The 57671-nt window shown below is 35.9% G+C and carries 47 protein-coding genes (1 of these 47 running past the window's edge); 39 read left to right on the top strand and 8 right to left on the bottom strand.

The annotated features are described in order from the left end of the window. The 11 genes from mobT to LQU94_RS07025 form a co-directional block, all read left to right on the top strand. Positions 1-60: the end of a MobT family relaxase gene (mobT, locus tag LQU94_RS07075; RefSeq protein WP_000398284.1), read on the top strand. Its footprint begins 1146 nt before the window's first position; 60 of the gene's 1206 nt are visible here — the last part of the coding sequence; its start codon lies beyond the left edge, outside the window; its stop codon occupies positions 58-60. A 42-nt stretch (positions 61-102) separates the two neighbouring features. Beyond that, on the top strand, positions 103-324 hold the full coding sequence (locus LQU94_RS07070; RefSeq protein ID WP_001009056.1) for a hypothetical protein: 222 nt from the start codon (positions 103-105) through the stop codon (positions 322-324). Positions 325-440: 116 nt separating this feature from the next. Further along, entirely contained in the window at positions 441-938 is a 498-nt protein-coding gene (locus LQU94_RS07065; RefSeq protein ID WP_000342539.1) for an antirestriction protein ArdA, read from the top strand. A gap of 88 nt (positions 939-1026) precedes the next feature. Next, positions 1027-1419: a conjugal transfer protein gene (locus tag LQU94_RS07060; protein WP_000723888.1), complete on the top strand. Its 393-nt coding sequence runs from the start codon at positions 1027-1029 to the stop codon at positions 1417-1419. Further along, complete coding sequence (locus LQU94_RS07055) at positions 1403-3850, top strand: ATP-binding protein (protein ID WP_000331160.1); 2448 nt, start codon at positions 1403-1405, stop codon at positions 3848-3850. Before LQU94_RS07060 ends, LQU94_RS07055 begins: the two co-directional genes overlap by 17 nt. Before the next feature lie 2 nt (positions 3851-3852). Further along, positions 3853-6030 (top strand): CD3337/EF1877 family mobilome membrane protein, encoded by a 2178-nt coding sequence (locus tag LQU94_RS07050; protein ID WP_000804748.1) that lies wholly within the window; start codon positions 3853-3855, stop codon positions 6028-6030. Beyond that, the gene (locus LQU94_RS07045) at positions 6027-7028 is read left to right on the top strand and encodes a lysozyme family protein (RefSeq protein ID WP_000769868.1); all 1002 of its coding nucleotides are present in this window, start codon (positions 6027-6029) and stop codon (positions 7026-7028) included. Before LQU94_RS07050 ends, LQU94_RS07045 begins: the two co-directional genes overlap by 4 nt. After that, positions 7025-7957: a conjugal transfer protein gene (locus LQU94_RS07040; RefSeq protein ID WP_001224319.1), complete on the top strand. Its 933-nt coding sequence runs from the start codon at positions 7025-7027 to the stop codon at positions 7955-7957. Before LQU94_RS07045 ends, LQU94_RS07040 begins: the two co-directional genes overlap by 4 nt. 244 nt (positions 7958-8201) lie before the next feature. After that, positions 8202-8318 (top strand): tetracycline resistance determinant leader peptide, encoded by a 117-nt coding sequence (locus LQU94_RS07035; protein ID WP_001791010.1) that lies wholly within the window; start codon positions 8202-8204, stop codon positions 8316-8318. Between the two features lie 15 nt (positions 8319-8333). Beyond that, positions 8334-10253: a tetracycline resistance ribosomal protection protein Tet(M) gene (gene tet(M), locus LQU94_RS07030; protein ID WP_000691727.1), complete on the top strand. Its 1920-nt coding sequence runs from the start codon at positions 8334-8336 to the stop codon at positions 10251-10253. A gap of 118 nt (positions 10254-10371) precedes the next feature. Next, a complete protein-coding gene (locus LQU94_RS07025) occupies positions 10372-10539 on the top strand; it encodes a cysteine-rich KTR domain-containing protein (RefSeq protein WP_000336323.1) in 168 nt (55 codons plus the stop codon). Positions 10540-10598: 59 nt separating this feature from the next. Here the strand turns inward: LQU94_RS07025 and LQU94_RS07020 are convergent, their stop codons facing one another. Next, on the bottom strand, positions 10599-10952 hold the full coding sequence (locus LQU94_RS07020; RefSeq protein WP_001227347.1) for a helix-turn-helix transcriptional regulator: 354 nt from the start codon (positions 10950-10952) through the stop codon (positions 10599-10601). A gap of 504 nt (positions 10953-11456) precedes the next feature. Here LQU94_RS07020 and LQU94_RS07015 point away from each other — a divergent pair. Beyond that, on the top strand, positions 11457-11879 hold the full coding sequence (locus LQU94_RS07015) for a sigma-70 family RNA polymerase sigma factor (RefSeq protein ID WP_000804885.1): 423 nt from the start codon (positions 11457-11459) through the stop codon (positions 11877-11879). Beyond that, on the top strand, positions 11876-12106 hold the full coding sequence (locus LQU94_RS07010) for a helix-turn-helix domain-containing protein (protein WP_000857133.1): 231 nt from the start codon (positions 11876-11878) through the stop codon (positions 12104-12106). Before LQU94_RS07015 ends, LQU94_RS07010 begins: the two co-directional genes overlap by 4 nt. 225 nt (positions 12107-12331) lie before the next feature. On the opposite strand, the gene LQU94_RS07005 is transcribed toward LQU94_RS07010, so the two are convergent. After that, positions 12332-12583: a hypothetical protein gene (locus tag LQU94_RS07005; protein ID WP_001845478.1), complete on the bottom strand. Its 252-nt coding sequence runs from the start codon at positions 12581-12583 to the stop codon at positions 12332-12334. Between LQU94_RS07005 and LQU94_RS07000 the strand changes: the two genes are divergently transcribed. Together LQU94_RS07000 and LQU94_RS06995 are read left to right on the top strand one after the other, a co-directional pair. Beyond that, entirely contained in the window at positions 12567-12770 is a 204-nt protein-coding gene (locus LQU94_RS07000) for an excisionase (protein ID WP_000814511.1), read from the top strand. The genes LQU94_RS07005 and LQU94_RS07000 overlap by 17 nt on opposite strands. An 81-nt stretch (positions 12771-12851) precedes the next feature. Then, positions 12852-14069 carry a tyrosine-type recombinase/integrase gene (locus LQU94_RS06995; RefSeq protein WP_001291561.1) on the top strand — a complete coding sequence of 406 codons (1218 nt, stop codon included), beginning with the start codon at positions 12852-12854 and terminating at the stop codon, positions 14067-14069. A 366-nt stretch (positions 14070-14435) separates the two neighbouring features. Here the strand turns inward: LQU94_RS06995 and LQU94_RS08130 are convergent, their stop codons facing one another. Both LQU94_RS08130 and mgtE read right to left on the bottom strand, forming a co-directional pair. Beyond that, complete coding sequence (locus LQU94_RS08130) at positions 14436-14513, bottom strand: hypothetical protein (RefSeq protein ID WP_370631509.1); 78 nt, start codon at positions 14511-14513, stop codon at positions 14436-14438. 252 nt (positions 14514-14765) lie between these two features. Beyond that, a complete protein-coding gene (mgtE, locus tag LQU94_RS06990; protein WP_255702426.1) occupies positions 14766-16121 on the bottom strand; it encodes a magnesium transporter in 1356 nt (451 codons plus the stop codon). A 420-nt stretch (positions 16122-16541) separates the two neighbouring features. Between mgtE and LQU94_RS06985 the strand changes: the two genes are divergently transcribed. From LQU94_RS06985 to LQU94_RS06975, 3 genes are all read left to right on the top strand, one after another. After that, positions 16542-17243, top strand: a complete 702-nt coding sequence (locus LQU94_RS06985; protein ID WP_230696986.1) for an ABC transporter ATP-binding protein — start codon at positions 16542-16544, stop codon at positions 17241-17243. A gap of 9 nt (positions 17244-17252) precedes the next feature. After that, positions 17253-21188: an FtsX-like permease family protein gene (locus LQU94_RS06980; protein WP_230696985.1), complete on the top strand. Its 3936-nt coding sequence runs from the start codon at positions 17253-17255 to the stop codon at positions 21186-21188. Between the two features lie 92 nt (positions 21189-21280). After that, positions 21281-22657 carry an MATE family efflux transporter gene (locus LQU94_RS06975; RefSeq protein WP_230696984.1) on the top strand — a complete coding sequence of 459 codons (1377 nt, stop codon included), beginning with the start codon at positions 21281-21283 and terminating at the stop codon, positions 22655-22657. Positions 22658-22723: 66 nt separating this feature from the next. Here LQU94_RS06975 and LQU94_RS06970 read toward each other — a convergent pair whose 3' ends face one another. Further along, entirely contained in the window at positions 22724-23320 is a 597-nt protein-coding gene (locus LQU94_RS06970; protein WP_230696983.1) for a DUF937 domain-containing protein, read from the bottom strand. 255 nt (positions 23321-23575) lie between these two features. Here LQU94_RS06970 and LQU94_RS06965 point away from each other — a divergent pair, with 255 nt between their 5' ends. The 3 genes from LQU94_RS06965 to LQU94_RS06955 are packed head-to-tail and all read left to right on the top strand — an operon-like array spanning position 23576 to position 27756. Next, on the top strand, positions 23576-25654 hold the full coding sequence (locus LQU94_RS06965; RefSeq protein WP_230696982.1) for a glutamine synthetase III: 2079 nt from the start codon (positions 23576-23578) through the stop codon (positions 25652-25654). 9 nt (positions 25655-25663) lie between these two features. Continuing rightward, entirely contained in the window at positions 25664-27262 is a 1599-nt protein-coding gene (locus LQU94_RS06960) for a CTP synthase (RefSeq protein WP_230696981.1), read from the top strand. Then, positions 27262-27756 (top strand): NUDIX domain-containing protein, encoded by a 495-nt coding sequence (locus LQU94_RS06955; RefSeq protein ID WP_230696980.1) that lies wholly within the window; start codon positions 27262-27264, stop codon positions 27754-27756. Before LQU94_RS06960 ends, LQU94_RS06955 begins: the two co-directional genes overlap by 1 nt. A 51-nt stretch (positions 27757-27807) precedes the next feature. Here the strand turns inward: LQU94_RS06955 and LQU94_RS06950 are convergent, their stop codons facing one another. Beyond that, a complete protein-coding gene (locus LQU94_RS06950; RefSeq protein WP_230696979.1) occupies positions 27808-28365 on the bottom strand; it encodes a cupin domain-containing protein in 558 nt (185 codons plus the stop codon). A gap of 166 nt (positions 28366-28531) precedes the next feature. Between LQU94_RS06950 and guaA the strand changes: the two genes are divergently transcribed. After that, positions 28532-30064 carry a glutamine-hydrolyzing GMP synthase gene (gene guaA, locus LQU94_RS06945; protein WP_230696978.1) on the top strand — a complete coding sequence of 511 codons (1533 nt, stop codon included), beginning with the start codon at positions 28532-28534 and terminating at the stop codon, positions 30062-30064. 190 nt (positions 30065-30254) lie between these two features. Here guaA and LQU94_RS06940 read toward each other — a convergent pair whose 3' ends face one another. Then, on the bottom strand, positions 30255-31199 hold the full coding sequence (locus tag LQU94_RS06940; RefSeq protein WP_230696977.1) for a hypothetical protein: 945 nt from the start codon (positions 31197-31199) through the stop codon (positions 30255-30257). After that, positions 31199-31633, bottom strand: coding sequence for a helix-turn-helix domain-containing protein (locus LQU94_RS06935; RefSeq protein ID WP_230696976.1), 435 nt, complete (start codon positions 31631-31633; stop codon positions 31199-31201). Before LQU94_RS06935 ends, LQU94_RS06940 begins: the two co-directional genes overlap by 1 nt. A 273-nt stretch (positions 31634-31906) precedes the next feature. Here LQU94_RS06935 and LQU94_RS06930 point away from each other — a divergent pair, with 273 nt between their 5' ends. The 17 genes from LQU94_RS06930 to LQU94_RS06855 form a co-directional block, all read left to right on the top strand. Further along, a complete protein-coding gene (locus LQU94_RS06930) occupies positions 31907-32101 on the top strand; it encodes a DNA-binding protein (protein ID WP_230696975.1) in 195 nt (64 codons plus the stop codon). Continuing rightward, on the top strand, positions 32073-33233 hold the full coding sequence (locus tag LQU94_RS06925) for a site-specific integrase (RefSeq protein WP_255702425.1): 1161 nt from the start codon (positions 32073-32075) through the stop codon (positions 33231-33233). Before LQU94_RS06930 ends, LQU94_RS06925 begins: the two co-directional genes overlap by 29 nt. After that, complete coding sequence (locus LQU94_RS06920; RefSeq protein ID WP_230696973.1) at positions 33217-33579, top strand: hypothetical protein; 363 nt, start codon at positions 33217-33219, stop codon at positions 33577-33579. Before LQU94_RS06925 ends, LQU94_RS06920 begins: the two co-directional genes overlap by 17 nt. Positions 33580-33677: 98 nt before the next feature. Further along, a complete protein-coding gene (locus tag LQU94_RS06915; RefSeq protein WP_230696972.1) occupies positions 33678-34622 on the top strand; it encodes a hypothetical protein in 945 nt (314 codons plus the stop codon). Then, a complete protein-coding gene (locus LQU94_RS06910) occupies positions 34609-36051 on the top strand; it encodes a virulence-associated E family protein (protein ID WP_230696971.1) in 1443 nt (480 codons plus the stop codon). Before LQU94_RS06915 ends, LQU94_RS06910 begins: the two co-directional genes overlap by 14 nt. A 364-nt stretch (positions 36052-36415) precedes the next feature. After that, positions 36416-36751, top strand: a complete 336-nt coding sequence (locus LQU94_RS06905) for a plasmid mobilization relaxosome protein MobC (protein ID WP_230696970.1) — start codon at positions 36416-36418, stop codon at positions 36749-36751. A 34-nt stretch (positions 36752-36785) separates the two neighbouring features. Further along, entirely contained in the window at positions 36786-36911 is a 126-nt protein-coding gene (locus tag LQU94_RS08075; protein WP_255702424.1) for a hypothetical protein, read from the top strand. Between the two features lie 644 nt (positions 36912-37555). Then, positions 37556-37786: a helix-turn-helix transcriptional regulator gene (locus LQU94_RS06900; RefSeq protein WP_230696969.1), complete on the top strand. Its 231-nt coding sequence runs from the start codon at positions 37556-37558 to the stop codon at positions 37784-37786. Then, positions 37776-39764, top strand: a complete 1989-nt coding sequence (locus tag LQU94_RS06895; protein ID WP_230696968.1) for a class I SAM-dependent DNA methyltransferase — start codon at positions 37776-37778, stop codon at positions 39762-39764. The genes LQU94_RS06900 and LQU94_RS06895 overlap by 11 nt, the downstream gene beginning before the upstream one ends. Then, positions 39754-40818, top strand: a complete 1065-nt coding sequence (locus tag LQU94_RS06890; protein WP_230696967.1) for a restriction endonuclease subunit S — start codon at positions 39754-39756, stop codon at positions 40816-40818. Before LQU94_RS06895 ends, LQU94_RS06890 begins: the two co-directional genes overlap by 11 nt. A gap of 25 nt (positions 40819-40843) precedes the next feature. Next, on the top strand, positions 40844-41359 hold the full coding sequence (locus tag LQU94_RS06885) for a restriction endonuclease subunit S (protein ID WP_304622583.1): 516 nt from the start codon (positions 40844-40846) through the stop codon (positions 41357-41359). An 11-nt stretch (positions 41360-41370) separates the two neighbouring features. Continuing rightward, positions 41371-42303 (top strand): DUF4268 domain-containing protein, encoded by a 933-nt coding sequence (locus LQU94_RS06880; RefSeq protein ID WP_230696966.1) that lies wholly within the window; start codon positions 41371-41373, stop codon positions 42301-42303. Between the two features lie 27 nt (positions 42304-42330). Beyond that, positions 42331-45207 (top strand): DEAD/DEAH box helicase family protein, encoded by a 2877-nt coding sequence (locus LQU94_RS06875; protein WP_230696965.1) that lies wholly within the window; start codon positions 42331-42333, stop codon positions 45205-45207. 282 nt (positions 45208-45489) lie between these two features. Then, complete coding sequence (locus LQU94_RS06870) at positions 45490-47163, top strand: N-6 DNA methylase (protein ID WP_370631508.1); 1674 nt, start codon at positions 45490-45492, stop codon at positions 47161-47163. A 38-nt stretch (positions 47164-47201) separates the two neighbouring features. Beyond that, a complete protein-coding gene (locus LQU94_RS06865) occupies positions 47202-48977 on the top strand; it encodes a sigma-70 family RNA polymerase sigma factor (RefSeq protein WP_230696964.1) in 1776 nt (591 codons plus the stop codon). Between the two features lie 2 nt (positions 48978-48979). Continuing rightward, positions 48980-52312: a helicase-related protein gene (locus tag LQU94_RS06860; RefSeq protein WP_230696963.1), complete on the top strand. Its 3333-nt coding sequence runs from the start codon at positions 48980-48982 to the stop codon at positions 52310-52312. A gap of 2020 nt (positions 52313-54332) precedes the next feature. Then, positions 54333-57671 (top strand): InlB B-repeat-containing protein (locus LQU94_RS06855; RefSeq protein ID WP_230696962.1); only part of this gene is annotated, 3339 nt, incomplete at its 3' end.

The raw sequence follows: 57671 nt of genomic DNA, 5'->3' as shown, positions 1-57671 counted from the left end.
AAGCAGATTTTGAAGCAACAGTCAGTAAAAGAACAGGACGTGATAACAACAAAAAAATAACTCAAATACAAATTCATTGAATATAGAGAGGAGAACATTTTTATGAATTTTGGACAAAACCTTTATAACTGGTTTCTATCAAACGCTCAATCACTGGTGCTTTTAGCAATCGTTGTGATTGGCTTGTATCTTGGCTTCAAGCGTGAGTTTAGCAAACTGATTGGCTTTTTAATTATTGCGATTATTGCGGTTGGCTTAGTCTTCAACGCTGCTGGAGTAAAAGACATTTTACTAGAGCTATTCAATCGCATTATTGGTGCTTAAATAAAACCGTTCTTTTGTGGAATATAAGTGGTTTTCTTATGTTCCGCAAAGGAATGGTACACCAAACGAAGTGCGGTAGGGATTTTTGAATCTCTACAAAGAAAGGACGTGAATATATGGACGATATGCAAGTCTATATTGCGAATTTAGGCAAATACAATGAGGGCGAATTGGTCGGTGCGTGGTTTACCTTTCCCATTGACTTTGAGGAAGTCAAAGAGAAAATCGGCTTGAATGATGAATATGAGGAATACGCCATTCATGACTACGAGTTACCCTTTACGGTTGACGAATACACTTCCATTGGCGAACTCAATCGACTATGGGAAATGGTATCGGAATTACCCGAAGAATTACAATCGGAGCTATCTGCTCTGCTCACTCATTTTTCAAGCATTGAAGAACTAAGCGAACATCAAGAGGATATTATCATTCATTCCGATTGTGATGATATGTATGACGTGGCACGCTACTACATTGAAGAAACGGGTGCTTTAGGCGAAGTACCAGCTAGTCTTCAAAACTATATTGATTATCAAGCCTATGGTCGGGATTTAGACCTTTCAGGAACGTTTATCTCAACCAATCATGGGATTTTTGAAATCGTCTATTAAATCTGTCGGTACATTACTACTGGCAGATTTTCTATTTTACGGGGTGGCTCAATCAGCTACCCCTATTTTTTATGAAAGGATTGATTACATGAAGAAAATACGAAGCTATACCAGTATCTGGTCTGTGGAAAAGGTACTGTATTCTATCAATGATTTTAGACTTCCGTTTCCCATAACCTTTACGCAAATGACATGGTTTGTCGTGTCACTCTTTGCAGTGATGATACTTGGCAACTTGCCCCCTCTTTCCATGATAGAGGGAGCATTTCTCAAATACTTTGGGATTCCTGTGGCTTTCACATGGTTTATGTCTACAAAAACTTTTGATGGTAAAAAGCCTTATGGATTTTTGAAGTCTGTCATTGCTTATGCACTGCGACCAAAGCTGACCTATGCAGGAAAAAAAGTAACGCTTGGCAGAAACCAGCCACAAGAAGCCATTACAGCAGTTAGGAGTGAATTTTATGGCATATCCAATTAAATACATTGAAAACAATCTCGTCTGGAATAAAGACGGGGAATGTTATGCTTACTATGAGCTTGTTCCTTACAATTACTCATTTCTAAGTCCAGAACAGAAAATACAAGTGCATGATTCTTTCAGACAGCTTATCGCACAAAATCGTGATGGCAAAATTCATGCTTTACAAATCAGTACAGAATCCAGCATACGTTCTGCACAAGAGCGTTCCAAAAATGAAGTCACTGGCAAGCTCAAAGCGGTTGCCTATGACAAAATCGACCAACAGACAGACGCTTTAATATCCATGATTGGCGAAAATCAAGTGAACTACCGTTTCTTTATCGGCTTTAAGTTGCTTCTCAACGATCAGGAGTTTTCTATGAAAAGTCTTACCGTTGAAGCAAAAAATGCTTTGTCTGATTTTGTCTATGATGTGAACCATAAGCTGATGGGCGATTTTGTTAGTATGAGTAATGATGAAATCCTGCGTTTTCAGAAGATGGAAAAGCTCTTAGAAAATAAAATCTCTCGTCGTTTCAAAATCCGCAGGTTAGATAAGGACGACTTCGGCTATCTGATTGAACACCTTTACGGACAGACAGGCACTGCCTATGAAGAGTATGAGTACCATCTATCAAAGAAAAAGCTGGATAATGAAACGCTGATTAAATACTATGACTTGATTAAGCCTACTCGCTGTTTGGTGGAAGAAAAACAGCGATATTTGAAAATCCAGCAGGAAGATGAAACCGTCTATGTAGCTTACTTTACCATTAACAGCATTGTCGGAGAACTGGACTTCCCGTCCTCTGAAATCTTCTACTACCAGCAACAGCAATTTACATTCCCGATTGATACGTCAATGAATGTGGAAATTGTAGCGAATCGTAAAGCCCTATCTACTGTCCGCAATAAAAAGAAAGAACTGAAAGACTTGGATAACCACGCTTGGCAAAGTGATAATGAAACCAGCTCCAATGTGGCGGAAGCTCTGGAAAGTGTGAATGAGCTGGAAACCAATTTAGACCAAAGCAAGGAATCTATGTACAAGCTGTCTTATGTGGTAAGGGTATCAGCAAATGATCTTGACGAACTCAAACGTCGTTGTAATGAAGTGAAAGATTTTTATGACGATTTAAGCGTAAAACTGGTACGACCATTTGGGGATATGCTCGGCTTACATGAAGAATTTTTACCTGCCAGCAAGCGTTATATGAATGATTATATTCAATACGTGACCTCTGATTTCCTCGCTGGTTTAGGTTTTGGTGCTACTCAAATGCTGGGGGAAAATGAGGGGATTTATGTTGGCTACAGCTTAGATACTGGACGCAATGTCTATCTGAAACCTGCTCTTGCCAGTCAAGGGGTTAAGGGTTCAGTAACCAATGCGTTAGCGTCGGCTTTTGTTGGTTCGCTGGGTGGTGGTAAATCCTTTGCGAATAACCTTATCGTCTATTATGCGGTGCTTTATGGGGCACAAGCAGTGATTGTAGACCCAAAAGCAGAACGTGGCAGATGGAAAGAAACCTTGCCAGAGATTTCCCATGAAATCAATATCGTCACTCTGACTTCTGATGAGAAAAACAAAGGCTTACTTGACCCTTATGTGATTATGAAAAATCCCAAAGATTCTGAATCACTGGCTATTGATATTCTGACATTCCTTACGGGGATTTCCTCTCGTGATGGGGAACGCTTCCCAATCCTTAGAAAAGCCATTCGTGCAGTAACCAATAGTGAAGTACGAGGGTTGATGAAAGTGATTGAGGAATTACGGGTTGAGAATACGCCACTAAGTACCAGTATAGCCGACCATATCGAAAGTTTTACAGACTATGACTTTGCACATTTATTATTCAGTAATGGTTATGTGGAGCAGTCTATCAGCTTAGAAAAACAACTGAACATTATACAGGTTGCGGACTTGGTACTTCCCGACAAGGAAACTTCCTTTGAGGAATATACCACTATGGAGCTTTTATCCGTTGCTATGCTGATTGTCATTAGTACCTTTGCTTTAGACTTTATCCATACAGACCGAAGCATTTTCAAGATTGTAGATTTAGACGAAGCATGGAGCTTTTTACAGGTAGCACAAGGAAAAACACTATCTATGAAGCTGGTTCGGGCTGGTCGTGCTATGAACGCTGGGGTATATTTCGTGACCCAAAATACAGACGACCTCTTAGATGAAAAACTGAAAAATAACCTCGGCTTAAAATTTGCATTTCGTTCCACTGACCTTAACGAGATTAAAAAGACCTTAGCCTTTTTTGGTGTAGACCCAGAGGACGAAAACAATCAGAAGCGATTGCGTGATTTGGAAAACGGGCAATGCCTTATCAGTGATTTATATGGTCGTGTCGGTGTGATACAGTTCCACCCTGTATTTGAAGAACTGCTCCATGCCTTTGATACCAGACCACCTGTGCGAAAAGAGGTGTAAATGTGAAACCATCAATAGTAAACAGAATAAAATCAAACTGGACGCTGAAACGTCTAGGTAAAGTGGCAATGACAGTGGCTTTCACACTTGTGATTGCCATTTTTCTTTTAGCCATGCTGGGAACGGTGGTTCAAGCTGCGGGCTTGGTAGATGATACGGTCAATGTGGCAAATGAATACAGCCGATACCCACTTGAAAACTATCAACTGGATTTTTATGTGGATAATAGCTGGGGCTGGCTTCCGTGGAACTGGTCGGACGGGATTGGAAAACAGGTCATGTATGGACTATATGCCATTACCAATTTTATTTGGACAATCAGTTTGTATGTTTCCAATGCGACAGGTTACTTAGTACAGGAAGCCTATTCCTTAGACTTCATTTCCGCTACAGCAGATTCCATTGGTAAGAATATGCAGACCTTAGCTGGTGTGAGTGCAAACGGATTTTCAACAGAGGGTTTCTATGTTGGATTCCTCTTACTCTTGATTTTGGTTCTTGGGGTTTATGTTGCCTATACGGGACTGATAAAGAGAGAAACCACAAAGGCAATTCATGCCATTATGAATTTTGTGCTGGTGTTTATCCTATCGGCTTCCTTTATTGCCTACGCTCCCGACTACATTAAAAAAATCAATGACTTTTCATCAGACATCAGTAATGCCAGTTTATCACTTGGCACGAAGATTGTCATGCCCCATTCCGATAGTCAAGGCAAGGACAGCGTGGACTTAATCAGAGATAGCCTGTTTTCCATACAGGTTCAGCAACCGTGGCTACTGCTTCAATACAACAGTTCAGACATTGAAAGTATCGGTATTGACCGTGTGGAAAGCCTGCTCTCCACCAGCCCAGATTCCAACAATGGCGAAGACAGAGAAAAAATTGTTGCGGAAGAAATTGAAGACAGAAGCAATACCAATCTAACCATTACAAAGACCATTAACCGTTTAGGTACAGTCTTCTTCCTATTTGTCTTCAATATTGGGATTTCCATATTTGTATTCCTATTAACAGGAATCATGATTTTCTCGCAGGTACTTTTTATCATCTATGCTATGTTTCTGCCTGTGAGCTTTATTTTAAGCATGATTCCATCATTTGATGGTATGTCAAAACGAGCCATAACAAAGCTCTTTAATACCATTTTGACACGAGCTGGAATCACATTGATTATTACGACAGCATTTAGTATTTCAACCATGCTCTATACCTTATCGGCTGGTTATCCGTTCTTTTTGATTGCTTTTCTACAGATTGTGACCTTTGCAGGAATCTACTTCAAGCTGGGCGATTTAATGAGTATGTTTTCTCTACAGAGTAACGATTCTCAAAGTGTGGGAAGTCGTGTGATGAGAAAACCTCGTATGCTTATGCACGCTCACATGCACCGTCTACAGCGGAAACTTGGACGTTCCATGACTACTCTAGGGGCTGGGTCTGCCATTGTTACAGGTAAAAAAGGACAGTCGGGTTCGGGGAGTTCTGCAAGGACACAAGCAGATCACTCCCGACCAGACGGAAAGGAAAAATCAACACTTGGAAAACGTATCGGTCAAACCATCGGTACAGTAGCTGATACCAAAGACAGAATGGTAGACACTGCTAGTGGTTTGAAAGAACAGGTTAAAGATTTGCCGACCAATGCAAGATATGCAGTATATCAAGGAAAATCCAAAGTAAAAGAGAATGTCCGTGATTTAACCAGTAGTATTTCTCAAACCAAAGCGGACAGAGCCAGTGGACGCAAGGAACAGCAGGAACAAAGGCGAAAAACCATTGCGAAGCGTCGCTCTGAAATGGAACAGGTCAAACAGAAAAAACAGCCTGCTTCTTCTGTTCATGAAAGACCGACTACAAGACAAGAACAATATCATGATGAACAGACCTCAAAACAGTCTAATATTCAGACTTCATATAAGGAATCTCAACAAGCCAAACAAGAGCGTCCAGCAGTTAAGTCCGATTTTTCAAGTCCAAAAGTGGAACGCCAAGGCAATACCGTTCAAGAAAAAACCGTTCAAAAGCCAGCAACTTCAACCACTACAGCAGATAGAACTTCACAACGTCCAATCACAAAAGAACGTCCGTCTACTGTTCAAAGAGTACCACTACAAAATACAAGAAGTAGACCACCAATCAAAACCGCCACCATTAAGAAAGTCGGTAAGAAACCATGAAGTTGAAAACTTTAGTGATTGGTGGTTCTGGATTATTCTTGATGGTCTTCTCACTGCTTCTGTTTGTTGCCATTTTATTTTCAGATGAACAGGACAGCGGAATTTCCAATATTCATTATGGAGGTGTGAATGTTTCCGCAGAAGTGCTGGCTCATAAGCCTATGGTAGAAAAATATGCCAAAGAATATGGCGTTGAAGAATATGTCAACATACTTCTTGCGATTATACAGGTGGAATCGGGCGGTACTGCGGAAGATGTTATGCAGTCCTCGGAATCCCTCGGTCTTCCACCTAATTCATTGAGTACAGAAGAATCCATTAAGCAAGGTGTGAAGTATTTCAGTGAATTATTAGCCAGTAGCGAAAGGCTCAGTGTAGATTTAGAATCGGTTATCCAGTCCTACAATTATGGTGGTGGTTTCTTAGGGTATGTGGCTAATCGTGGAAATAAATATACCTTTGAACTGGCTCAAAGTTTCTCAAAAGAGTATTCAGGTGGCGAAAAAGTGTCTTACCCCAATCCCATAGCCATACCTATCAATGGGGGCTGGCGATACAACTATGGCAATATGTTTTATGTGCAACTGGTAACGCAGTATCTTGTCACAACAGAGTTTGATGATGATACGGTACAAGCCATCATGGACGAAGCACTGAAATATGAGGGCTGGCGATACGTTTACGGTGGAGCTTCCCCGACTACTTCTTTTGATTGTAGCGGACTGACACAATGGACGTATGGAAAAGCTGGAATTAACTTACCACGAACCGCACAACAGCAATATGATGTGACCCAGCATATCCCACTATCGGAAGCACAAGCTGGCGATTTGGTTTTCTTTCATTCTACCTATAACGCTGGCTCTTATATTACTCATGTTGGGATATACCTTGGCAATAACCGTATGTTTCATGCAGGCGACCCAATCGGTTATGCCGACTTAACAAGCCCCTACTGGCAACAGCATTTAGTGGGAGCAGGACGAATCAAACAATGAGAAAGGAAGATTTAATGATGAAATTTAGAAAAAATCAGAATAAAGAAAAACAGATACCAAAGGAAAAGAAACCTCGTGTCTATAAGGTCAATCCTCATAAAAAGGTTGTGATTGCCTTGTGGGTACTTTTAGGGCTTAGTTTCAGCTTTGCGATATTCAAGCACTTTACAGCTATAGATACTCATACTATTCACGAAACAACTATCATAGAAAAGGAATACGTTGATACTCATCATGTAGAAAATTTTGTAGAGAACTTTGCGAAAGTCTACTATTCATGGGAGCAATCCGATAAGTCCATTGATAATCGAATGGAAAGTCTAAAAGGCTATCTGACAGATGAACTTCAAGCTCTCAATGTTGATACAGTACGCAAAGATATTCCTGTATCGTCTTCTGTAAGAGGATTTCAGATATGGACGGTAGAGCCAACTGGCGACAATGAGTTTAATGTAACCTACAGTGTAGACCAGCTCATTACAGAGGGAGAAAATACAAAGACCGTCCACTCTGCTTATATAGTGAGTGTCTATGTAGATGGTTCTGGAAATATGGTACTGGTTAAGAATCCGACCATTACCAACATACCTAAGAAATCAAGTTATAAACCAAAAGCCATTGAAAGTGAGGGGACGGTTGATTCCATTACAACCAATGAAATCAATGAGTTTTTAACGACGTTCTTCAAGCTCTATCCTACAGCGACAGCCAGTGAACTTTCCTACTATGTGAATGACGGGATATTAAAACCAATCGGAAAAGAGTACATCTTTCAAGAACTGGTAAATCCTATTCACAATCGTAAGGATAATCAAGTCACGGTATCGCTGACAGTGGAGTATATCGACCAGCAGACCAAAGCAACGCAGGTATCTCAATTTGATTTGGTACTTGAAAAGAACGGGAGTAATTGGAAGATTGTAAAATAACAAATATTGGTACATGATTACAGATACTTTGTAATCATGTACTCTTTTTGATAAAAAATTGGAGATTCCTTTACAAATATGCTCTTACGTGCTATTATTTAAGTGACTATTTAAAAGGAGTTAATAAATATGCGGCAAGGTATTCTTAAATAAACTGTCAATTTGATAGCGGGAACAAATAATTAGATGTCCTTTTTTAGGAGGGCTTAGTTTTTTGTACCCAGTTTAAGAATACCTTTATCATGTGATTCTAAAGTATCCAGAGAATATCTGTATGCTTTGTATACCTATGGTTATGCATAAAAATCCCAGTGATAAAAGTATTTATCACTGGGATTTTTATGCCCTTTTGGGTTTTTGAATGGAGGAAAATCACATGAAAATTATTAATATTGGAGTTTTAGCTCATGTTGATGCAGGAAAAACTACCTTAACAGAAAGCTTATTATATAACAGTGGAGCGATTACAGAATTAGGAAGCGTGGACAAAGGTACAACGAGGACGGATAATACGCTTTTAGAACGTCAGAGAGGAATTACAATTCAGACAGGAATAACCTCTTTTCAGTGGGAAAATACGAAGGTGAACATCATAGACACGCCAGGACATATGGATTTCTTAGCAGAAGTATATCGTTCATTATCAGTTTTAGATGGGGCAATTCTACTGATTTCTGCAAAAGATGGCGTACAAGCACAAACTCGTATATTATTTCATGCACTTAGGAAAATGGGGATTCCCACAATCTTTTTTATCAATAAGATTGACCAAAATGGAATTGATTTATCAACGGTTTATCAGGATATTAAAGAGAAACTTTCTGCCGAAATTGTAATCAAACAGAAGGTAGAACTGTATCCTAATATGTGTGTGACGAACTTTACCGAATCTGAACAATGGGATACGGTAATAGAGGGAAACGATGACCTTTTAGAGAAATATATGTCCGGTAAATCATTAGAAGCATTGGAACTCGAACAAGAGGAAAGCATAAGATTTCATAATTGTTCCCTGTTCCCTGTTTATCACGGAAGTGCAAAAAACAATATAGGGATTGATAACCTTATAGAAGTGATTACGAATAAATTTTATTCATCAACACATCGAGGTCCGTCTGAACTTTGCGGAAATGTTTTCAAAATTGAATATACAAAAAAAAGACAACGTCTTGCATATATACGCCTTTATAGTGGAGTACTACATTTACGAGATTCGGTTAGAGTATCAGAAAAAGAAAAAATAAAAGTTACAGAAATGTATACTTCAATAAATGGTGAATTATGTAAGATTGATAGAGCTTATTCTGGAGAAATTGTTATTTTGCAAAATGAGTTTTTGAAGTTAAATAGTGTTCTTGGAGATACAAAACTATTGCCACAGAGAAAAAAGATTGAAAATCCGCACCCTCTACTACAAACAACTGTTGAACCGAGTAAACCTGAACAGAGAGAAATGTTGCTTGATGCCCTTTTGGAAATCTCAGATAGTGATCCGCTTCTACGATATTACGTGGATTCTACGACACATGAAATTATACTTTCTTTCTTAGGGAAAGTACAAATGGAAGTGATTAGTGCACTGTTGCAAGAAAAGTATCATGTGGAGATAGAACTAAAAGAGCCTACAGTCATTTATATGGAGAGACCGTTAAAAAATGCAGAATATACCATTCACATCGAAGTGCCGCCAAATCCTTTCTGGGCTTCCATTGGTTTATCTGTATCACCGCTTCCGTTGGGAAGTGGAATGCAGTATGAGAGCTCGGTTTCTCTTGGATACTTAAATCAATCATTTCAAAATGCAGTTATGGAAGGGATACGCTATGGTTGCGAACAAGGATTATATGGTTGGAATGTGACGGATTGTAAAATCTGTTTTAAGTATGGCTTATACTATAGCCCTGTTAGTACCCCAGCAGATTTTCGGATGCTTGCTCCTATTGTATTGGAACAAGTCTTAAAAAAAGCTGGAACAGAATTGTTAGAGCCATATCTTAGTTTTAAAATTTATGCGCCACAGGAATATCTTTCACGAGCATACAACGATGCTCCTAAATATTGTGCGAACATCGTAGACACTCAATTGAAAAATAATGAGGTCATTCTTAGTGGAGAAATCCCTGCTCGGTGTATTCAAGAATATCGTAGTGATTTAACTTTCTTTACAAATGGACGTAGTGTTTGTTTAACAGAGTTAAAAGGGTACCATGTTACTACCGGTGAACCTGTTTGCCAGCCCCGTCGTCCAAATAGTCGGATAGATAAAGTACGATATATGTTCAATAAAATAACTTAGTGTATTTTATGTTGTTATATAAATATGGTTTCTTGTTAAATAAGATGAAATATTTTTTAATAAAGATTTGAATTAAAGTGTAAAGGAGGAGATAGTTATTATAAACTACAAGTGGATATTGTGTCCTGTATGTGGAAATAAAACACGATTAAAGATAAGGGAAGATACTGAATTAAAAAAATTCCCCCTCTATTGTCCGAAATGCAGACAAGAAAATTTAATTGAAATAAAGCAGTTCAAAGTAACTGTGATTACAGAGCCAGACGCAAAGACGCAGAGCCGATAAAATGAGATTAATACAATCTCATTTTATCGGCTCTTTCCGTTATGTATGGATTCTTTTAATTAGTCTTCGATGTTTCTTGCTTCGTTGATACCGCTGGCTAAAGATTCCATTAAGGATAGTTCTTTGTCTGTAAAGCTATCCATGTATTTCTCTATCTGTAATCGTCGGGTGCTTTTTACCAAGTTATTAGCAGGTAAGAAAAATTCATCAACGGAAACATGAAGTAACGATACAAGGTCATAAAGAACTTGTATGCTGGGGTGTTGCCCTTTATTTTCAATATTAGTTAAGTACCGTGGGTCAATTTCAATCAATGCTCCCACTTGTTCACGAGTTAAACCTCGTTTCAATCGAGCTTCTTTAATGGCTAAACCAAAGGCTCTAAAATCATATTTATCTTCTTTTTTACGCATAGTAGACCACCTCTATACATTTTATTGTTCCTACTGAATTAAAAACAGGTATAGAAAAACGTGTTATATGGTTTATAGGTTTATATTTAATAAAAAGCACTACTAAACGCCAATAAAAAAAACCGTTATATGGTAGTGCTATTTACGCTGTTAAAATATTGTATATTACTTCCAAATGGCGGTTTGTTGGAGGTCAACGTCGCCATGAAGTACATCATATACAATAAATTTCCTTACATTGGGTTCTTGTCAAAAAAAGTCGTCTATCTGCAATAGATAAGTACGTCCACCAATGTGGTTTTATAAATCATATAGATAGAATAACAGAAGCATGTAAACAGAGAAATAAATCTGTTTATATGCTTTTTTGGCTATTCAGAACTTTTTTACAAAGTTTATTTATCAGTAATGCAACAAATCCCCCTTTCACATTGGGACTAAGAGTGAAAGGAGATAAACGAGCAAGGCTCACTTCCTTTCCTAGACAGAAAGGGGGTGAGAAACATGAAACCATCTTCTTTTCAGACCACAATAGAAAATCAGTTTGACTATATCTGTAAACGTGCTATGGAAGACGAGCGAAAGAATTATATGCTTTATCTTTCAAGGATTGCAAAGCGTGAGGTGTCCTTTTCGGATGTTGGCGATTATCTTGTTAGCCAGTTTGCGACAACAGATAACTATTCAACTGACTTTCAGATTTTTACACTCAATGGGTTATCAGTAGGCGTTGAAAATGATTTGTTGAGTGAAGCATTACGTGAGTTGCCAGACAAGAAACGTGAAATTCTACTGCTGTTTTACTTTATGGACATGAGCGATTCAGAAATTGCAGACCTGTTGAAATTGAACCGTTCTACTGTCTATCGGCATAGAACCAGTGGACTAGCCTTAATTAAAAAGTTTATGGAGGAATTTGAAGAATGAAAACACAATATCCTATGATTCCCTTTCCTCTCATTGTAAAGGCAACAGATGGCGATACCGAAGCGATTAACCAGATTCTACATCATTACAGAGGGTACATAACGAAGCGTTCCCTACGACTTATGAAAGATGAATATGGCAATCAAAGTATGGTCGTTGATGAAGTCTTACGTGGAAGAATGGAAACCAGACTGATTACAAAGATTTTGTCATTTGAAATTAAGTAATATCCTCTCTCCTTTCGTGGAAGCGTGCTAAACCATTCCACGCTTCCCGAACAGGGAGGTTTGTTATTCCACCAAAGCATATTGAGCTTTCAATGTGTTTTGATAGGCTAACGAGCCATTGTTCTTTGAAAACTGAATAAAAGTAATCGAATACGTTTCGATAAGAAAAGAGCCAACGGAACTAACCGCCATGACCTATCTTATAAAGATAGCGAGCGATTCATGTTAGTGATCCGAGAAGCAATCTTTAGCAGGATTGCCTGCAACGACATTCTTATCGTGATAATGATACTCCCATACAGTCAATAGTCCGAGCGTGATAAAACCGTCGCAGGCAATGAGTATGGCTACATGAGAACCATGCAGGGGTGGAACTCCCGTGAGCTTTGCTAAAGCTGTTCGATTGCTGGTAAAACAACTTTTATGAAATCCAAATAAGTGATTTGGAAAGGAGGATTTTATGAAGCAGACTGACATTCCTATTTGGGAACGTTATACCCTAACCATTGAAGAAGCGTCAAAATATTTTCGTATTGGCGAAAACAAGCTACGACGCTTGGCAGAGGAAAATAAAAATGCAAATTGGCTGATTATGAATGGCAATCGTATTCAGATTAAACGAAAACAATTTGAAAAAATTATAGATACATTGGACGCAATCTAGCGTCGCCAAAGGGTCTTGTATATGATAAAATAGTATTAAGTCGTATCAAGGCTCTTTCCATAAAGGAAAGGAGCAAATGCCATGTCAGAAAAAAGACGTGACAATAAAGGTCGAATCTTAAAGACTGGAGAGAGCCAACGAAAAGACGGAAGATACTTATACAAATATATAGATTCATTTGGAGAACCGCAATTTGTTTACTCGTGGAAACTTGTGGCTACAGACCGAGTACCAGCAGGAAAGCGTGATTGTATCTCACTTAGAGAGAAAATCGCAGAGTTACAGAAAGACATTCATGATGGTATTGATGTTGTAGGAAAGAAAATGACACTCTGCCAGCTTTACGCAAAACAGAACGCTCAAAGACCAAAGGTTAGAAAAAACACTGAAACTGGACGCAAATATCTTATGGATATTTTGAAGAAAGACAAGTTAGGTGTAAGAAGTATTGACAGTATTAAGCCATCAGACGCTAAAGAATGGGCTATTAGAATGAGTGAAAATGGTTATGCTTATCAAACCATCAATAACTACAAACGTTCTTTAAAGGCTTCATTCTATATTGCTATACAAGATGATTGTGTTCGGAAGAATCCATTTGACTTTCAACTGAAAGCAGTTCTTGATGATGATACTGTCCCTAAGACCGTACTAACAGAAGAACAGGAAGAAAAACTGTTAGCCTTTGCAAAAGCTGATAAAACCTACAGCAAAAATTATGATGAAATTCTGATACTCTTAAAAACAGGTCTTCGTATTTCAGAGTTTGGTGGTTTGACACTTCCAGATTTAGATTTTGAGAATCGTCTTGTCAATATAGACCATCAGCTATTGAGAGATACTGAAATTGGGTACTACATTGAAACACCAAAGACCAAAAGTGGCGAACGTCAAGTTCCTATGGTTGAAGAAGCCTATCAAGCATTTAAGCGAGTGTTAGCGAATCGAAAGAATGATAAGCGTGTTGAGATTGATGGATATAGTGATTTCCTCTTTCTTAATAGAAAGAACTATCCAAAAGTGGCAAGTGATTACAACGGCATGATGAAAGGTCTTGTTAAGAAATACAATAAGTATAACGAGGATAAATTGCCACACATCACTCCACATAGTTTGCGACATACATTCTGTACCAACTATGCAAATGCAGGAATGAATCCAAAGGCATTACAGTACATTATGGGACATGCTAATATAGCCATGACGCTGAACTATTACGCACATGCAACATTCGATTCTGCAATGGCAGAAATGAAACGCTTGAATAAAGAGAAGCAACAGGAGCGTCTTGTTGCTTAGTAGTACAAATGAATTTACTACTTATTTACCACTTCTGACAGCTAAGACATGAGGAAATATGCAAAGAAACGTGAAGTATCTTCCTACAGTAAAAATACTCGAAAGCACATAGAATAAGGCTTTACGAGCATTTAAGAAAATATAAAAAGATAATTAGAAATTTATACTTTGTTTAAAAATAAAAAAAATATATATAGAAGAAAAGAAACGGTAGACATTCTCTTAAATAAGGAAAACCTTCAAATTGAAAAAGTCTGCCTATAAGATAAAGTACAGATGGAATGATTCCCTTGATATGGATTAGGAACTTTTGAATCGAGAGTATCATTCTATTTGTTTTTCCTGTTTCACTTCTCGAACCAAGATTCATTTTAATTTATCTTGTATTGTTTCGGTGGTATTTTCATCGAGATAAAGGATGACTTTATAAGTGGACGTTCCTATTTTTTGAGCATCTTAATTTCTATATTCTACTTTTTAATTTTTTTCTCTCGTTTTTCTGAAATGTATAGGGGAATCGCCTTTTCTTTGGGATTCCCTTATAAATTTTTATTTTTAGGTATCCCTTTGTGATTAGAGACTTTCTTTCCGTTGCTCCTTGTCATTGACCTCCTCAATCAAATTTCCTATAAAAAAGAGAGAGATTGGAAATCTTCCAACCTCTCTACAGGTTTTTATTCCTATTTATTAGTGGGCTTATATACCTAAGAAAAAACTTGCAACTTCAAAGTATACCAGCAAAACAAAAGTATCAACAATTGTAGTAATAAGGGGACCCGCCATTATTGTAGGGTCTAATTTAATTTTGTCAGCGATTAAAGGTAGTATACCTCCCATAATTTTTGACAGAATAACCGTCAGAAGCAACGTAATAGATACGGTCAGGTTTACCTGGGTACTCACACCATCTAAAGCAAACATTCTAATCATATTGGCAATAACAAGAGCCAATCCTGTAATAATACCGATTTTAAATTCTTTGAAAATTACCTTGTATGCATCTCTATAATTGACTTGGCCAGAATAAAGATTGGTAATGATTGTAGTAGAAGACTGACTGCCGGCATTCCCCCCAGAATCCATCAACATGGGTATATAAGCTGTTAAAATAACGCTGCTGGCTATAACCGCTTCATATCTTTGAATGATGAAACCGGTTAAAGTTGCTGTCAACAGACAAATAATCAACCAAGTCGTTCGATCTTTTGCGATTTGAAAACTGGATTTTTTCCAATATAAGTCATGGGAAGATTCAGTAATACCGTGAATATAGGCCAAGTCCTCCTCATGCTCGTCATGCATAATGTCAATCGCCCATTCAGCCGGAACAAGGCCGATGAGCCTTCCCTCTGAATCGGTAACTGGAATTTCTGCCAAATCATATTTATATGCAATTTTAGCAACGATCTCTTGGTCATCGGTTGCATATACACTCTTTGTAATGGGATAGGAAAGTTTTCGAATATCTTTATCTTTGTTTCTCAAAAGGTCTGCCAAATAGACATATCCTGTGAGAACCAGTGAGTCATCGGTTATCCAAATCTGTTCCAATCTGTTGGCATCGAGATCAGAGTTTAAAACTTTTTCTATGGCAACAGAAGGCTTGACGGTATTTTTTACAGAGAGGAAATTGACCGACATGATCGAGCCTACGCTCTCATTTGGATACCCTAACAATTGGTTGATGATAGGTCTTCTTTCCTCACTAATAAAATGATTCATCAGTTTCCTTACCATGTTTGCAGGGAGTTCCTGAAGTGTATCCACCAATTCATCTTCATCGAGTTCCTTAATCAGAATCATTGTTTTTTCATCAGACAAAGACTCAATAATTTGAATTTTATTTTCTTGGGGTAAAAGCGTAAACCCATCCGCCAATAAGTCCTTATCTAAAAGTTTTATCCAGATAGCAAGATCTGATTCTGACAAATGTATAAGTTCTTCAGCTAAATCTACAGGATTCAAATGGTTTATTTCTTCCTGTAATACTTGAATTTCTCTTGTGTCATATTCTATTTTCATTTTACATACCTCCTCATTAAAAATGAGCATAAAAATAACGCTCAGCGGCCTTTAGTCTAAGCGGTAGTTTCGGCATATAAAATCGACTTAGCAATTCAAGTGCCTATTACATGGATTTTGCAAGCTTAAAATTCCATATAAATTATCGCAAAGACTATTATTTGTATGATTCCTACTACTAGGGTCTCCTGAATCCATGTAATTTCACCTCCTGAATTGTGAAGCTTATAGCAAGTTTTCATTCTACCATACAAAAAGAATGAGTTCAAATTGGTTGGCTGTATTTGCATCAGGGTCAAATTGAATCGAAAAAATATTTATGGTAAAATACAGAGAACAAGAATAGAGTGGGATTCTCTGTAAAATTAAGGCTTACAGAAACTTTTGGCCAATAAAATTTGCATCGAAAAAACTCCTCTTAGGGGGAGTTTTTCTATAGGGGGAAAAAATTTGTCATACGTAGAATTTATCAATAGTACAAAGGAATACAAAATGGGGGATACGACCATTGTTGCCAACAACAATATCAATTTCCAAATTGAACAAGGGGAATTTGTTGTAATTGTTGGTCCCTCTGGTGCAGGAAAATCCACAATCCTAAACATTCTCGGTGGCATGGATAAAAACGATCGAGGGGACGTATTGGTGGATGGAGAAAATATTGCCCAATATAACGATATGGAATTGACCAAATATCGACGGAACGACGTGGGTTTTGTGTTTCAATTTTACAACCTCATCCCCAACTTAACGGCTTTGGAAAATGTGGAACTGGCCAACGAAATCGTAAAAGACGCGAGAGACGCCAAAGAAGTTTTAGAAGAAGTGGGATTAAAGGACCGAATGAACAACTTTCCTTCTCAGCTTTCGGGGGGAGAACAACAACGGGTTGCCATTGCTCGAGCTTTGGCAAAAAATCCAAAATTATTATTGTGTGACGAACCAACGGGGGCTTTGGACTATACAACAGGGAAGAAAATTTTGTCCTTGTTACAGGAAAGTTGTCGCAGAACCAACACCACTGTAATAATCATCACCCATAATAGTGCCATTACCCCAACAGCAGATCGTGTGATTGAAATCAATGACGCCAAAGTGCGAAGAATGGAAGTCAACGACCATCCAAAATCCATCGAAGAAATTGAATGGTAAGGTGAGAGAATGAAGTCGTTACAAAAAGATTATTTACGGGAGATCAAAAAATCCAAAGGGCGGTTTTTTGCCATATTTTCTTTGGTTGCCCTAGGGGTTTTTGTCTTGGTAGGTTTAACCGTAGCCGGACCAACTATGCGAGAGAGCATAGAAAAAATAATCCGACAAACCAATGCCCAAGATATGAGAATTGCCGTAGGAGATGGACTAGAAGAAGAAGATTTGCGGCGAATCCACAAAATTCAGGGAAAATCAGGGGAAGAATTGATTCGCCACATTGAACTCTATACCAATAAAGGGGAAAATATTCATCTAAAATCTCTACCGGAAAAAATTTCTGTTCCCATTGTAGATGAAGGGAAGCTTCCGGAAAAAGAAAACGAGATTTTACTGGATCTATATATGAAGGACAAGGGATATAAAATTGGTGATTCCATTGTTTTTGCCCAAGAAGAAGATATTTTTGATAAAGAGGCAAAGGCTAGATTAAAGGAATATACCTACACCATTTCCGGATTTGGCCGTTCGGTGTTTTTTTTAGATAAATCCAGAACAGGAACATCTGAACGTGGAGGCACATTGGATGGATTTGGCTATATTTTGCCAGAATCTTTTGCCGATCCAACCTATCAAGAATATTTGGTTCAATTTAAGGATTTAGAAGGTCTCTCCACTAGTGAGGAAGAATATGAAACAAAGGTCCATAAACATTTCCAAGAGATGAAAGAATGGTTTTCGGATCGTCCCGCCACTCGATTGGAAGAATCTTTGGCCGATGGGAGAGAGTCCATCGCTGAAGGAGAACAAGAATTGGTAGATGGGCGTCAGGAATTAAAAGACGCTCAGTTGGATTTGGCCGATGCAGAAGATAAGTTATTGTCTGGGGAAGAAGATTTATCCCAAGCAAAACAGGATTTTTCGGAGGGAATGGCCCAAGGGGAGAAAAAACTCCAAGAAGGGCAAGAAGAAATAGAGAAAAACCGAAAACTTTTGCAACAATCCCAAGGAGAAATTACAGCGGGTCAAGAAGCTCTATCTTCTGGCCAAACGATAATGGCGGAAAAATGGGATTTGTTTCAAAGACAAGAAAATGAATTTTCCATTCAATACAATCCATACTTAAAGGGACTTGAAGAGATTCAAAGACAAAGGGAAGAACTTTTGGCGAAAGAAAATCAGGTAAATTCTGCTTTGGAGGAGTTGGAAAAAGCGGGAGAGTTAGACTCTATTAGCCCCATAAAAATTCCTTATACAGAAAAGGAAATGGAGGCTTTTAGAAAAACGGTAGCAAATGGAGAAAAAGAGCTCCCCTCCTTAAAAGAAAAAGAATTACAAAGGAAAAAAGAATTTACAGAAGCTCAAAAAGAGGCGGATCGATTGGCAGTGGAAAAAAACGCCTTGTCTTTGCCAACAAAAGAAGAGATTCAAAAGGAAATCACTTCCATTTCTACTTCTATAGAAGAAAAAAATCGTAGAATCGATGAGATCGAAAAACTTCCACAGGAAGAACAGACGCCTGAAATGGTACGGGAGAGGGAGGAATTAGCGAAGGAAGTTTCTCTCCTATTGGAAGAAAAATCAAAATTAGAGAATACGAAGACTTTGGAAGAAAGCGACCTTTGGAAACAGTGGAATGAGAAAAATCAAATGGCAAAGGAAAAACAAAGTCTTTGGAATGAGGCAGAAAAAAATCGCATAGAGAAAGAAAAAGAAATCTCTCAAGCCAAGGAAAAAATTCAGGAACAAAAAAATGCCATTGCTTTAGGAGAAAAACAATTGGCAGAACAAGAAGCCAAGAAAAAAGTCCTTGAGGCAGAGTTGGCCAAGAAAAGAGCGGTTTTAGAAGCCCAACGAGATCAGTTAGAACAGGGCCAAGCCGAAATCAATCGGCAAGAAAGCCAAATTCGTGAGCAAGGACGACCTTTAGAAGAAGCCAAAGCAAAATTAGACGCCGGAAGAGCAGAATTAGAAAATGCCCAAAGAGAATTGCAAGCCCAAGAGGCAAAACTACAAGAGGGAATTTTGCAATTGGAAGCGGGAAAAATTCAGCTTCAAAAGGGAGAAGCAAGCCTAGTGGAAGGCCGTAGAGAATTAGAAAGCCAACGGGCCCAAGGCCAAGCTCAAATTTCAGAAGCAGAGAGAGAATTGGAAGAGGGATGGCGAGAATATCAAGAGGGGAAAGAAGAATTTGACCGAGAATATCCTCAAGCCATTTTGGATTTACAAGAAGGGGAAGAGGACTTAGAACAAGCAAAAGATCTTTTGACTCTATTGGAAAAACCATCCTATAAAATTACGCCACGAAACGAAGATCCAAATATTCATATGTATATGGAATTTAGCCGAAGCATTGACCGTTTGGCGAAAGTTTTCCCGGTATTTTTCTTTGCCGTAGCCATGTTATTGTGTTCCATTTCCATGAATCGAATGGTAGAAGACGAACGAATCAATATTGGAACGTACAAAGCTTTAGGATATGGAAACGGATCCATTGCAAAAAAATATTTGGTATATGGAATTATGGCAGCGGTCCTAGGAGGAATTTTAGGAGGATTGGGAGGAAATTACATTGTCAATCCACTAATTGTAACCGCCTATTCTTCCGGATTTGCCTTTGACGAGTTTGCCTTCCGCTTGTATCCTGTAAATATTATTTTATCGATTTTAGTAGGGATTTTAGCAACGGGGGCCGTAGCTTATTTTACGGTTCGTAGCAGTCTAAAGAAAAACGCAGCCAGTTTAATGCGTCCAAAACCACCGAAACATGGAACGAGAATTTTCATGGAGCGGATTCCCTTTTTATGGAAACGAATGAGCTTTATGCAAAAAGTGGCCATTCGAAATATTTTCCGTTACAAAAAACGAATGCTTATGACCATTGTTGGGGTAATGGGTTGTGTGGCTCTATTGGTTTTAGGTTTTGGAATCAATACGAGTATTGAAGGACTGGTAGACAAACAATTTGGTGAATTGACCAAATACAATATGATGGTTCTCCATGAGAAAAAACTCAATCCAGAAGCGTATGAGCAATTCCAAGAGGAAATCAAAAAAGATCCAAGGATTGAAAAATTCTTTAACGGTCGAATTGAAAATCTAAAGGCAAAATATGATAAAGGGTTGGACCAAGAGATTAATTTAATTGTTCCTACAGAAGGAAATTATAAGGATATGATTCTGTTACGAGATCGAAGAACCCAAGAAGAAATTCCTTTGCAAGAGGAAGGGGCCGTTGTAACGGAAAAATTCGCCAAGATTATGGATTTAGAAATAGGAGATAGTTTCCAAGTTTTCAATTCTCAAGAGGAATATTTCACAACGAAAGTGATAGGAATTGCAGAAGCCTACGCCGGTCATTCCATGTATATGTCCCCAGAAGCTTATGGAAAAATGGTGGGAGAAGAATATACAGACAACGCCGATTTCTTATTGGCGAAAGAAAATCAAGACGAGATTTACTTGAACTACAAAGACAACGAATCCATTTTATCTATAATGGATATGGCTGTAGCCAAACAAGTAATGTTCCAATTAACAGGAAATATTGGAGAAATTGTATTTGTAATTTTGACGGCTTCTAGTTTGTTAGCGGTGGTTGTATTGTTTACTCTAACCAATATCAACATCCAAGAGCGAAAACGAGAACTTTCTACCATAAAAGTTTTAGGATTTTATCCAAAGGAACTTACCGCCTATATTTACCGGGAAACAGGAACGTTAAGTGTGGTAGGAATTCTTATAGGATTCGTTGTAGGAAAATGGCTTCATGGAATGGTAATGTCTGTAGTCGTACCAAGTCAATCCATGTTGGATCCCGCTTTAGGGTTTATGAATTTCTTTATTCCAGGAATGATTACTCTTCTTTTATCCGCTATAGTTTGCGTGATTGTTCATTTCTCATTGAAACGAATCAATATGGTAGAAGCCTTAAAAGCCGTAGAGTAATTTGCAAAAATAAAGAAAATGATGTAAAATATATAAAGTTAGAATGTATGGAAAGGGCCTTTGGCCCTTTTTTATATGTAGAAAGGACAACTATGCAAGAAAATAAAATGGGATATCTTCCCATCCCAAAACTATTATTTAATATGTCCGGGCCCATTGCCTTGTCTATGCTATTTCAATCGTTATACAACGTAGTCGATAGTATTTTCGTTTCCAGAATAGGAGAAGAAGCTTTGGCGGCTGTATCTATGGCCTTTCCCATTCAATCCTTAATGAACGCCGTAGCCATTGGTACCGGTGTCGGAATGAACGCTCTTCTTTCTCGTTCCTTAGGACAGAGAAAATTCGAAAAAGCAAACTTAATAGGGCAAATCGGTTTTATTTTAACCGTAGCCAGTACGTTTTTATTTATTTTAATCGGTCTACTTTTTTCCGATGCTTTTTTTGCTACACAAACGAACAATCCGCTGATTCATGAATATGGCGTACAATATACTCATATTATCACTCTATTTAGCGTAGGAATTTTTGCTCAAATTGGTTGTGAACGGTTGTTGCAATCTACAGGACGTTCCTTTGAATCCATGTTGACCCAAATTGCTGGGGCGCTTATAAATATTATTTTTGATCCGATTTTAATTTTCGGTTTAGGACCTTTCCCAGAATTGGGCGTGGCCGGTGCGGCCTATGCAACCGTCGGTGGACAAATAACCGCCGCTTTAATGGGAATTTTCTTGAACTTAAAGCGCAACAAAGAAATCAATTTATTCCAAAAGGGGTTCCATTTTAACGCAAATATTGTAAAAAATGTCTATGGAATCGGATTTCCCACCATGGTAATGATTGCCGCCGGTTCCTTAACCATTTTCATCATCAACACCATTTTAGGTTGGTTCTCTTCAACGGCCGTTGTAGCTTACGGAATTTATTTCAAACTCCAAAGTTTTGTGCTCCTACCTGTATTTGGTATGAACAACGGAATGGTACCGATTATTGCCTATAACTATGGATCGGGACATAAGGAAAGAATTTATGAAGTAATCAAAGTAGCCTTAACAGCCGCCTTTGTATTTATGGTAGCGGGGTTCTTACTTTTCCAATTCGCTCCCGACGTATTATTAGGATTCTTTGAGCCATCCCAAGAATTATTAGAACTAGGAAGAAAATGTTTAAGAATTTGTTCCATTTCTTTCCTATTGGCTTTCTTCCCTATTGTAGTGGCCTCTGTATTGCAAGCCTTAGGAAATGGCGTAGCCAGTATGATTATTTCTTTGATTCGCCAATTGATTGTACTTTGTCCAGCGGCCTATTTATTAAGTCGTACAGGAAATGTAAACAATGTATGGTTTGCTTTGCCCATTGCTGAATTTACGGCGATTACTATTTCTTTCTTTGCCTTACGGAAAATTCTACGAACTCACGTAGATCATTTGGTACCCATCGAAGAAAGAGAAAAAGTAGAACAATAGAAAAGGATGGAGAATTTCTCCATCCTTTTTTGAAAAAGAAAAGAGCCCCTAGAGGCTCTTATTTTTTTATAGAAATTTTCCAATGACATTGCCTAAAGTTCCCAACAAATCATCTGCGCCACCAGAAGCGCCTCTACGATTGAAGATGGTTCCAGCAATATCTGCTAAATTAAAGTCATCGTCTTGGTCTAGATCTTCGATTTCTTGGCGAGTAACTTCTTCCAAATCACGTCCTTTGGCTTTTTCTTTTGCCAACATAGCCGTAATGGTAGGAGCCAATTTTTCCAAAACAGCGTCTACCTCTTCTTGAGAAACGCCGGCTTTGTTTGCAATATCAGCAGCCACATCATTTTTGTCGTTTCCGAACAAATCTCCTAAAATATCTTGTCCTTCTTTACGATCTGCATGGTCCAATGCTTGACCAAAGTCACGATCCAAATCATCAACCAATACACGGTCGCGGTTGTAATGTTCTACTCTTTGTTCCAAACGCTCTTTTTCCTTAGAGTCTTTTGATTTTTGATACAAACCAAAAAGAATGGCAGGAATGGCCAAAGCGGCTGCCTTAGAAAGGCTATCGTCGTTTCTTTCTTTAACACCAGCCCGTTGTAAATTTTCCCTATTGCGGATAAAGTCTGGTCCCAATTGATTCAAAATACCCATATAAAATCTCCTTTGTATCTATTTTTATTGTCTTTCTGTTTTTGCTTACTTATTGAATATAAAATACCCAAAAAGAAAAAAACCTATACAAAAATAGGAAAAATCGCGGGAAAAGGAATGTCCCAATCTTGACAGAGGAAAAAAATTTCTATAGAATAAAAGAAAACACCCCACAGGGGTAATACGTTTTTTTATATTGGTTATCTTTCGAGATGAACCAATTTTTTCATTTTAAGGTGTATTACGGGAGGTTTTATGAAGAAAAACGGCTATGAACATTTTGGTGAAATGTCATTTAATAAGCAAAAAATGCGAGAAAGATTGCCTTATCCGATTTATTTGAAATGGAAAAACGCCATTCGAAATGAAGAAGATTTGGATCAAGAAACAGCCGATGCCATTGCCCATGCTATGAAAGAATGGGCCATAGAAAATGGCGCCACACATTATTGTCACTGGTTTCAACCATTAAATGGTTTAACGGCAAAAAAACACGACGCTTTCTTAGATCGTACCGATCGCCAAGAGGCCATCTATCGTTTCTCAGGAAAAGAATTGGTAAAAGGAGAATCGGACGGAAGTTCCTTCCCATCTGGGGGAATGCGCTCCACTTTCGAAGCGCGTGGATATACCTATTGGGATGCAACCGCCAACTCTTTCATTATTGATCGAATTTTATATATTCCAACGATTTTTGTATCCTATAACGGAGATAAATTGGATAAAAAAGCCCCATTGATTGAATCCATGAATCTATTAAGCAAATATGGATCTAAAGTGGTGAATTTATTTGAAAAAGCGGAATATACTTATCGAATGAAACCAAAGGTAGGTTTGGAACAAGAATTTTTCTTAATTGACGAATCTCTTTACAATCGTCGAAGCGATTTGAAATCTTGTGGTCGTACCTTGATTGGTGCCAATGCGCCAAAGGGCCAAGAAATGGAAGACCATTATTTTGGTGCCATTCCTCGTCGCGTTATGGATTTTTATGAAGATCTAAACGAAAAATTGTGGGCTTTGGGAATTTATGCCAAAACAGAACACAACGAAGTGGCTCCTGGGCAATACGAAGTGGTTGTATTGTTTGAAAATGCCAATATTAGTATCGATTACAATCAATTGGTTATGAGTTTGTTAAAAAGCGTAGCTCGCAAACACCAATTGGTATGCTTATTACACGAAAAACCATTTGCTGGAATCAACGGTAGCGGAAAACACAACAATTATTCTTTGGCTACAAATTATGGATTGAACGTATTTGATCCAGGAGATGATCCTGCGAACAATACGTTGTTCTTACTGTTTATGACAGCAATGATTGAAGCCATAGATGAATACGCTCCTTTGCTTCGTGTGGCAAGTTCTGGACCGTCAAACGACTATCGTTTGGGCGGATTGGAAGCACCACCAGCAATTGTCTCCATGTATTTAGGGGCCGATATGGAAGCGATCCTTAAAGATATCGCCATTGAAGAATACAAATACAAAGAGCCAAAAGCGGGAGCCATTAAGATCAATTCCCTAGGATATACACCAAGAGATACCAGTGACCGAAATAGAACCAGTCCATTTGCCTTTACGGGAAATAAATTTGAATTCCGTATGGTAGGATCTAGTATTTCTTGTGCTGACACCAATATGATTATTAATACAGCCTTAGGTCACGGCTTGAAAAAAATGTATGATTTCTTAGCGCCATTTGAAGACACCGATCAATTGGAATTAAAAGCAAGAGAATACATGAAGGAAATTATAGTAAAACATAGCCGCATTTTATATAACAAAGACAATTATAGTGAAGCTTGGGTGAAAGAAGCAGAAAAAAGAGGATTGCCGAATTTCCGTACCTATCTAGAAGCCATTGAAACTTTGAAAGATGAAAAAATCATGGAAATTTTTGAAGAATATGGAATCTTTTCTAAAAATGAAGCCCATGCTCTTTATGAAATCGCCTTAGAATCCATTGTAAATTATCATAGTTTGGAAACTCGCGCCCTATTGACAATGCTCTCTAAAGACGTTGAGCCAGCGGTAATTAGCGAAATTAAAGAGTTAATGCCTGTAGTAAAAGAATTGCAAAACGCTGGAGTAAAAAAACGCATGGAAGATCTAAATATTCTATTGGAAGAATTAATGGATCGCCACGAAAAGTTGAAAATGGATTATAATGAAGCTTTAGAGCTTTCTTTAGAAGACAAAGCAAAAAGAATGCAAGAAATTTCAGAAGATTTTACAAACATTCGAAAAATTGCCGATGAGTTGGAACTTATGGTCAGCCGTAAAAACTGGACATTACCAACCTATGAAGATATTTTTACTGCATTAGAATAGGAGGCAGAGATGACAAAGTATATATTTGTAACCGGAGGTGTTGTTTCCGGGATTGGGAAAGGAATCAGCGCCGCAAGTATTGGGCGTTTATTAAAAAACAGAGGCCTTAGTGTCTTTATGCAAAAGTTTGATCCTTATTTGAATATCGATCCAGGAACTATGAGTCCATACCAACATGGAGAAGTTTTCGTAACAAAAGATGGAGCAGAAACCGACTTGGATTTGGGACATTATGAACGTTTTATTGATGAAGAATTAACCAAATCTGCCAGCATCACAACAGGAAAAATTTATTCCCGTGTAATCAAAAAAGAACGTCGTGGAGATTATGACGGAGCCACTGTACAAGTAATTCCTCATGTAACCGACGAAATCAAAGAGGCCGTATACCGTGCCGGAAAAGAAACAGGGGCAGACGTTGTTATTACAGAAATTGGCGGAACCGTAGGAGATATTGAAGGCCTACCCTTTATCGAAGCGATTCGTCAAATCCATTCCGAAAACAAAGCAGAAGATGTAATCTTTGTTCATACGGTATTGGTTCCATCCATTCCAGGATCTGATGAATTAAAAACAAAACCAACACAACATAGCTTCAAACAGTTGATGAGTCAAGGAATCAAAACCGATATTATCATCACAAGAAGTGATGGAGAAGTAGACGAAAGTTTACGGAAAAAAATTAGCCTATTTTGTGACGTACCAGCCGAAGCGGTAATTCAATCCAAACACGTAGATTTAATTTATGAAGTACCATTGGTATTCCATGAACAGGGATTGGATAAATTGATCCTAGATCATTTGCAATTGGAAGGAAAAGAACAAACCAACAACAAATGGCGAGAAATGGTAGAACGCTTCAAAAAAGCAGACAAAGAAGTAAATATTGCCTTAGTAGGGAAATATGTACAATTGCCAGATGCCTATTTATCCGTAACCCAAGCTCTTTTGGATGCGGGATACGAAATGGGAGATTTAGTAAAAATTCACTATGTAAACGCCGAAGAATTAAACGATGAAAACGTAGAAGAAACCTTTGAAGGAATGGACGGAATCATCGTTCCGGGTGGATTCGGTGAAAGAGGCGTAGAAGGAATGATTTTATCTAGTAAATACGCCCGTGAAAACAACGTTCCTTATTTTGGAATCTGTTTAGGAATGCAAATTGCTGTTATTGACGTAGCCAGAAATTTAGCGGGATTAAAAGACGCCATTACAACAGAAATCGATCCAAGCACGCCATTCCCAGTTATTGACTTAATGGAAAACCAACGAGATGTAGAGAACCTAGGAGGAACGCAACGTCTAGGAGACTATGCTTGTACATTAAACAAAGATTCTAAAGCCTACGAATTGTACGGAAAAGAAGTGATTACCGAGCGTCACAGACACCGCTACGAATTCAACAACGAATATCGTGGACAATTGCGTAAGGCAGGATTGTCCTTAAGTGGAATCAATGAAGACTTAGACTTAGTAGAAATCGTAGAAATACCAGAGAATGATTTCTATGTGGCTTGCCAATTCCATCCAGAATTTAAGAGCCGTCCCAACGATGTCCACCCAATCTTCAAGGGATTTGTAGAAGCCGCAAGCAAACGCCGATAATGGCAGAACTATGGGATCTGTATGATCGCAACAACAAGCCCACAGGAGAAACCATTCAAAGGGGAAAATGGATTCCAAAAGATAAATTCCATCGCGTAGTCGAAGGGTGGATTCGAACCAGCGACGGACGGTATTTGTTGCAACAAAGATCCAAAAAGAAAAAAAATTACCCCAACTACTGGTCTTGTACCGCCATAGGATCTGTATTGGCTGGTGAAGAACCAGAGGATGCCATGATTCGAGAAATGAAAGAAGAAATGGGAATCCAATTAACAAAAGACGAGTTGATTCTTGACCAAATCATCACCACGCATCCCGGCCATTACTATATCTATCGAATTGAAAAAGATATAGAAATTACCGAAGTGAGAATTGATATGGAAGAAGTACAAGCCGCAAGATTTTTAACCTATGAAGAATTAAAAGACTGGATTTTTAAGAAAAAATTGACCAAATTATCTTATTATCATGATTTCTTCAACAATTGGAAATAAAAAAGCAAAAGAAAAAGACCCAGGATTTCCTGAGTCTTTTTTTATTCAAAATCAATAACTAGGAGGAGTCATTCCCCAAATAGAAACACAAACTTCATCATCGTAATTAATGTATTTGTGTGGTTTTGTCGATTCGAAATAAATGCTATCTCCCTCTTCCAACGCATGACGTTCCCCTTCGACCTCAACGGTTAAACGACCAGAAAGGATATAGCCACACTCTTCCCCTTCGTGAGTACTAGCAGGCATATTGTCTGGATCTTCCGTTTTATCAATATGCATAAAAACCATCTCTACTGTACGGTTATCAGTAGGAGAGAGGATTATGTATTTTCTTTGAACCTCTGTTAAAAGGATTTCTTTGTGCTGATCTTTTTCAATAACCACAGGACTTTGTTTGGAATAATCTTCATCAAAAAATTCCCCCATAGTAGTCTCCAAAGTAGCAACAATGCGTGTCATAGCATTCACAGAAGGAGATACCAAATCCCTTTCAATTTGACTAATCAATCCAGTACTCAATTGGCTCTTTTCAGCCAGATCTTTAATACTCATTCCCATATTCTTTCTCATAATGCGAATCTTATGACCAGAAAATTTTGAAGACATACAAAAACCCCTTTCAATATATTTATTATAGATAGTAAAATTATACCACCATATTCATCTTTTTGAAATAAAAATTTCATATTTCAAAAAAATTTTCGAAACATCGTTCCAATACCGAAGACGAGAAAAATGTGTTATAATAAATCCGAAGAAAAGGAGGAAGATAATGGATAGAGAAATGATACTTGTCATTGACTTTGGAGGTCAATACAACCAACTAATCACACGAAGAGTGCGCGAAAAAAATGTATACTGTGAAGTTGTGCCTTATACCAAAGCCTTAGAATCGATTAAAAAATTGAAACCAATCGGACTAATTTTTACTGGTGGGCCTAACAGTGTATACGAAGAAGGAAGCCCAGAATTACCAGAAGAAATATATTCCTTAAATATCCCTATCCTAGGATTGTGTTATGGAATGCAACTTATGGCAAAACAATTAGGAGGAAATGTAGCCTCCTCCGACGTACGTGAATTTGGAAAAACCAAAACCAACATCGATCCAAGTTCTCCTTTATTTACAGATCTAGCCGTAGAACAAATTACATGGATGAGCCATGTAGATTTCGTAAAAGAATTACCAAAAGGATTCCGCACCATTGCCGCAACAGATTCTTGTCCAATTGCAGCCATGGAAGATAGAGAACGAAAATTCTATGCTATGCAATACCATCCAGAAGTAAATCACACAGAAAACGGACACGATATGATTGAAAACTTCGTAAAAGATATCTGTGGAGCGAAAGGCGACTGGACCATGGCGAACTATGCTCAAGAAGCCATAGAAACCATTAAAAAAACCGTAGGAAATAAAAAAGTATTGCTTGCCCTATCCGGAGGCGTAGATTCTTCCGTAGCCGCCAAATTAATTAGCGACGCCATTGGAGAAAATCTAACTTGTATCTTCGTAGATCACGGTTTAATGCGTAAAAACGAAGGACAAGAAGTAGAAGACGCCTTTAAAGGATCCGGCATGCACTTTATCCATGTAAAAGCCGAAGAAAGATTCCTAAAACGTTTAGAAGGCGTAACAGATCCAGAAGACAAACGAAAAATTATCGGGGAAGAATTTATCCGCGTATTTGAAGACGAAGGGAGAAAAATCGGCGTCGTAAACTTCCTAGCCCAAGGAACCATCTACCCAGACGTAATCGAAAGTGGATTGGGAGACGCTGCTGTAATCAAAAGCCATCACAACGTAGGCGGATTGCCATCGGTAGTAGACTTTGATGACTTAATTGAACCATTGCGAGATCTATTTAAAGACGAAGTACGTCAACTAGGTTTAGAAATCGGATTGGACGAAAAACTCGTATGGAGACAACCATTCCCAGGACCAGGATTAGGAATCCGCGTAATGGGCGAAGTAACCAAAGAAAAACTTGACATCTTGCGAGACGCCGATGCCATCTTTAGAGAAGAAGTCGCAAACGCAGGGCTAGATCGAGACATCAACCAATATTTCGCCGTATTAACAAACAACAGAACCGTTGGTGTAATGGGAGATTTCAGAACCTACGACTACACATTGGCCCTAAGAGGCGTAACCACAACCGACTTTATGACCGCGGACTGGGCCCGCATCCCATACGAAGTATTGGACAAAACCGCTACAAGAATCGTAAACGAAGTCGATCACATTAACCGCATTGTATACGATATTACAAGCAAACCACCAGGAACCATTGAGTGGGAATAGGCCCAAGAAAATAACAAATGGCGTAAAATCAAGGGGTTTAGCTATTTTAAAAGTGCAACCGGGACAAAATTGGGTAAAAAAGTTTAAAAGAATAATGCTGGGAATGTTCCCGAGTGGCTTAGAAATGAATTAAAATGAGACCGTAGCAATTTATGTTACGGTCTTTTTTAGTGGTAAGATTTTCTGACGATTAGTCGGGAGTGTAATAATATAAGCCTGTTGGTTCTTCAGAAATATAAACTCCAAAGGATTGATAGTAAGAATTTATCGCTTCTAGCAGAGAATTTGGAATTACAAATTTTTTATCATCATGAATATCGTAATAGATTCTATCAAACTCTGTTTTGAAAATATCAACAATCATTCCTATCAAACAATTTTCATAGTAGGCAGAATTCGATAAGTCTTTATCTAAAACAGATACGATCGAGACCATATTAATTAGAGTTTGTCTTGTTAGTAAATGAAAGTAATTACAAAAGTCATTTAAACTAATTTGGTGTGTTTTGTACTTCCATTTCTCTTCTATAATTCGTTCTTCGATATCATAAATATAATTTTCGTCATAGGTGAGAAGATTTATTGAAGTGAGATAGCTTGATTTTCTACAGACATAATACTCATCAAGTAATTGATAACATAGATTTTCAAGTTGACTTTGATAGCTATTATTAAAAGTTGGTTGTTTCACCTTATTAGCAAATTCTGCATGTGACAGCTCGTGGGCTAATAAATTTAATGCTTTCTGAGTTCCGTCTTCTATTGTTTTTCTATTTTCTTCACCAGCTATTTTGATTATATTTTCAGTAAGGGAATCCCTCATTAAGAATGTTGTAATTTCTGAGTCAAGAAAGACGATGTGTTTACCAGAATGCTGATTGAGAAGAAGTTTTCCATATGCTTTCCCGAATTCATTATTGGTAACAGACGGATTTTTATATCCAATTTGCACTTGGTATTCAAGAACTTCATCAACAAAATTATTAGGGACGACTATTTTTTCAACATTTGAGATGTCTATATATTCTGAAAAAATTGTTGCGATTGCTTCAATATTTTTTTCATAATACTGTTTCAGTTCTGTTGAAACTGTAATATTTCCTAATAAGAGTTTAGGGTTGAATTCGACTATCATTATTTCCTCTTCAAATTTCTAGACTTCTTTGGATAAGACAATTTCCAATCATCAAATTCCTCATCAGAAATTTCCTCATTATAATGTTTCTTTCTCATCTCATCCCATTCTTTGATAAAGTCATTAAAATTTTCATCATGGAAAATGAGACCAAGTGTAGAATCTTCTACTAATGGTCTTATTTTAAAATATTTTTCATAATCAAATACAACTTGCATAAATTCAAAAATAGAAATTGGTGTATGGTCAACTAAAGCAGAGGCATCACACTGTAGTGCTTCAGCTATTTTTTTTAATTGTTCATTGTCAGGAGATCTATATCCTAACTCATAATTTCGTATAGCAGAATCTGTTAAACCTGACATATAGGCTAATTCTTTCTGTGTCAACTTTCTTAGTAATCTTAGTTTTCTTAATTTTTCACCCGAAATCATGACGGCCTCCTCTCAAAATAATTAACTATATTTTATCACATGGTAATACTAATCACAACAGAAATGAACTGTTGTATTTTTTAAATGCTCAATAGAATCAGCACATAAAATACTAAACAATTTAAATTTGACATTGACAACACGAATACGTGCTGTTAATATATAATTAAACAGCACGGAAGTGTGTCGTTAGAATATAAGAAAACCAAATTGACGCTCGTCATAAATTCATTGATGAGAACCTTATAAGAAAAAACAATAAGGAGGTAAGAAATGAGCAAAGTATTTATGACAGCAAGAGAAGTTCAAGACTTCTTGGAAGTAAGCAGAACAACTGCTTATCAACTTATTGCTGAAATGAACACAGAGTTACAAGAACTTGGTTACCGTGTTCAAAGAGGCAAAATTAATCGTCAATATTTTATGGAAAAGTATTGCTATGGAAATCAAAAAACAAAGGAGGGATAGTGTGGGAGCCTACAGAGATGAAAGTGGAAACGGAACTTGGTACTGCAAATTTAGTTATTACAATTGGCAAGGTAAAAAGGTTAATAAGAAAAAACGTGGATTTAAAACGAAGAAAAAAGCCCTTGAATGGGAACAAAGCTTTTTAAATGAACAATCTGGAAACTTAGACATGACCTTTGAAGAATTCTTTGAAGTCTATAAAAGAGACAAGGCACCAAGGATTAGATTGAATACTTGGAATACCAAGGAAAATATTATAAAAAGTAAAGTCATGCCTTATATCGGTAATTTGAAAATGAATGAAATTAGTAAGGTCACGATTATTCAATGGCAGAACAAGATTATAAACATGATGGATGAGAATGGCAGAAGATACTCTCCAACTTATCTTAGGACTATACATGCTCAATTAAGTAGTGTCCTAAATCATGCCTGTAAATACTACAATCTACAGCATAATGTTGCTAGACAAGTTGGTACTATGGGGCAAAAAGAGGGGCAAGAAATGTCTTTCTGGACACAGGAAGAATTCGAAAAGTTTATCAATGCTATAAAAGATAAGCCTGAACATTATCATGCTTTTGAAATTCTTTATTGGTGTGGTTTAAGAATGGGTGAGTTTCTAGCTTTAACCAAAGAGAAGTTTGACTTTAACAATAATACTGTTCGTATAGATCAGTCTCTACAAAGGATTAAAGGTAAAAACTACATTACAGAACCTAAAACAAAAAAGAGTATCAGAACGATTGTTATGCCTGATTTTCTTTCTGAAAACATAAAAGCCTACTTAGATGGCTTCTATAAACTTAAGGATACAGATTTAATATTTTCTTTATCTAAAAGTTCTCTTCATAGAGAAATGGCAAGAGGAAGCGAAATATCTGGAGTTAAAAGAATAAGAGTTCATGATTTGAGGCATTCTCACGTTTCTCTATTAATTGAACTTGGTTATTCAGCTATTGCTATAGCAGACCGTGTTGGTCATGAATCCATTGATATAACTTATCGATATGCTCACCTTTTCCCTAGCAAACAGATTGAAATGGCTGATTCATTAAATAACTTGAGAAAAACTACAGAAAATGATTGGGCAAGCCTGCTTGAGGAGGATGAAGATGGCGAAAATATTTAGAAGAGAAAGTATTCAGAAACTAAAAAAGAAAAAACTTAAAAAGAAAGAAAATAATCGAGTCAGAAATAAATATGTCAATTTTAGAGTAACACCCGATGAATATGACTTACTTAATAAAAAGGTTGAGATGAGTGGTTTGTTAAAACAGGACTATATTATTCAAAGTTTGCTTAATCATGAGGTTAGAATCGTACCAGATTATCGCCTTGCCGATAGTGTTGCTAAAGAAATCTTTCAATTAGCTAGAGTAATTAAAAAATTCGGTCAGTTAGATGACCAAGAACAAGAAATCTTAATATTTATTTTAGAAATTTATGAAGAACTTAAAAAAGAAAAAAGCCTTTAACCCAAAAGGCCAAAGGCAAAACACTCCTGTGGGAATGTTCTCTAGACAAGTCCATTTTATCACAGGAGTCTTGCTAATACCAAATTAGGAGGACAAAAATGGAAAACAAATATAACTATATACCAGAAGAGATGAAAGCCTTAAAACGATTTATAGGCTGGAGAAAAGAAAGAAGAAAAGATACTGTAGCTAAACTTCCCTTTTCATTAATAGATGGACAAGGGATAGGCTGGAACAAGCCAGATAGGTGGCTAGATTTTGAAGAAGCAAAGGATAAAAATGAGCCTTTAGGTTTTGTTCTAACAGAAGAAGACCATATCACCTGTGTCGATTTAGACCAAGCGATTGTAGATGGTCGCTTAACAGCTATGGCTCAAGCTATTGTAGAAGCCTTCACAGGGACTTATATGGAGCTTTCTCAATCAGGGCAAGGGATTCATATCTTTTGTAAGGGAAAGCTTCTAGATAATGTGATTAAGCCTAGTGAAGGAATAGAAATTTATAAGAGCAATCGATATATCGCCCTAACTGGAGATGTAGGGGATGGAAGCTACTTTCCTATCAGCAATCAGCTACTAGATAAACAAGCAGAACTAGATAAGCTTTATAAGAAATGGACACAGGATAAAGTTTCTATTAGAAGTCAGATAAAAGACTTTCAAAGTCTTATTTTAAGTCAAGAAGGTCATTTGAATGGCTTATCTTTATCTGAAATTCTAGATACCATGGAAAAGACCAATTCAAAAGCAAAATTATTAATTAATGGAGAATCTATTACTGGAGACCATAGTAGAGATGATTTTATCTTTTTAGTTTTAGCTAGAAATTATACCGATGGGAATCCAGAACTTATGAAAGATTTGTTTTTAATGACGCCCTTAAATCGCATAGGAAGTCAGGAAAAAAGAAAAGACGATAGAAAGTATCTTGAATATGTAGATAAGACTTTAGAGAGCGTTTTAGAGCTTGGTTCTTATATCCCTTTTGATTGGTCAAGGCATCTAGCCTACAAGCAAAGGATGGAAGCCTATGAACGAACTTAAACTAGTCTTTCCAGAAATTGATCAGACTTATTCCTATATTGACTTACAAACAACAGATAAAGGGCATGTCAGGCAAATTACAGGCAATATTGTTACTGCTATCCTTAATCCTAAGTATTGTAAGAAAAAGAAAATCATAGAGGGACAAATCTTCTACGATAAATTTACCAATGAGATTAAATTCCAAGGACAAATTATAGGAGAAAGAAATATTAGACCTAATCAAATTAGGCTTTGGGATGATTCATTAAACAATCGACTGGGACTTGAAATAGAAAAGCATTTTGGCATTAACTATAACGCCAATAAGATGTGGGAAGCCATTCGATTTGTAGCCCACCAATATGAAATCAGTCCACCCAAACAATATCTTCAAAACCTAAAGTGGAAGGGTGATAGAAATGCCATCAGAAAACTTCTGCCTAGCTATTTAGGAGCTGAAGATACGAAACTTAATCATTGGATTATGGAACATATGATTTTAGGTTTAATCAAAAGAGTGTTTGAACCTGGATCTAAGTTTGATGAGATGATGGTTTTAGTTGGTGGCCAAGGTATTGGTAAGTCTACTTTTGCAAGATACTTAGCCATAAAAGATGATTGGTTTTGTACCATTGAAAATATCCAAGGTAAAGATGCTGTGATGAATCTCATGGGAAAAACAGTTGTTGAAATTGAAGAATTTGTAGCCTTAAGAAATGCCAAGTCTGCCAATGAAGCAAAGTCATTTCTATCCAAGTTAAGCGATAGAATCAGAATTCCCTATGAGAAGTTTTCTACCGATGTTCCTAGAACTTGTATTTTAATTGGAACATTAAATGAAAGAACTTTTCTAAATGACCATACAGGAGAAAGAAGATACTTGCCTGTTGAATGTCATAAGGATAAGAGAACGAAAGCTGGCTATCCCGATAAGGAATACTTAGGAGATTTGTCTGAAAAAGAATATCTCTTGTCTATTAGAGAAGACTTTAATCAAGCACTAGCTTATGGCTATGAACTTTATAAAAATAATCTGCATTCTTGGACGATACCAAAAGATTTATTAAAGGATCTATATGAGGAACAAGAGAAGTTTAAGTATTTAAATCCTGATGTAGAAGATATCAGGTTCTTCCTTGAAGAATATAAACCGAAATCTAATGAACCTCATATTACCTGCTTTAAGGAATTAAGCATGCAGGGCTATCAGATTAAGTCAAAATCTTTTTCTGAAATTATGGACAACTACTTCCCTGATTGGATTCCTATTCGTTCATCAAAGACAAAGAGGATTTCACCTAGTGGGATATCTATTCCAGTCAAACTCTATTATGAGAAGAAGGAAGATATGGGAAATGATTTGATAGAAGTGTCTCAAGACAATCTTCCTCCAGAGTGGAGCAAATTTACTCAAGTTGAAATGGACACAGGAGAGAGAAAAACTTAAAGAAAAATTGTAACTTTGTAACCTTGTAACTTGTAACCAAGATTTTAAAACCTTCTGAATTAGGACTAGAGAAAGCAAAAGGCTTGATAATACAAGCTTTAGAAGCCTAAGTGAAAGTAAACTTACCTAATTTCAGGAGTTTTGTTTTTGTAGGTTACAGTTACAAAAGTTACATGTGTCTAGTTTAGAAGTTAAAGAAAAGAAGATAAAAGAGAAAAGTTTAATAGCAAGCACAGTAAGTGTGTGACCACTTACTAAAAAATGACTTCAAAACTAAATCAGATATTTAATTTTGAGCTTCATTTTTAACTTGTTAGGGAGAACCCTAAGACCCCGAAAAAAAACAAAAAAGGAGATGACATATATGGAAAACAGAAAACGAAATAATCGCTTGAGATTCAATTTAACAGATGAAGAAAAAGAATTATTTGAGCGAAAGAAGAAAGAGTCTGGTGCAAAAAATATGAATCACTTTATCAGGAAGACGGTACTAGAAAAGGAAATTTACCATGTGGATTTAAGTCCATTTTATGATTTACAAACTGATTTAAAAGTCCTGACTGACTATACCAATCAGGTTGCTAAAAGTGTCAATACAACAGGCATTTTAAGAAAATATGAAATGGATGGTATGAAAGAAAGATTGGCAGTGATAAGCAATAAGATTACTGCGATACATGATTTATTAAGGAAAAAATAAAGATAAAAATAAGAATTTTAGGAGGTAATGAGAAATGAAATATTATATTGATGAGAAAGGATTATTGACGAAAGAAGAAGCCTTTTATATCGGCGTAGTAGGTTTTGAGGACTTAATTAAGGAACTAGATGAGGTGAGAGAAGTTTATCAAGAAGTATAAGATAGATGTGAAAATGAGGGGCATATTTATCGTCAAGACTTAAGAGATATGCTTGTAGAGTTTAATCATAATTTCAAGAACACTTATGAAGCCTTACTAGGAAAAATAGTATAGAAGTTTTTAAGAGCTGGTGTTTTGGGGCATCAGCTTTTATCTGTTTTAAAATAGGTAATTATTTGATATAATTATCTTTAATAAGATAAAGATTAAGTAGGGAAGATTTTATGACACATATAATTTTATAGCGAGAAATATAAAACTAAACCCTTATTCTTATGGTATTCAACGTGAGGGCAATAAATTATATATTGATGAAAGAAATCATATTCAAATATTTGTAGATGATCTTTTCAAAGAATTAAATCCTTATACAAATGCTCCATTTATTTAAGGAATAAGTTTTGGGTGAAAGTATTTAGGGAATCCCGAGAAACTTTTGGAGTATATTAAGCAAGCCTTAGATGGTCAAGATAGTCTAGAAATATTTTCAATCTGGTTAGGCGAAAAGAATGAAGTGGAGAAAAGGGACTGCCATATAGATCAACTTGATCGTGAATTATTAAAGTGGGTCTTTTCCTATGGAGGTTTCAAGAATCCAAGATAATTAAAAGTCTATAAGTACTGTAGAGGAAAGAAGTAAATAAATGGCATTTGATTACAGCAAACTTTGGAAACTACTTGAAGAAAAGAAAATGTACAAAGAAGATTTACGAATCGACACAGGGATGTCTTCAGCAACTCTTGCAAAGCTAGGAAAGAATGAGATTGTAAGTATGGATGTACTTGGTAGAATCTGTGAAAGTCTTAAGTGTGATGTTGGAGATATTGTAAGTTATTTAGTTGAAGAAAAATTGGAGCAGAGCGATGAGTATTAGAGTGAGAGAAAAAAGTACGGACCTTTGGGTTTATGATTTATTGAAAGAAGCGGATATTCAATTAGATCCACAAGGTTCAACAATAAAAGAAATTAGCGAAGCCCTGAAAACAGCTTCAAAAAGAGGCACAGGGAATATTGGATATCCAGAATATACAGGTGTCGTAAAAGATTTCCTAATTGTTATCGAAAATAAGGTTTCTGTCTCAAATCATGAACTAAGGACAGAAGATGATTTAATTTCAGAAGAAACGACAGCTATTTGTGATTATGCAGTGAATGGAGCCTTGTTTTATGGGAAGCACCTAGCAAAGAATACTTCATATAAAAAGATTCTTGCTATTGGTGTTTCTGGAAATGAGAAGCGTCATAGAATTACACCTATTTTTGTAGATGAGCGTCAAAACTATAAAGAGTTACCAGAAACAGAAGGCTTCATTCTTTTTAATGAAGATAATATAGATGAATATTATATAAAAGAAATCCTAAAAGAAGATACAGCTGAAGAAAAAGAAACAAAAGAAATTCTTAAGGATGCAGCTGAACTTCATGAAGATTTACGTAACTATGGAAGTATCCAAGATAAGGATAAGCCACTAATTGTTTCAGGAATTTTGTTAGCTTTAAGAGAAGCTGATTTTGGAAATTTTTCAGTTGATAGCTTAGTTGGAGATACTAACGAGAGATCAACTGACGGACAAAAGATTTATAAAGCAATCGAAAGTAACCTTGACCGAGCCAATGTATCTCCTCAAGTTAAAAAAGATAAGCTGTTAAGTCAATTTTCTGTAATCAGAGATAACACCCTTATCAATGAAATTAATGATACTTTAGGGAAAACGCCTCTGAAACACTACACAGAATTTTTGCAGAAACGAGTTTATCAAAATATTCGTTATAACAGGGATGGTGAAGACTATCTAGGCAGATTCTATGGGGAATTTATGTCCTATTCAGGTGGAGATGGTCAAACTCTTGGAATTATCCTTACGCCAAAACACATAACAAACTTATTCTGTGATCTTTTAGATTTGAAACCTACAGATAGAGTTTTCGACCCTTGTTGTGGCACTGCTGGTTTTTTAATTGCTGGTATGCATGACATGCTTTCTCAAACTAATGACTACGAGGATCGTAGGGCTATCAAAAAAGATCAACTTTTTGGTATTGAGAGCCAGTCATATATGTTCACCATTGCGACTACTAACATGATTCTTAGAGGTGATGGTAAAAGCAACTTAGAAAATGCTGACTTCTTAAAACAAAATCCAGCAAAGATACAAAAAGAGTGGCACCCAACAGTAGGAATGATGAACCCTCCATACTCTCAAGGATCATCAACAAACCCTGACTTATATGAAATTTCTTTTACGGAACATTTACTAGATAGCATGGTAGAAGAGGGCAGAGTTGCTATTATCGTTCCTCAGTCAACGATGACAGGAAAAACTAATATTGAAAAAGAGATTAAAGCAAATATCCTAAAGAAACATACTTTAGAGGGTGTGATTACACTTAATAAAGATACTTTCTATGGAGTCGGTGTAAATCCTTGTATAGCAATTTTTACAGCTGGCTTACCACATCATAAAGATAAAATATGTAAATTTATTAACTTTGAAGATGATGGCTTTATAGTTTCAAAACACATAGGACTTGTTGAAACTCCAAATGCGAAAGATAAGAAACAACACCTACTTGATGTTTGGAATGGAACAATTGAAACAGAAACTAAATTCTGTGTTGAAACAACTATAGAAGCAGACGATGAGTGGTTGCATTCTTTCTATTACTTTAACGATGAAATTCCCTCAGAAGAAGATTTTAGAAACACGATAGCTGACTATATAACATTTGAAGTTAATATGATAACTCATGGTAAAGGATATTTATTTGGCGTGGAAGACAAGAAAGAGTATTCAGCTACAGAAGATGAAATGCTATTAGTTGCTGAAGATGGTGATGATTATGGAGAATAGAATTAGTTTAGATCAAGTAAAGTGGAGTAAATTTAAAGTCTCAGATATCTTTACTGTAGAAAACTCTAAGCCTTATCATAAAGATAGGCTAGAGCAATATAAATACGGGGTGCCATACATCACTAGAACTTCACTTAATAATGGACTCGAAGACACTATTAAAGGATCAGATTTTAAATTTAATAAAAGAGATAGCATTAGTTTAGGGGCTGAAAATGCAGATTTTTTCTATCAACCTTATAATTATATTGCTGGAAATAAGATGTATTCTATATCTCATCCAGAGATTAATAAAAGCATAGGATTGTTTTTAGTTCAAGCATTTCGTTCATCAATCAAAGATTGTGGTTTTGGTTATGGAAAAGGATTAACAGGAACTAGAATGAAAGATCGTTTAGTTATGCTACCTATAGATTCAGAAGGCAAACCAAACTGGTCTTTCATGGAACAATACATCAAACAAGAACAAAAGAAAGCTGCTCGAAAAGTTATTGATTATTATGAGCAAAAGATCTTAGAAACAGCATTTGATTTGGTAGGCTTAGAGAATGTTGAGTGGAGGGAGTTTCCTTTCAATAAAATATTTAGGAAAATTCAAAGAGGTAAGAGACTAAAAAAAGCTGACCATATTGATGGATATACTCCATATATTTCGTCAACCGCTATGAATAATGGCCTCGATGGGTTTATAGGTAATAAAGATGGAGTTAGAAAATTTTCAAATAACATCTCAATTGCTAATAGCGGTAGTGTGGGTGCCTGCTTTTATCATGAATATGAATATATAGCTAGTGATCATGTTACTTCTTTAAGCATAGATAATGCTGACAAGTATATCTATTTATTTATGTCAACAATTGTCAGAAGACTTGAAGAAAAATATTCATTCAATAGAGAAATTAATGATAAAAGAATTAGGCAGGAAAAGATTATTTTACCTGTTGATGAAAATGGCAATCCTCATTGGGAATATATGAGTCAATTTATGCAAAATTTAGAAGCTGAAAAAGTCCAAGAAGTGCTTGAACCTATATATATATATATATATATATAGGTTAGCGATACTCAAAGAAAGTCAGATGAGTTCACTCAATGAAAAAGTTTGGTCTGAATTTTGGATGGAGGATATTGTTTCTATAGGTTCAGGTGTACGTTTAACAAAAGCTAATCAGGAAGAAGGTAATAGACCTTTTATTGGATCTTCGGATAGTAATAATGGTGTTACAGAATTTGTTAGCAACACTAATAATAGTTTAGATAGAAATGTTTTAGGAGTAAACTATAACGGTTCTGTTGTAGAGAATTTTTATCATCCATATGAAGCAATTTTTTCAGATGATGTTAAACGAATCCATTGGCAAGATGAGAGACAGGAAGATAGGTATACCTATTTATTCTTAAAACAAGCCATTCTTCAGCAGAAGGTAAAATATGCTTATGGATATAAATTTAATGCTGGACGTATGAAAAGACAAAAAATCATGTTGCCTGTCAAAGAAGATGGCATCCCAGATTATGATTATATGAGACAATACATTCAGATTGAAGAGATTAAGCAAAGTTTTAAGATTTTGGATTATTACAGAGAAATATAAGTAGGTGAAAAATGAGTTCAAATATTCCATTAGGAAGACTAAAAGAAGTAGACATTAGAGAGTTATGGGCACATGAGCAATATAACTTTTCTAATTGGTTAGCGAAAGAGGAAAATATTGAATTGCTTAATGAAACAGTGGGTCTTACTTTAACTGATATAGACAAGGAAGTTTATGTTGGATCATATCGATGTGATCTAGTGGCTGTTGATGAAACGACTGATATCAAGATTATTATAGAGAATCAATTAGATTCTACCGACCATGATCACCTAGGAAAAATTATCACTTATGCATCAGGACTTGATGCCAATGTGATTATTTGGATTGTAAAAGAAGCAAGAGAAGAGCATAAAAGTGCCATTGAATGGTTGAATAACAACATGGCAAAAGAAATTTCTTTCTTCTTGTTAGAGATTAAGGCTTATAGAATTGGGGATTCACTTCCAGCACCAATGTTCAAAGTAGTTGAGAAACCTAATGATTTTATTAAGAGTAATAAAAGTGTAAAGGATGGAGATTTATCCAAAACACAAGCAGAAAGACTTAACTTCTGGACAGAGTTTAACCGAGTAGTAACTGAAAATGGCAAACCATTCAATGTAAGAAAAGCAACCACTGACCACTGGTATGATGTTGCAATTGGTACAAGTGACGCACATATCAGCATTACCCTGGTAAATAAAGATGGAACAATCGGTGTTGAGCTCTATGTTAGAGATTGCAAAGATTTATTTGATAATCTGTATGAGCATAAAGAAGAAATAGAAAACAAACTTGGTTTTAATATGCACTGGGAAAGGCTAGATGATAAGAAAGCATCTAGAATAAAGTCATACATCCCTGGTTTGAACTTCAATAAACAAGGAAATTACCCCGAACTAATGAATCTAGTTATTGAGAGAGTTGTTCTAATGAGAAATGTATTTAAAGGTTATTTGTAAAGAGGATAGAGCAATAGGCAAAAGGAGGTGAGAGAAATCAGTTATTTTTCAGCTTTATATGATTTCATTAAATACCCGATATCTGGGGAAGAAGAGTTTGGCTTGAGGAATGCTCAGTTAGGGGCAATACATGCTATAGCCGCTAATGATACGCTCGAAGAGAATGGGAACTCAATGATTGTAATGCCAACAGGGTCAGGAAAAACTACAGTCTTGATGATGGCACCGTATATTTTAAGAAAGAGTAAGGTGTTAATCGTTACTCCTAGTGCTTTGGTAAGGGGGCAAATTTATGATGATTATAGTAAGTTAAAAACACTAAAGAGAATAGGTGTTTTTTCAAAAGAAATTGTTGCACCTAGAATATTTGAAGCAAAGAAATTGTATGCTGACAATCAATTAGATGATATTAGGGAAGCTGATGTTGTGATTGCAACACATAAAGTAGCTGTTTCTATTTCTAGCGAAAATATAAGTAAAAGTTTTGACTATATTATTATAGATGAAGCTCACCATGTTCCCGCGCCATCTTGGCAATCGATATTAACTAATATGCCAAATATTTCTTCTTTGTTTGTTACTGCAACGCCCTTCAGGCTTGATAGAAAAGATATTAATGGCAAACAAATTTACAATTATCCTTTATATAAAGCTTATCGTGATGGGATTTTTGGGGAAATAGTTTTCCATCCAATCGAAGAAGCACCAGAAAAGGATCGCCTAATAGCATTGGAAGCAGAGAGAGTTTTCTTGAATGATAGGGAAATAGGCTTAGATCATTATATGATGGTTAGAACCGACACTAAAGAGAAGGCTAGATTATTAGAAATTCTCTATAAGGAGTCAACTTCACTTAGATTAAAACGTATCGATAGTTCAATGACTTATAAAACAGTTAATCAAGCGTTAAATGATTTGAAGAGTAAGAAATTGGACGGTATTATTTGTGTTGATATGCTTGGTGAAGGATTTGATTTTCCAAATTTAAAAATAGCCGCAGTACATGAGCCTCAGAAATCTTTAGCCAGTACACTACAATTCATAGGAAGATTTGCTAGAACAAATGCTGAGAATATTGGTTCTGCAAAATTTATTGCAATGAAAGATGAAAATCTTAGAATTGGAAATAAAAAGTTATATTCTAGTGATATCGCTTGGCAAGAAATGATTATGAATATTTCAGATGAAACAATAGAAGGTGAATATCAAAGTCAATCTATATTAAATGATTTTACTAAACCAGACTTGAAGGGCCAAGCTATACCAATTGCTAATATTAGACCTAATTTTCACGCAAAAGTATACGAAGTTAATGATTTTGACATTAACTCATCCTTACCGGAAATGTTAGGCATTGATGATGAAATATACAAAAATTATGAAAACAATACTATTGTAGGAATTTCTAAAATATATACTGTGCCACTTTGGTACGATGGGGAAATGCCAATAAATAAAGAGCTAGGTCTATACATAGTCCACTACCAGGAACAAACTAAACTGTTGTTCATTTATGCACACTCTAAAACAGAGGCAACTTATGAATCAATTGCTGAGTGCTTTTCAAGTAGTTTTGATAAAATCCCACGCAATGAAATCCATCGTGTTCTTGCAGGATTAGAAAATTATGAATTTTTCAATACTGGAATGCAAAACAGATATACTGAAAATGGTGAGTCATATCGCATCTATGCAGGTTCTAATACTGCGTCATCGATAGATGAAAATACAGGAAGAATGCTATCTGCTGGACATGCTTTTTGTAAAGCTAGAAAAAATGGTGAGGAGATTACAATTGGTTATAGTTCCGGTTCCAAAATTTGGAGTCAAATCTATTTGAATATTCCTGAATACATAAGTTTGTGCGATAAATTAGGTTTAAAAATCTCGAATAATTCACTAAGAGTGAGAACAAATACTAACTATGATAAATTACCATTGGCTGAAAGAATTACTAAATTCGAAAGTGATGTAATTTTTGCATTCCTATCTGATGATTGTTTTAGTTCTCCTGGGATTATTTTTTCTAGTAATCAAGAAGAAAAAGCTCTTATAACCGATGTTGAGTTAGAAGTGGTGAGCGTTTCTGATTTAAGCATTTCTTTCAAAGTTAAGATATTTGGTGAGGAAGAGCAATTGCAATGCAATATACAAGGTATATATAAATCATCAAAATCGATATTTATGTGTCTTGATGGTAAGGAGACATATTCGCTAGAAGAATACTTTACGGAACATCCAATCACCTTTAAGACTACGAGAGATACAGTTTATACTGGAAATGAAGTGCTCAAAGGAAATGTTGAGTTAGAAAAATTTGATATGACTAGAGTTGAGGTAATTGATTGGGATAGTCTTTCAGTCGATACAAATTTGGAATTCGGTGAGAGCAAGGATTCTAGTAAAATTTCTATTCAAGAAGGGTTAAAGCAATATTTAGTTGATAGTGGGAGTAGTACTCATATTTTTTATGATCATGGATCAGGAGAAGTTGCGGACTTTATTACTTTCAACGAAGATGTTTCTCATATTAATATTAATTTATATCATTGTAAATCAAGATCTGGTAAGCGATTCAATTCAAATTTAGAGGATGTTTATGAAGTTGCACAACAAGCTGTAAAATGTACAAAATGGTTGAAGAACAAGGTAGAATTACAAAATAAAATTGACGAGAGAAATCGTAATACTAGAAATAGCACTTTTATCACAGGGGATTTTACAAGTTTTAAGGAGCTAATGCGAGTAAATAAACCAATGAATGTAACGGTGTATATCGTTCAGCCAGGTGTAAGCATCTCTAAGCCGATGAAAGAAGAATATGGCACAATTCTTTCTTCAGCAAACTATTTTATTAGGAATAGTGGGCGAGTCAAGAAATTAAAAATCTTAGGTAGTAGTTAGATTAATAATCAATATGAAGAACATTGATTATAATTATTATCAACTGGAACTGGCACTGGAATGGGTAAAATAATTTGAAAACAAGGCGAATTAAGGCGAACAAAACGAATATGAACTGAAGAAAAGACCTAATTATCAAGGTTTTGAATGTAATGAACGTTTAGAAATGAAGAGTGGGAATAGTTAAAACAAAAGATAAAAGCTTATAAAACCAATGCTTACAGAGGTTGAAAACCATCAACTGGAACAAAAATGGGTAAAAAAGTTTTTTAGAATAATTTAATAAATAATGCCAAGTGGCTTACAAAGATAAACACCATAGAAATCTTATTAAAAAAAGGAAATATAGATTTTGGGAACGTAAACTACATTTCTCTGACGGATCATAAAGAGATCAGTAATAGATCTAAGGTAGAGAAAAATGATATCCTTTTTGGGATGATAGGGACAATTGGCAATCCAGTAATTGTTAAAGAAAACAACTTTTTTAGTATAAAGAATGTGGGATTATTCAAAAAGAATGAGGATTTAATAAATCCAAAATATTTATATTATTATTTATCAAGTTGGTTTGTTGAAAAAATAATGCTAGATCAAGAACTAATAAGGGGGACTACACAAAAATTTATAGCATTAGGAGGTTTAAGAATGCTACCAATACCTTTACCTTCAATAGATGAACAAGAAGAAATTATAAAAGAAATAGAATCCCGTCTTTCAGTTTGCGAAAATATAGAAGCTAATATAGAGGAAGCTCTTGAAAAAGCTGAAGCTTTACGACAAAGCATCTTGAAAAAGGCTTTTGAAGGCAAGTTACTGTCTAAGGAAGAACTAGAAGCATGTAGACAAGAAGATGATTGGGAGCCAGCAGGCCTTTTAGAAAAAAATGCAGAAGATACTAAAAGTGGAGCAGGACAGTACTTTACACCTAGGGCCCTTATAAGGGCAATGGTTACCTGTGTTCAACCTGAACCCATTAAAACCATAGTGGACCCAGCCTGTGGGACAGGTGGATTTTTCTTGGCATCCTATGACTATATTAGCCAAGGCCATGATTTAAATAGGGATGAGAAGGAGTTTCTAAAGAATAAAACCTTTCATGGTAACGAGATTGTAGCCAATACTAGACGACTTTGCTTGATGAATATGTTTCTACATAATATAGGAGAAATGGACGGTGAGACTTTTATTTCCTCTGCAGATGCCTTAATCGCAGATGAGGGTAATAGGTATGATTATGTTCTAGCTAATCCCCCCTTTGGGAAAAAATCATCTATGACCATTACCAATGAAGAAGGCGAGCAGGTCAAGGAAGATTTGGTCTACAATAGACAGGACTTTTGGGTAACCACATCAAATAAACAATTAAACTTTCTACAACATATAAGAACATTATTAAAAGAAAATGGACAGGCTGCAGTAGTTCTACCAGATAATGTTTTATTTGAGGGAGGAGCAGGAGAAACAGTTAGAAAAGAACTTCTTAAAACAACTGACCTCTACACCATACTAAGACTACCAATAGGTATATTTTATAGACCAGGTGTTAAGGCCAATGTACTTTTTTTCGATAATAAGCCAGGAGCCAGGGATCCTTGGACAAAAGAGATATGGTTTTATGATTATAGAACTAATGTCCATCATACGTTGAAGAAGAAACCTATGGAATTTGAGGACTTAGAGGATTTTATTAAATGCTATAATCCATCCAATAGACATGACAGGCAGGAAACATGGTCAGAAGAAAATCCAGAAGGAAGATGGAGAAAATATAGCTATGAAGAAATCATTGAAAGAGATAAGACAAGTTTGGATATATTTTGGCTCAAGGATGATAGCCTAACAGATTTAGAAAACTTGCCAGATCCGGATATTTTGGCCAACGAGATAATAGAAAACATAGAAGCAGGATTGGAGAGTTTTCAAGCATTGATGGAAACTCTGAAAGGGGAGTAAAAAAGATAACAGATAAATTGACTTTTAAGGAAGGTGAGATGATGAAAAAAGATCTTAAAAATAAAATAGAGTCATGGCTGGTAACCTTAGGCTATAGTTTTAGCAGAGAATTATACAGTAAAGTAGCAAAGATGTCTTTTTATCACCCTTCCTATAAAGCAATTGCTGATACAGTTTTAAATTCCATAAAGATTGCTAACCCAGATTTGAATGCCAATGAGGCATGGAGCTACACAAGAAACTTTGTTAATGGGATGAAAGGAAACTTAATAACTAATAATAATTACTTTCAATCTGTGTTAAAAGGTGGTTTATATAATTGGGTAAGCAATGAGCAAGATAATGATATACAATTAATCTCTAGCGAAAATGATTTCGAAAAAAATAGTTTTACTTATTTAAAAAATATCTGGATAAGTAATGGTAAGGGAAATAAGATTTTTGATTTTATACTTTTAATCAATGGATTTCCTCTAATTCTTATAAAAGTAATTGATAAAGATGAATTATCTTTTGAAAGTGCTTTTATAGGCTTAGAGGCAGATTTCGAGGAATTTCCAATGTTTTTCAATTTTAATAAACTTATATTGCTTACAGATGGAGACACTTATAAAATGGGTTCTATCTTTGATTTTCCGGAGGAGTATTTGACTTTTGAGACTAGGTCTATAAATCCTAGTGAAGAAGATTATTATTCGTTTGAACAACTGGGAGAGATGCTATTAAGTCAAAATATCTTAGACTTTTTAAAAACCAATAAAAATAGTAGCCAGATTATTGAATATATGAAAAATAAATCCAAAAAAATCGAAGAATTAGAAGGACCTACTGGACAAGGCCTTGATTTAGAAAATAGGATTATGGGCAAGGAGAAAGAATTAGGTAAAGATAAGAAAGAAGATATAAAAGTATATGAAAAAGATGAAGAACTGAACTTTTTGGCTGAATTTTTCAATCCTGATTTGGAAGAAGTATTAGAATCTGATGATTTTAAAAAGAGATTAGAAAAGACTAAAGAAGTTCCAGATTTTAAGGAAAACAAATCCTATATAGAAGACTTTCAAAAAAATAATGATATGAATACTTTAGAAACTTTAATTAAAGCAAATGAGAGGTTGATTCTCAAAGAGGCCAATAAATTTATTAGGTATCAAACCACCAGCATGGATTTTGATGATATGTATCAATTAGGATATATTGGTTTACTAAAAGCAGTGGAAAGATTTGACTTAGAAATGGAAAATGAATTTTCAACCTATGCAACATACTGGATTAGGCAATCTATTACAAGGGGAATAAATGATAGTAGCCTATTAGTCAGGATTCCTGTTCATAGATGGGATTCATTAGCAAATTTAAGAAAACTAGAATATAAGTCTGAAGAAAAATTTAACAAGGTGGACTATGATTGGATTAGTAAAGAATTGGATCTATCAAAAGAAAAGGTTATGGAACTAGTTATGATTAGAAATACCTTTATGAACAATGTAAGTCTAGATACTCCTGTAGGGATTGATGAAAATACAAGACTAGGAGAATTTATAGCCGATGAAGACTATAGTGTAGAAGAAATAATTACAAGTATGGATTTAAGAAATAGTTTGGAAGAAATATTGAATATATTAGATGGCAGAAGTAAAGATGTAATAATAAAACGATTTGGATTAAATGGCCAAGAACCTATGACCTTAGAGGAAATAGGAGAGATATACAATCTTACAAGAGAGCGAGTTAGACAGATAGAAAGCAAAGCATTAAAAAAACTAAGGCATCCATCAAGAACTAAAAAAATTAAGGTTTACTGTGAGGGATAGATATGATAGATAAAATTAAAAAGCTTTTAAGTTCAATAGAAAAAGAATCAAGTAAAAAAACAATAGTTGCCTTTAAAGGCTTTCCATACTCTGAGCTAATAAAATTAGATAATAAATATTTTACACAATGGGATAAGATAATTGTAAACAAGATAGACTTAGAGCAGTTAAAAAGCCAAGTATTATATTCTACCTTTGAAGTCATGAATAGTGACAAGCAAGTTTATTGGATGACCTATGAGGAACTTATTTTATCATATGAAACTATAAAAAATAATTTTGATATTAAAGTAATTGAAAATAATATTTTCAACAAGAAATTTCCCCATGATGGAACTATTGACAATATAAAAAGAGTCTATGATACTTATTTCTATAATGTAGAGGAAGAGATTAAAGATGAACAAGCTTTGGAATATTCAACTATAGTTGAGTTTTATGGTGATATATTATATTCCTATGAAAGTGATAACTACTATATTACCTATAATGATTCTTTGGCTGGTGATGTTGAATATATGTACCTATACGAGATTGAAGATGATACATATAAGGTTAAGATGGGTGAGGTCCAGCCTAAGACTGAAGATATATTGCTATTAGAGCTTTCAGAAGATGAAACAGCATTTTTAGATTTAACTATGGACCTTCTATCTAGTAGTGAATTGCCAGAAAAAGTATATATAATTACCATGGTTCAATTATCAGACCTACCTAACTTGTATAGGGAAAGAACTGAAATATTACGAAATCTATTTATAGGTAAAACAGAATTTTACTTTGCTATGAAAACCATGGAAGCCTCTGACATAGAAAGTCTTCCAGGGTATTTATCTATATTGAAGGAATATTGGGGTTATAAGTCCTTTAGAACCTTAGATATATATAGGGATGTTAGAAGTAGAGAAAGAGAATTGATGGAAATATCTCAAGCGCAAATAATTGATGATATAGTAAGACAAACTTCGCTAGCCTTGGATGGAAAGAGCTACAGAGACATTTTTATTACTTCATCTACAGGTTCTGGAAAGTCTGTAATGTTCCAGCTACCATCAATATATATCTCAGAACAGTATAAGGATTTAAAACCTCTTACAATAGTTATTTCACCTTTGATAGCCTTGATGAATGACCAGGTAAACTCCTTAAAAAAGACCGGAATTGATATTGCTAGAACTATAAACTCTAATACCTTACCTTTTGAAAGAGAAAAAATATTAGAAGAAGTTGAAGATGGGACATGTTCAATATTATATTTATCTCCAGAAACCCTACAAGCAAGATATGATATTAAGACCCTAATAGGTAGTAGGTATCTAGGCTTACTTATTATAGATGAAGCCCATATTGTTACAACTTGGGGGAAGACTTTTAGGGCGGATTATTGGTATTTAGGGATTTTTCTACAAAAATTACGTAAGGCCTACCGTTTTCCTATAGTTACTTTTACAGCAACTGCTATTTATGGTGGCAGGGAAGATATGTATTTAGAAACTAGGGATAGTTTAAACATGATTAATCCAATTTCTTACTTTGGAAAGGTTAGACGAGATGATATTTATATGATGATATCTTCCCTATCTGATACTGATAAAGACTTTGACAGAAATAGTAGAGATTATAGGAAAACCAAGCATCAATTAGCCTTAGATCATTTAGAACTTGCCTATAAAAACAAGCAGAAGTCATTAATATACTTCCCCACCATAAAAACCTTAAGAGACTTTGGATCCTTCATTAGGCAGAATAATAATGAGATATATGAAAAAACCGGTCAATATCATGGAATGTTAGAAAAGGAAGAAAAAGATGAAGTACTAAAAAGCTTTAAGGATGGTGACATGCTTTTCGTTTTGGCTACAAAGGCTTTTGGTATGGGTGTGGATATTCCGGATATAAAACATGTATATCATTATGCTCCTACAGGAAGTGTAACAGATTATATCCAAGAAATAGGACGAGTGGCTAGGGATAAGACATTAGTAAAGAAAGGTGTAGCAAACTGTGATTTTTTACCTAGAGATTTTAACGAAGTAAAAAGACTGTATGGGATGAGTAGTATAAAGAACAGCCAATTGCAACAAGTAATGGGAAAAATAGTCCAACTTTACAAGGAGAAAGGCTTCAACCGTAATCTATTAGTAAGGGCTGAAGATTTTAAATATGCTTTTATGGATGATAATCAGGAAAAGGATGGCTTGGAGAATAAGATAAAAACAGCCCTATTGTTGATTGAAAAAGATTTTTCATCCCCTAATAACATTGGTTATCCACCTTTTGTAGCAAGACCAAGAAGCATCTTTGGAAACGAAATGATATTGGCAAAGAAAGATTTAGCTAATAGATTAATGTCTTCATCAATAAAGAAATATATAAAGCTTGAATATCCTTTAAAAAATAGTATTTTTCATGGTATTTATTCAGTAAATTTATCAGATCTTTGGGAAGACCACTATAAAAATTATACTTTTCCTAATTTTAAAAGAATCTTATTTACATCAGATGAATGTAAAGCTTTAAAACATGGAAATCTACTCTCTCAACTTTCATATTCAACAGGTATAGCAATAGCTAAAATGTCTGAGAATGAGGTAAATGATGGAATTAGTACATTTAATAAATATATAAAAACATTTTCAGACTTTTCTGCAGAAAAAAAGAGACTAGACAAGTATTTTACTACCAATGAATTAGGACACTATTTAGCTATACAGTTAAAAATTAAGGATAAGTTTAAAGCTAGATCAATAGGACAGGCCCTAATTAATAGTTGCTTTGAGTATCAAAAAATAAAAGACTATAGATTTATTAGAGAAAGGGCGGAAGGCAATGAACTTATGTATAAATATCAAAATAGTTATGATGTTTTTATAGATTTCCTTGAAGTAAGCTTTGAAAACTATCTTAGGCAGAAGGACCAATACTATGAAGATGATGAACAATTTATAAAGTTTTACTTAAGGAATACTAGTTCTCAATTTAATTATGATGCAATAGTACTAGGTCTTGCTGAGGCTATTGGCTTGGTAAGTTATACTGTTGAAAATGGCAATAGCCCACAGATATATTTAAGGATTAACTCTATCCTACCTATGGAGCAAGCTATTAAAAAAGGTGATTATTATAAAAATAATTTATTAAGTAATATTTATTTGAGACATAAAATTAGTGTTGAGATGCTGACATATCTATTTACCTACAAGATAGAAGCTAATAGCCCACAAGAAAGGATTCTAAAATACACAGATTTTTTCTGGGATAAAATAGAGGATTATTTTTTAGGCTATATACCAACTGAGGTTGAAGAAAAGCTTTATAAGAGTAGGAATGCTTAGAAGAAATAATACTGGAGTTGAAACTAGCAAAGATTATACACTATGGAAAACTAATTTATTTTCTTTCAACTGGAACTGGAACTGGAACGGGCAAAATAATTTATAAATGTACTTAAATCAGGTGAACAGTACATAAATGAACTGACAAACAATGCCTAAATTAAAGGCTTTCACACATATTTGATAATATAAAATGAAGAGTGGGAATAAAAAAACACGAAAACACCTAGAAATTTCTAGGTGTTTTTTTGTGGAAAAATACGCGAGATTTTCCATTCCAGTTACGTCATTTTGAATGAGGAGTTTCGATGGGATTTTTCCCCGCCACTTACGCCATTTCGACCGGAAAAATTCCGTTAGGGATTTTGGAGTGGAGAAATCTTACACGCTTTTTACGTTTGTCGTTCCAAAGGCTTTGTTCTAGGTGGACGCTCACCCTGGTGAGATTTCTCCGTGCGAGAAAACTGGCGTTTTTTCTTAGTCGAAATGACGTAAAAGGGAGGACGCTCCCTCACCAATTGTAACTTTCTCTTCCTCACCCCAACAGAAACGTCAATCCGCCACGAATCCATAAAATGCTTTTCGAAGAAAAGCGTACATTTCGCGCGTTTTGAGGGTGTAAGGGGAGGGCCCCGGGGAGGGCATGAGGGAGAATCGCAACTCCCTTCGCCCTCCCCGGGTAAAGAAACAAAGAAATGAGAAAGTATATGAAGTTTTCGGTTACTTAGGAATCAGAAAAACCCCTTTTCCCTTATCCACTTACGTCATTTTGAATGAAGAATTTCGATAGGATTTTTCCTCGCCACTTACGCCATTTTGACCAAGGAGTTTCGATAGGATTTTTCCCCGCCACTTACGCCATTTTGACCAAGGAGTTTCGATGGGATTTTTCCCCGCCACTTACGTCATTTCGACCGAGGAATTTTTGTAAAAAATTGCGAGCGGAGAAATCTCACATCCCTTTTACGTTTGTCGTTCCAAGGGCTTTGTTCTAGGTGGACGCTCACCCTGGTGAGATTTCTCCATGCGAAAACCTTCGGTTTTCTTAGTCGAAATGACGTGGTTGGGAGGGTGCTCCCTCAAAGAAAAAAGGGATATTTTTAATTCTTCCCTTCTTCGCGACTTTCGCCCACTTTCTCATTCTTTTGTGTTTCGTTTTCTAGGGGCAGGGACAAGGGCGTTGCGATTCGCCCTATGTCCCTCCCCTAGGACCCCCCCATCCTTGTTACCCTAACGCTTTTCTAGATGTGGCTTTTTCTGGCGAAAAAGCATTGTATGGATTCGCGGGAGGGCGGGTTCATACAAATGGGTTATGTTTTTCCGTTTGTTATTACAAGGGCCTTCCCACAGGTGTACGCCCACCCCGGTGAGATTTCTCCGTGGGAAAAAACTGACGTTTTTTCTTAGTCGAAATGACGTGGTTGGGAGGGTATTTCGTGGAAGAAAAGGCCCTCCCTTTTGTCTATCCTCGCCAATTACGTCATTTTGACCGAGGAATTTTTGTAAAGAAGTTACGAGTGGAGAAATCTCACATTCCTTTTACATTTGTCTCGCCAAAAGCCCTCTTAAAGACTTTATGCCCCACATTATAAATAGGAAAATTCCAACAAAATAATGAATACATAAAAAGAAAAAACATAATCTAAAAACAAAATAGAAACTTCCAAAAAATGGATAAAAATACAAGAAAAAAGAGTTAAAAGAATGACGAAAATAAAAATAAACAAAAATTGGTTACAAAAAAATATAATTTAGCACAATAAAGCGTATACAATGAGAGAATAAAAACTATTACTATATAGAAAGAATGAAAAAATTAATTTTATAGAAAAATCTTGGAAAATATTGGGAAATAGGGAAATTCTTGTTGAAAAATAGGGGGGGTGGTAGTATAATTAGACTCACAACGAATCTACACTTATTTAAGGAAGTATAAAAAAATTATCTAACCCCAAGAAGAATAAGTTATTTTTTCGGAAAAATATTTCGCCTATAGCGAGTAATTCAAAAGGAGTGAGTTATGGAGAGATTAAAACAAATTGTGGAGCAAAAAAGAGCTCGCACAAAAGAAAGAAATCCAAAATATGCAATGCGTAGTCTATCTATCGGTTTCGTATCCTGCTTATTAGGATTTACCATGTTGGTTTCCACGCCTATAACAGCTTATGCAACAGCGGTACCAACAGCAATAACAACAACTGCTGCGGCAGATGGTGCAACTGCTAATGCAGCTAATAATGCTATGCCAGAAAATCTTGTTACTGAAAACAACTGGGATGAACAAGAAGGTACAGGAAATGATGACTGGGGTCTCTATCAAGACGAAGGACAAAGTCCTGCTCAAAGGCTGCGTAGAGTAACATTATCAGACCCTATTGATATCTTCGACGTAGACTATGAAGGTTACTTTATAGATGCAGAAGGACGCACAAATTTAAGACTTGTTTATAGGGAAAAATCTACCGTAGTATCTGGTGTGTGGCATAGAGCCTTGTTCCATTTTGATAGTGAGTTATATAAACTTATTGATTTTGATAAATCATATGGTAGCTCAGAACAAGATGGTTCAAATAAGGTTTTATTTGAATCATCTCCTCAGGCCAACACAAAAGGTTTTAATATTAGAAACTTAATTAGTATTAGAACTGCGATGAAGAATAACATTCCTATTAATCTTGTTTTAAACGAAGGCATCACTATAAATGACTTGCCACAAAGAAATCTGTTGGTTCAAATGAGATTAACAACTAGTGACTATAAAGATATTTATACTTTTGCTCCAGGCAAATCTAGTATGGACTATTCTTCTTATACTCGATCTACAATCATCCCAACAGTGACAAATGTTGATAATTTATTTAAAAAAGGAAATAAACCTAAAGATGAATTAATTGTAGCGCAAAGAGCATTTCAAACTGAATTTATAGCGAATCCTGAAAGATACAACGACTCATCAAATATCGGTATTCTTAGAACAGCCTATCAGTGGGAACATAAGTCTTTAGCCAAAGCAAATTCAATGGATCCTGTTGCTAAAGATGGAAAAGGTAAACCATTTGGTTATGTTCAAGCCTTTGATGCAGAAATGCTTAAATTTTTAAAAGCGGACGCATCTGGCAATGTAGCTTTTACCCGACTTTTAAATGCTGACAGAACGGAATATAAAGGATCTTCAGCTTATCCATATGTTGAGTATGGAATTAAAAAAGACGAGATTAACGTTACTCCAGACGGCAAGACTGCCTATATTGTTTTGGCAGAAGATAATTTCAAAAAAGACGGAGTGAAGGTTGTTAGAATTGGACAGATGGATGGTTCTATTTATGAAGGTGGGTCTAACTTTACTTCCATTGATTTTAATATGGACAAAGAACTTTTAGCAGATGCCTTTACAACACCTGAAGGGGAAACATCTCAAGTAAGATATCCTGTTATGTCAGGTTGGGTAGAATCAAATCCAACAGGATGGACTGCCTTTGAAGACTCCTATGATGAAGATGCTACTATAAAAGCAGGACAAATGTTTACTGTAGATACTACCCAAACACCAGCAGGTGGAGGTATTATGCTACAAGTAGGTAATGAAGAAGCATTACTTCGTAAACAAGTTGGAAACTATATCGATAATGCAGGCGTAGGAAGATTAGGTGGAATTGATAAGATAGAAGAGGTAACTCCTGGTATTTTCAATATTTATCTAAGAGAAGGGGCCCAAATAAAAGCTGGCGAATCTATTAAAGTAATTATGCCAGATACAGCAGACCACGTAGATGCAGTTACTGGAAATAGTTTACCTGTTTATTTTGTTGAAATAGACAATTACGGAAAAAAGGCTGATTCAACAACCTTTGAATATACTTCAGGAAGCCAAGGTAATTTAAGTGTTGTATTTACAGGGGATTCTGAAAAAACAGATTTAACTTATACCTTAAGCGACGGTACAACAAAGACAATAACAGTAGACAAATCTTCAATAGGATTTTGGAGAAGTAATATTCCAGGAGCAGGTGATGAATATTTATGGAAAAATAGGGCGGCAGCAGGTACTGGAGCATATGCTTATCTAATGCGTGACAAGCTACAACCAGGAGCTCCTATAACAGCTGTAACAACTATGAAAGATGGATCTGTTAGAACCTCTACAGTAAAATACAAACCATTAACAAAGTCTACAGAAAAATACAATGGAATGGTTTGGACAGATCATTCTGATTCTCTATCTTCAATAGTAATTAGTAAGTCAAAGTATGTACCTTTCCAAGAAGTATATACAAATGACTATACAGCTAGCCAAGATGATTGGTATGTAAATCCAAATGTAGCTCCAGGTACAGATGAGAACTTTATGACAAAGACCTCTGCTATTAGAGGATATTCTCATTATGAGTCTGGTAAAATTAGAATGCGCTACATTCCTCCAACTGGAGATGTTATCATTGGAAGAGCAGAAGCTATAGGAAATGAATATAACGATGGTGGTGAAATAACTAAAGATAATAGTCAACAATTGACAATAAATGGAACTAACTATTCTGCTTACTCATACAGTATTCCTCTATCATCAACAACTCAATTCTTCAATACAACAGTGAGTAACGCAAATGAAAGTCCACTTACTCTTCACAAAGATATGCGTCTAATATTTAACTCTTCTGATGGTTCTGCTTTACCTTCAAATTGGTTAGATACAAGAGTAAAAACTAGAGTACTATTTAATCCAACAATAGGACAACTAAATGCAGCAGATGAAACAGGTGTAAAAATTGTTCCAGACAACGTTAAGTATTACGCTGAAGATGGTTATACTGTAAACGGCTTTACTGGAGAAAATGCAAACACATCTACAGGAGATACATTTGCACAAGACCCAGCAGCTCCAACAGGAAAAACATTCTTAGGCTGGGTAACTCAAGCAGGTTTAGATGCGTTACAAACAAGCGCAACGGAAGCCATTACAACAGCTGAGAAGTTTAATAATTTAACAAAAGACACTGAAGTATTTACAGAAACAACACCAGTAGATACTCACATAGTAGTTTACGCTGTATATTCAGAAGAACAATTAGTAACATTTAATGCAAACGGTGGTACTTTTGAAGATGGAAGTAGTGAAAAGAAAGATGATATAACAGACGGTGTAAATGCACCAACAAACCCAACTTTAGATGGTAAAGAATTCAAAGGCTGGGCAAATACATCTGATGCTATAGAACCAGATGTAACTGACTTGAACACTCTAAAAGCAGGCGAAACAGTTTATGCTGTTTGGGGTGAACCAGATACAACCGCACCAGTCATCACAGCAATTGATGACCAAAAAGTTGTAGCAGGTAATGAAATTACTCCGGTAACCGTAACA

Origin of the sequence: Peptoniphilus sp. KCTC 25270 (assembly GCF_021012875.1) — a bacterium.
Taxonomy (GTDB): Bacteria; Bacillota; Clostridia; order Tissierellales; family Peptoniphilaceae; genus JAJMZJ01.
The sequence above is the reverse complement of the archived record's forward strand: the minus strand, read 5'-3'. Positions and strand labels throughout refer to the sequence as shown.

What these genes read in the sequence shown, in the direction of transcription:
- LQU94_RS07070 (WP_001009056.1), top strand. Translation starts at nt 103, where the DNA reads ATGAATTTTGGACAAAACCTTTATAACTGGTTTCTATCAAACGCTCAA.
- LQU94_RS07065 (WP_000342539.1), top strand. Translation starts at nt 441, where the DNA reads ATGGACGATATGCAAGTCTATATTGCGAATTTAGGCAAATACAATGAG.
- LQU94_RS07060 (WP_000723888.1), top strand. Translation starts at nt 1,027, where the DNA reads ATGAAGAAAATACGAAGCTATACCAGTATCTGGTCTGTGGAAAAGGTA.
- LQU94_RS07055 (WP_000331160.1), top strand. Translation starts at nt 1,403, where the DNA reads ATGGCATATCCAATTAAATACATTGAAAACAATCTCGTCTGGAATAAA.
- LQU94_RS07045 (WP_000769868.1), top strand. Translation starts at nt 6,027, where the DNA reads ATGAAGTTGAAAACTTTAGTGATTGGTGGTTCTGGATTATTCTTGATG.
- LQU94_RS07040 (WP_001224319.1), top strand. Translation starts at nt 7,025, where the DNA reads ATGAGAAAGGAAGATTTAATGATGAAATTTAGAAAAAATCAGAATAAA.
- LQU94_RS07020 (WP_001227347.1), bottom strand. Translation starts at nt 10,952, where the DNA reads ATGCGTAAAAAAGAAGATAAATATGATTTTAGAGCCTTTGGTTTAGCC.
- LQU94_RS07015 (WP_000804885.1), top strand. Translation starts at nt 11,457, where the DNA reads ATGAAACCATCTTCTTTTCAGACCACAATAGAAAATCAGTTTGACTAT.
- LQU94_RS07010 (WP_000857133.1), top strand. Translation starts at nt 11,876, where the DNA reads ATGAAAACACAATATCCTATGATTCCCTTTCCTCTCATTGTAAAGGCA.
- LQU94_RS07000 (WP_000814511.1), top strand. Translation starts at nt 12,567, where the DNA reads ATGAAGCAGACTGACATTCCTATTTGGGAACGTTATACCCTAACCATT.
- LQU94_RS07005 (WP_001845478.1), bottom strand. Translation starts at nt 12,583, where the DNA reads ATGTCAGTCTGCTTCATAAAATCCTCCTTTCCAAATCACTTATTTGGA.
- LQU94_RS06995 (WP_001291561.1), top strand. Translation starts at nt 12,852, where the DNA reads ATGTCAGAAAAAAGACGTGACAATAAAGGTCGAATCTTAAAGACTGGA.
- mgtE (WP_255702426.1), bottom strand. Translation starts at nt 16,121, where the DNA reads ATGCTCATTTTTAATGAGGAGGTATGTAAAATGAAAATAGAATATGAC.
- LQU94_RS06980 (WP_230696985.1), top strand. Translation starts at nt 17,253, where the DNA reads ATGAAGTCGTTACAAAAAGATTATTTACGGGAGATCAAAAAATCCAAA.
- LQU94_RS06975 (WP_230696984.1), top strand. Translation starts at nt 21,281, where the DNA reads ATGCAAGAAAATAAAATGGGATATCTTCCCATCCCAAAACTATTATTT.
- LQU94_RS06970 (WP_230696983.1), bottom strand. Translation starts at nt 23,320, where the DNA reads ATGGGTATTTTGAATCAATTGGGACCAGACTTTATCCGCAATAGGGAA.
- LQU94_RS06965 (WP_230696982.1), top strand. Translation starts at nt 23,576, where the DNA reads ATGAAGAAAAACGGCTATGAACATTTTGGTGAAATGTCATTTAATAAG.
- LQU94_RS06960 (WP_230696981.1), top strand. Translation starts at nt 25,664, where the DNA reads ATGACAAAGTATATATTTGTAACCGGAGGTGTTGTTTCCGGGATTGGG.
- LQU94_RS06955 (WP_230696980.1), top strand. Translation starts at nt 27,262, where the DNA reads ATGGCAGAACTATGGGATCTGTATGATCGCAACAACAAGCCCACAGGA.
- LQU94_RS06950 (WP_230696979.1), bottom strand. Translation starts at nt 28,365, where the DNA reads ATGTCTTCAAAATTTTCTGGTCATAAGATTCGCATTATGAGAAAGAAT.
- guaA (WP_230696978.1), top strand. Translation starts at nt 28,532, where the DNA reads ATGGATAGAGAAATGATACTTGTCATTGACTTTGGAGGTCAATACAAC.
- LQU94_RS06940 (WP_230696977.1), bottom strand. Translation starts at nt 31,199, where the DNA reads ATGATAGTCGAATTCAACCCTAAACTCTTATTAGGAAATATTACAGTT.
- LQU94_RS06935 (WP_230696976.1), bottom strand. Translation starts at nt 31,633, where the DNA reads ATGATTTCGGGTGAAAAATTAAGAAAACTAAGATTACTAAGAAAGTTG.
- LQU94_RS06930 (WP_230696975.1), top strand. Translation starts at nt 31,907, where the DNA reads ATGAGCAAAGTATTTATGACAGCAAGAGAAGTTCAAGACTTCTTGGAA.
- LQU94_RS06925 (WP_255702425.1), top strand. Translation starts at nt 32,073, where the DNA reads ATGGAAATCAAAAAACAAAGGAGGGATAGTGTGGGAGCCTACAGAGAT.
- LQU94_RS06920 (WP_230696973.1), top strand. Translation starts at nt 33,217, where the DNA reads ATGGCGAAAATATTTAGAAGAGAAAGTATTCAGAAACTAAAAAAGAAA.
- LQU94_RS06915 (WP_230696972.1), top strand. Translation starts at nt 33,678, where the DNA reads ATGGAAAACAAATATAACTATATACCAGAAGAGATGAAAGCCTTAAAA.
- LQU94_RS06910 (WP_230696971.1), top strand. Translation starts at nt 34,609, where the DNA reads ATGAACGAACTTAAACTAGTCTTTCCAGAAATTGATCAGACTTATTCC.
- LQU94_RS06905 (WP_230696970.1), top strand. Translation starts at nt 36,416, where the DNA reads ATGGAAAACAGAAAACGAAATAATCGCTTGAGATTCAATTTAACAGAT.
- LQU94_RS08075 (WP_255702424.1), top strand. Translation starts at nt 36,786, where the DNA reads ATGAAATATTATATTGATGAGAAAGGATTATTGACGAAAGAAGAAGCC.
- LQU94_RS06900 (WP_230696969.1), top strand. Translation starts at nt 37,556, where the DNA reads ATGGCATTTGATTACAGCAAACTTTGGAAACTACTTGAAGAAAAGAAA.
- LQU94_RS06895 (WP_230696968.1), top strand. Translation starts at nt 37,776, where the DNA reads ATGAGTATTAGAGTGAGAGAAAAAAGTACGGACCTTTGGGTTTATGAT.
- LQU94_RS06890 (WP_230696967.1), top strand. Translation starts at nt 39,754, where the DNA reads ATGGAGAATAGAATTAGTTTAGATCAAGTAAAGTGGAGTAAATTTAAA.
- LQU94_RS06885 (WP_304622583.1), top strand. Translation starts at nt 40,844, where the DNA reads ATGAGTTCACTCAATGAAAAAGTTTGGTCTGAATTTTGGATGGAGGAT.
- LQU94_RS06880 (WP_230696966.1), top strand. Translation starts at nt 41,371, where the DNA reads ATGAGTTCAAATATTCCATTAGGAAGACTAAAAGAAGTAGACATTAGA.
- LQU94_RS06865 (WP_230696964.1), top strand. Translation starts at nt 47,202, where the DNA reads ATGATGAAAAAAGATCTTAAAAATAAAATAGAGTCATGGCTGGTAACC.
- LQU94_RS06860 (WP_230696963.1), top strand. Translation starts at nt 48,980, where the DNA reads ATGATAGATAAAATTAAAAAGCTTTTAAGTTCAATAGAAAAAGAATCA.